This is a genomic window from Micromonospora sp. NPDC049171 (assembly GCF_040648275.1).
Classification (GTDB): Bacteria; Actinomycetota; Actinomycetes; order Mycobacteriales; family Micromonosporaceae; genus Micromonospora.
This window is the reverse complement of the sequence record NZ_JBEZDJ010000016.1, coordinates 1-55548: the sequence shown is the minus strand read 5'-3', so window position 1 is coordinate 55548 and position 55548 is coordinate 1. Positions and strand designations below refer to the sequence as shown.

55 protein-coding genes and 2 pseudogenes (1 of these 57 only partly in view) are annotated in these 55548 nt (G+C 71.3%); 22 read left to right on the top strand and 35 right to left on the bottom strand.

The features are described 5' to 3' along the window. On the top strand, positions 1–101 hold the 3' end of the coding sequence (gene dinB / locus AB0B14_RS20715; RefSeq protein ID WP_357078538.1) for a DNA polymerase IV. The gene continues 1087 nt to the left of window position 1, outside the view; only the last 101 of its 1188 coding nucleotides appear in the window; its start codon lies beyond the left edge, outside the window; its stop codon occupies positions 99–101. Between the two features lie 124 nt (positions 102–225). Then, entirely contained in the window at positions 226–591 is a 366-nt protein-coding gene (locus AB0B14_RS20710) for a hypothetical protein (RefSeq protein ID WP_357523592.1), read from the top strand. A 158-nt stretch (positions 592–749) separates the two neighbouring features. On the opposite strand, the gene AB0B14_RS20705 is transcribed toward AB0B14_RS20710, so the two are convergent. After that, positions 750–2210: a nitrilase-related carbon-nitrogen hydrolase gene (locus tag AB0B14_RS20705; RefSeq protein ID WP_357523590.1), complete on the bottom strand. Its 1461-nt coding sequence runs from the start codon at positions 2208–2210 to the stop codon at positions 750–752. 109 nt (positions 2211–2319) lie between these two features. Here AB0B14_RS20705 and AB0B14_RS20700 point away from each other — a divergent pair, with 109 nt between their 5' ends. Together AB0B14_RS20700 and AB0B14_RS20695 are read left to right on the top strand one after the other, a co-directional pair. Continuing rightward, positions 2320–3471: a sensor histidine kinase gene (locus AB0B14_RS20700; RefSeq protein ID WP_357078550.1), complete on the top strand. Its 1152-nt coding sequence runs from the start codon at positions 2320–2322 to the stop codon at positions 3469–3471. Continuing rightward, complete coding sequence (locus AB0B14_RS20695) at positions 3471–4124, top strand: response regulator transcription factor (protein WP_357078553.1); 654 nt, start codon at positions 3471–3473, stop codon at positions 4122–4124. Before AB0B14_RS20700 ends, AB0B14_RS20695 begins: the two co-directional genes overlap by 1 nt. Positions 4125–4136: 12 nt before the next feature. On the opposite strand, the gene AB0B14_RS20690 is transcribed toward AB0B14_RS20695, so the two are convergent. The 3 genes and pseudogenes from AB0B14_RS20690 to htpG form a co-directional block, all read right to left on the bottom strand. After that, positions 4137–4715 carry a hypothetical protein gene (locus AB0B14_RS20690; RefSeq protein WP_357523587.1) on the bottom strand — a complete coding sequence of 193 codons (579 nt, stop codon included), beginning with the start codon at positions 4713–4715 and terminating at the stop codon, positions 4137–4139. 91 nt (positions 4716–4806) lie between these two features. Next, positions 4807–4974: pseudogene (locus AB0B14_RS20685) on the bottom strand (NmrA family transcriptional regulator); the annotation flags it as partial. A 344-nt stretch (positions 4975–5318) separates the two neighbouring features. Next, entirely contained in the window at positions 5319–7247 is a 1929-nt protein-coding gene (gene htpG, locus AB0B14_RS20680; protein WP_357523586.1) for a molecular chaperone HtpG, read from the bottom strand. A 149-nt stretch (positions 7248–7396) separates the two neighbouring features. On the opposite strand from htpG, the gene AB0B14_RS20675 reads away from it, so the two are divergent. Next, positions 7397–8095 (top strand): SDR family oxidoreductase, encoded by a 699-nt coding sequence (locus AB0B14_RS20675; RefSeq protein ID WP_357523584.1) that lies wholly within the window; start codon positions 7397–7399, stop codon positions 8093–8095. Between the two features lie 110 nt (positions 8096–8205). Here the strand turns inward: AB0B14_RS20675 and AB0B14_RS20670 are convergent, their stop codons facing one another. Together AB0B14_RS20670 and AB0B14_RS20665 are read right to left on the bottom strand one after the other, a co-directional pair. Then, entirely contained in the window at positions 8206–8712 is a 507-nt protein-coding gene (locus AB0B14_RS20670) for a hypothetical protein (RefSeq protein ID WP_357078568.1), read from the bottom strand. A gap of 135 nt (positions 8713–8847) precedes the next feature. Beyond that, positions 8848–10296, bottom strand: coding sequence for a M28 family peptidase (locus tag AB0B14_RS20665; RefSeq protein ID WP_357078571.1), 1449 nt, complete (start codon positions 10294–10296; stop codon positions 8848–8850). 203 nt (positions 10297–10499) lie between these two features. Between AB0B14_RS20665 and AB0B14_RS20660 the strand changes: the two genes are divergently transcribed. Beyond that, the gene (locus AB0B14_RS20660; protein ID WP_357523582.1) at positions 10500–13271 is read left to right on the top strand and encodes an ATP-binding protein; all 2772 of its coding nucleotides are present in this window, start codon (positions 10500–10502) and stop codon (positions 13269–13271) included. Between the two features lie 28 nt (positions 13272–13299). Here AB0B14_RS20660 and AB0B14_RS20655 read toward each other — a convergent pair whose 3' ends face one another. Together AB0B14_RS20655 and AB0B14_RS20650 are read right to left on the bottom strand one after the other, a co-directional pair. Next, positions 13300–14052, bottom strand: a complete 753-nt coding sequence (locus AB0B14_RS20655) for a hypothetical protein (protein WP_357523580.1) — start codon at positions 14050–14052, stop codon at positions 13300–13302. Continuing rightward, the gene (locus tag AB0B14_RS20650) at positions 14049–14549 is read right to left on the bottom strand and encodes a SigE family RNA polymerase sigma factor (protein WP_357078580.1); all 501 of its coding nucleotides are present in this window, start codon (positions 14547–14549) and stop codon (positions 14049–14051) included. The genes AB0B14_RS20655 and AB0B14_RS20650 overlap by 4 nt, the downstream gene beginning before the upstream one ends. 137 nt (positions 14550–14686) lie before the next feature. Here AB0B14_RS20650 and AB0B14_RS20645 point away from each other — a divergent pair, with 137 nt between their 5' ends. Beyond that, positions 14687–15523 carry a DUF3152 domain-containing protein gene (locus AB0B14_RS20645; protein ID WP_357523578.1) on the top strand — a complete coding sequence of 279 codons (837 nt, stop codon included), beginning with the start codon at positions 14687–14689 and terminating at the stop codon, positions 15521–15523. A gap of 22 nt (positions 15524–15545) precedes the next feature. Here AB0B14_RS20645 and AB0B14_RS20640 read toward each other — a convergent pair whose 3' ends face one another. From AB0B14_RS20640 to AB0B14_RS20580, 13 genes and pseudogenes are all read right to left on the bottom strand, one after another. Continuing rightward, positions 15546–16349, bottom strand: coding sequence for a hypothetical protein (locus AB0B14_RS20640; protein WP_357523576.1), 804 nt, complete (start codon positions 16347–16349; stop codon positions 15546–15548). A 178-nt stretch (positions 16350–16527) separates the two neighbouring features. Then, positions 16528–17061, bottom strand: a pseudogene (locus tag AB0B14_RS20635) (snapalysin family zinc-dependent metalloprotease); the annotation flags it as partial. A gap of 172 nt (positions 17062–17233) precedes the next feature. Then, positions 17234–17812 (bottom strand): dihydrofolate reductase family protein, encoded by a 579-nt coding sequence (locus tag AB0B14_RS20630; protein WP_357523574.1) that lies wholly within the window; start codon positions 17810–17812, stop codon positions 17234–17236. Continuing rightward, entirely contained in the window at positions 17809–19008 is a 1200-nt protein-coding gene (locus AB0B14_RS20625) for an RNA polymerase sigma factor (protein WP_357523572.1), read from the bottom strand. Before AB0B14_RS20625 ends, AB0B14_RS20630 begins: the two co-directional genes overlap by 4 nt. Before the next feature lie 20 nt (positions 19009–19028). Next, a complete protein-coding gene (locus AB0B14_RS20620; protein ID WP_357523571.1) occupies positions 19029–19382 on the bottom strand; it encodes a YciI family protein in 354 nt (117 codons plus the stop codon). Between the two features lie 40 nt (positions 19383–19422). Continuing rightward, positions 19423–19836, bottom strand: coding sequence for a DUF6069 family protein (locus tag AB0B14_RS20615; RefSeq protein ID WP_357078598.1), 414 nt, complete (start codon positions 19834–19836; stop codon positions 19423–19425). 118 nt (positions 19837–19954) lie between these two features. Further along, a complete protein-coding gene (locus tag AB0B14_RS20610; RefSeq protein ID WP_357523569.1) occupies positions 19955–20266 on the bottom strand; it encodes a hypothetical protein in 312 nt (103 codons plus the stop codon). 272 nt (positions 20267–20538) lie between these two features. Continuing rightward, positions 20539–20865 carry an L-rhamnose mutarotase gene (locus AB0B14_RS20605; protein WP_357078604.1) on the bottom strand — a complete coding sequence of 109 codons (327 nt, stop codon included), beginning with the start codon at positions 20863–20865 and terminating at the stop codon, positions 20539–20541. Positions 20866–21227: 362 nt separating this feature from the next. After that, positions 21228–22079, bottom strand: coding sequence for an NAD(P)-dependent oxidoreductase (locus AB0B14_RS20600; protein WP_357078607.1), 852 nt, complete (start codon positions 22077–22079; stop codon positions 21228–21230). 223 nt (positions 22080–22302) lie between these two features. Beyond that, a complete protein-coding gene (locus tag AB0B14_RS20595; protein WP_357523567.1) occupies positions 22303–23244 on the bottom strand; it encodes a hypothetical protein in 942 nt (313 codons plus the stop codon). Next, positions 23241–23576, bottom strand: coding sequence for a PadR family transcriptional regulator (locus tag AB0B14_RS20590; protein WP_357078614.1), 336 nt, complete (start codon positions 23574–23576; stop codon positions 23241–23243). The genes AB0B14_RS20595 and AB0B14_RS20590 overlap by 4 nt, the downstream gene beginning before the upstream one ends. A 191-nt stretch (positions 23577–23767) precedes the next feature. Then, entirely contained in the window at positions 23768–23965 is a 198-nt protein-coding gene (locus AB0B14_RS20585) for a DUF397 domain-containing protein (protein ID WP_357523565.1), read from the bottom strand. Beyond that, positions 23958–24836, bottom strand: coding sequence for a helix-turn-helix transcriptional regulator (locus AB0B14_RS20580; RefSeq protein WP_357523563.1), 879 nt, complete (start codon positions 24834–24836; stop codon positions 23958–23960). The genes AB0B14_RS20585 and AB0B14_RS20580 overlap by 8 nt, the downstream gene beginning before the upstream one ends. A gap of 321 nt (positions 24837–25157) precedes the next feature. On the opposite strand from AB0B14_RS20580, the gene AB0B14_RS20575 reads away from it, so the two are divergent. From AB0B14_RS20575 to AB0B14_RS20555, 5 genes are all read left to right on the top strand, one after another. Beyond that, complete coding sequence (locus AB0B14_RS20575; protein ID WP_357078623.1) at positions 25158–25361, top strand: hypothetical protein; 204 nt, start codon at positions 25158–25160, stop codon at positions 25359–25361. Positions 25362–25408: 47 nt separating this feature from the next. Further along, entirely contained in the window at positions 25409–25621 is a 213-nt protein-coding gene (locus AB0B14_RS20570; RefSeq protein ID WP_357523561.1) for a hypothetical protein, read from the top strand. Between the two features lie 139 nt (positions 25622–25760). Then, positions 25761–26390 carry a TetR/AcrR family transcriptional regulator gene (locus AB0B14_RS20565; protein WP_357078629.1) on the top strand — a complete coding sequence of 210 codons (630 nt, stop codon included), beginning with the start codon at positions 25761–25763 and terminating at the stop codon, positions 26388–26390. A gap of 33 nt (positions 26391–26423) precedes the next feature. Then, the gene (locus AB0B14_RS20560) at positions 26424–27917 is read left to right on the top strand and encodes an MFS transporter (RefSeq protein WP_357523559.1); all 1494 of its coding nucleotides are present in this window, start codon (positions 26424–26426) and stop codon (positions 27915–27917) included. 108 nt (positions 27918–28025) lie between these two features. Continuing rightward, positions 28026–28817, top strand: a complete 792-nt coding sequence (locus AB0B14_RS20555) for a maleylpyruvate isomerase family mycothiol-dependent enzyme (protein WP_357523557.1) — start codon at positions 28026–28028, stop codon at positions 28815–28817. A 41-nt stretch (positions 28818–28858) separates the two neighbouring features. Here the strand turns inward: AB0B14_RS20555 and AB0B14_RS20550 are convergent, their stop codons facing one another. Then, positions 28859–30058 carry an RtcB family protein gene (locus AB0B14_RS20550; RefSeq protein WP_357523555.1) on the bottom strand — a complete coding sequence of 400 codons (1200 nt, stop codon included), beginning with the start codon at positions 30056–30058 and terminating at the stop codon, positions 28859–28861. Positions 30059–30637: 579 nt separating this feature from the next. On the opposite strand from AB0B14_RS20550, the gene AB0B14_RS20545 reads away from it, so the two are divergent. Together AB0B14_RS20545 and AB0B14_RS20540 are read left to right on the top strand one after the other, a co-directional pair. Next, entirely contained in the window at positions 30638–32029 is a 1392-nt protein-coding gene (locus AB0B14_RS20545) for a glycosyltransferase family 39 protein (protein WP_357523553.1), read from the top strand. Positions 32030–32065: 36 nt separating this feature from the next. Beyond that, complete coding sequence (locus AB0B14_RS20540; RefSeq protein WP_357078645.1) at positions 32066–33025, top strand: YafY family protein; 960 nt, start codon at positions 32066–32068, stop codon at positions 33023–33025. On the opposite strand, the gene AB0B14_RS20535 is transcribed toward AB0B14_RS20540, so the two are convergent. Continuing rightward, positions 33013–33561, bottom strand: coding sequence for a hypothetical protein (locus AB0B14_RS20535; protein WP_357078649.1), 549 nt, complete (start codon positions 33559–33561; stop codon positions 33013–33015). The genes AB0B14_RS20540 and AB0B14_RS20535 overlap by 13 nt on opposite strands. Before the next feature lie 66 nt (positions 33562–33627). Then, a complete protein-coding gene (locus AB0B14_RS20530) occupies positions 33628–34935 on the bottom strand; it encodes an RICIN domain-containing protein (protein WP_357523551.1) in 1308 nt (435 codons plus the stop codon). Between the two features lie 157 nt (positions 34936–35092). On the opposite strand from AB0B14_RS20530, the gene AB0B14_RS20525 reads away from it, so the two are divergent. After that, complete coding sequence (locus AB0B14_RS20525) at positions 35093–36280, top strand: spore photoproduct lyase family protein (protein WP_357523549.1); 1188 nt, start codon at positions 35093–35095, stop codon at positions 36278–36280. 113 nt (positions 36281–36393) lie between these two features. Here AB0B14_RS20525 and AB0B14_RS20520 read toward each other — a convergent pair whose 3' ends face one another. The 3 genes from AB0B14_RS20520 to AB0B14_RS20510 all read right to left on the bottom strand — a co-directional run bounded on the left by AB0B14_RS20520 (position 36394) and on the right by AB0B14_RS20510 (position 38915). Then, positions 36394–36900, bottom strand: a complete 507-nt coding sequence (locus tag AB0B14_RS20520; protein WP_357523547.1) for a DinB family protein — start codon at positions 36898–36900, stop codon at positions 36394–36396. 62 nt (positions 36901–36962) lie between these two features. After that, a complete protein-coding gene (locus AB0B14_RS20515) occupies positions 36963–37823 on the bottom strand; it encodes a M15 family metallopeptidase (RefSeq protein WP_357523545.1) in 861 nt (286 codons plus the stop codon). Between the two features lie 123 nt (positions 37824–37946). After that, complete coding sequence (locus tag AB0B14_RS20510; protein WP_357078666.1) at positions 37947–38915, bottom strand: acetylxylan esterase; 969 nt, start codon at positions 38913–38915, stop codon at positions 37947–37949. Between the two features lie 184 nt (positions 38916–39099). Between AB0B14_RS20510 and AB0B14_RS20505 the strand changes: the two genes are divergently transcribed. Continuing rightward, positions 39100–40134, top strand: coding sequence for a LacI family DNA-binding transcriptional regulator (locus AB0B14_RS20505; protein ID WP_357078669.1), 1035 nt, complete (start codon positions 39100–39102; stop codon positions 40132–40134). 120 nt (positions 40135–40254) lie between these two features. Here AB0B14_RS20505 and AB0B14_RS20500 read toward each other — a convergent pair whose 3' ends face one another. The 3 genes from AB0B14_RS20500 to AB0B14_RS20490 form a co-directional block, all read right to left on the bottom strand. After that, positions 40255–41094: a peptidylprolyl isomerase gene (locus AB0B14_RS20500; RefSeq protein ID WP_357078672.1), complete on the bottom strand. Its 840-nt coding sequence runs from the start codon at positions 41092–41094 to the stop codon at positions 40255–40257. Between the two features lie 120 nt (positions 41095–41214). Next, positions 41215–42426, bottom strand: a complete 1212-nt coding sequence (locus AB0B14_RS20495; protein WP_357523543.1) for a D-alanyl-D-alanine carboxypeptidase — start codon at positions 42424–42426, stop codon at positions 41215–41217. Between the two features lie 47 nt (positions 42427–42473). Next, complete coding sequence (locus AB0B14_RS20490; RefSeq protein WP_357523541.1) at positions 42474–43202, bottom strand: MerR family transcriptional regulator; 729 nt, start codon at positions 43200–43202, stop codon at positions 42474–42476. A 166-nt stretch (positions 43203–43368) separates the two neighbouring features. Here AB0B14_RS20490 and AB0B14_RS20485 point away from each other — a divergent pair, with 166 nt between their 5' ends. Next, positions 43369–45663, top strand: a complete 2295-nt coding sequence (locus AB0B14_RS20485) for an excinuclease ABC subunit UvrA (RefSeq protein ID WP_357523539.1) — start codon at positions 43369–43371, stop codon at positions 45661–45663. An 83-nt stretch (positions 45664–45746) separates the two neighbouring features. Here the strand turns inward: AB0B14_RS20485 and AB0B14_RS20480 are convergent, their stop codons facing one another. Further along, the gene (locus tag AB0B14_RS20480) at positions 45747–46166 is read right to left on the bottom strand and encodes a protein-tyrosine phosphatase family protein (protein ID WP_357078686.1); all 420 of its coding nucleotides are present in this window, start codon (positions 46164–46166) and stop codon (positions 45747–45749) included. 456 nt (positions 46167–46622) lie between these two features. Then, the gene (locus AB0B14_RS20475; RefSeq protein WP_357523537.1) at positions 46623–47183 is read right to left on the bottom strand and encodes a hypothetical protein; all 561 of its coding nucleotides are present in this window, start codon (positions 47181–47183) and stop codon (positions 46623–46625) included. 685 nt (positions 47184–47868) lie between these two features. Here AB0B14_RS20475 and AB0B14_RS20470 point away from each other — a divergent pair. Further along, positions 47869–48210 (top strand): hypothetical protein, encoded by a 342-nt coding sequence (locus AB0B14_RS20470; RefSeq protein ID WP_357076894.1) that lies wholly within the window; start codon positions 47869–47871, stop codon positions 48208–48210. After that, positions 48207–48866: a nucleotidyl transferase AbiEii/AbiGii toxin family protein gene (locus AB0B14_RS20465; protein WP_357076891.1), complete on the top strand. Its 660-nt coding sequence runs from the start codon at positions 48207–48209 to the stop codon at positions 48864–48866. Before AB0B14_RS20470 ends, AB0B14_RS20465 begins: the two co-directional genes overlap by 4 nt. 160 nt (positions 48867–49026) lie before the next feature. Here AB0B14_RS20465 and AB0B14_RS20460 read toward each other — a convergent pair whose 3' ends face one another. After that, positions 49027–49929: an SDR family oxidoreductase gene (locus tag AB0B14_RS20460; RefSeq protein WP_357523535.1), complete on the bottom strand. Its 903-nt coding sequence runs from the start codon at positions 49927–49929 to the stop codon at positions 49027–49029. Positions 49930–50116: 187 nt separating this feature from the next. Here AB0B14_RS20460 and AB0B14_RS20455 point away from each other — a divergent pair, with 187 nt between their 5' ends. After that, the gene (locus AB0B14_RS20455) at positions 50117–51907 is read left to right on the top strand and encodes a 5'-nucleotidase C-terminal domain-containing protein (protein ID WP_357523533.1); all 1791 of its coding nucleotides are present in this window, start codon (positions 50117–50119) and stop codon (positions 51905–51907) included. Between the two features lie 57 nt (positions 51908–51964). Here AB0B14_RS20455 and AB0B14_RS20450 read toward each other — a convergent pair whose 3' ends face one another. Both AB0B14_RS20450 and AB0B14_RS20445 read right to left on the bottom strand, forming a co-directional pair. Continuing rightward, positions 51965–52138 carry a hypothetical protein gene (locus AB0B14_RS20450; protein WP_357523531.1) on the bottom strand — a complete coding sequence of 58 codons (174 nt, stop codon included), beginning with the start codon at positions 52136–52138 and terminating at the stop codon, positions 51965–51967. Positions 52139–52222: 84 nt separating this feature from the next. Further along, the gene (locus tag AB0B14_RS20445; protein ID WP_357523530.1) at positions 52223–53383 is read right to left on the bottom strand and encodes a geranylgeranyl reductase family protein; all 1161 of its coding nucleotides are present in this window, start codon (positions 53381–53383) and stop codon (positions 52223–52225) included. A gap of 175 nt (positions 53384–53558) precedes the next feature. On the opposite strand from AB0B14_RS20445, the gene AB0B14_RS20440 reads away from it, so the two are divergent. Then, the gene (locus AB0B14_RS20440) at positions 53559–53795 is read left to right on the top strand and encodes a hypothetical protein (protein ID WP_112587077.1); all 237 of its coding nucleotides are present in this window, start codon (positions 53559–53561) and stop codon (positions 53793–53795) included. 84 nt (positions 53796–53879) lie between these two features. Further along, a complete protein-coding gene (locus tag AB0B14_RS20435) occupies positions 53880–55319 on the top strand; it encodes an MFS transporter (protein ID WP_357523528.1) in 1440 nt (479 codons plus the stop codon). The last annotated feature ends 229 nt before the right edge of the window (positions 55320–55548 follow it).

Sequence of the window (55548 nt, the reverse complement as noted above, 5' to 3'; positions counted from 1 at the left end):
CGGTGGACGCGGTCCGTGACCGGTTCGGATCGGCGGCACTCACCCGCGCGGTGCTGCTCGGCCGGGAGCCGGGCGTGGAGATGCCACTCCTGCCGGATTGACCGATCTGCGTGCGACGTCCACCCGGCCAGCTGCGACCGGAGACACATCACAGCAGGTCGGCGGTTTAACCCGCGGCTGACGGGTGACCCTTGTGGGGTACAGCCTGACAAGGGGGGACCCAGAATGTCCGACGACGACACCAGCAACCGACCGAGCCGCCACGTCGAGCGCCCGCACGACGTGACCGACCCTCTGCTGTGGCAGCTGGCGATCGACGTGCTGAGCGCCCACGAGCCGGACGACGAGGGTCACTGCCGCAATCTCCAGTGCGCCGGGCAGTCCTGGCCGTGCGCGGCCCGCACCGGCGCCGAGCAGTCGCTGCGGCTGGCCCGCAGCACTCCCGACTCGGTCGAGATGACCGTCGACGGCGACGAGGGTGGCACGGGCTGGCCCGGGGCGAGCAGCACCGCGCCGGCTTCCCGCTGGGGCTGGAACGCCGGCCCGGCCGCGTCGCAGCGAGGCCCGAAGGCGTCCGCCTCCGCGGCGTGACGGCGCTTTCTGGCGGTACGAACGCTCGGGGCTGATCCGCATCACACGAACGCTCGGTCGGTGAACCGGCCGGGCGTTCGCGCTGAGCATCGGCATCCCCTTCGACACCGTCGTGCAGGTGGCGCTCACACCGGTGGCGTACACCCTGGGCACCGACTTCAAGCCCGGTCCGCGGGCCGACGCGGACGGGTTCGCCCACTGGAACCGCTGGTAGCGGACTGAGCTTCGCTCGCCGCGCGTCGCCGCCGCACCCCACCGACGGCGACGACCAACAGGACCACGGACAACAGCGGAAACCAATCTCCGGTACGCGCGTAGACCGTGCCCCACCCGGTCGTCGGAGCGGCCGGGACCAGCAGCTCCGCGTCACCGGCGGTGGTCGTCTCCCCCACCAGTCTGCCGCCGGGGTCGGTGACCGTCAGCCGCCCGAGCCAGGCGGCGCGGACCACGGTGAGCCCGTTCTCCACACCCCGGACCAGGGCCATCCGGCCGTGCAGCCAGCCGTCGGAGGTGAAGTCCAGGGCCGGGACGAGCAGCATCGTGGCACCCCGGGCCCGATACCCCCGGACCAGGCCCGGAAAGTCGAGGTCCTTGCAGATCGCGACACCGAACCGCCCGTCCAGGAGCACGTCGTCGTCCCCCGGCGTCATCCAGTCCTCCAGGCCCGGGACCAGATGCTGTTTGGCGTACGTCGTGCTCGTCCCGTCCGGGTCCAGCACCAGTGCGACGTTGCTCGCCGTGCCGGCCCGTCGGAGCACCGCGCCGACGACGACCCGGGCCCCGGGCTGGTGCAGCGCGTCCACCAGCAGCGGCAGCGTCGAATCCGTCACGGCGAACACCTTCTCCGGCAGCACCACGACGCGGGCCCCGCGGGCGACCAGGCCCGCCACCCGCGCTCCGTAACGGGTGAGCAGGTCCCGGCCGGCCGGTTCGTCGATCGGGATCCCGTCCTCCGGTTGCCGCAGGGCGACCAGGCCGACGGTCAGCGGCGCGGCCGGATCGGGGGAACGGCTCAGCGACCAGGCCGACCATCCGCCGGCGCCCAGCAGGAGGGCGAGCAGACAGGCCAGTGCGGGGCGGCGACCGATGCGGCTCGGCCGGGCACCGCCGAGCAGGGCGGCGAGGGCGATCGGCACGGCGAGCAGCAGGTAGGTGACGCCCCAGACGCCGGTGAGGGCGGTCACCTGGATGACCGGGCGGACGTCGGCCTGCGTGTAGGCGAGACTCCACCAGGCACCGTTCGGGAGCAGGCGCGACGCGGCGTACTCGCCCAGCACCCACACGGACGGCACACAGAGGACGGCGGCCACGGAACGTCTGCGCAGCAGCAGCTCCCGGGCGAGCAGGACCGTGCCGCCCGCCAGGGCGAGGCCGAGCAGGGTCACGCCGGCCACCACGGGCACCGGTAGTCGCAGGGTGCCGAGGTAGTACCCCACCAGGCCGAGCTGACCGATCGACCAGGCGAGGACCGTCGCGCCGAGCGCGGTCCGCGGGCGTACCCGCAGCGAGGCGAGGATCAGCGGAACCGGGGCGAGCCAGGTCAGCGCGGCGACGGGGTGCAGCCCGGTGCCACCGAGCCAGAGCAGGCCACTGAGCAGCGCGGCGACGATCGTCATCATGCGTCGATCGTGCGGCGGGAGCGGCGCGAGCGGATCGCCGTACGAAGCGGGTGCGATCTGGTCCCGTGGAGGGAGGCGCGGGAGCGCCGGGCGCGACGATACTGCCGACGTGAAGCGGTACGTCAACGTCGCCGTCGCCGTGGCCGCCGTCGCCGCGACAGTGCTGCCCGCCCTGGCCGGCGGAGCACGCGCCTGGTGGGTGCTGCCGCTCGCGGTCGCGTCGTCGGTGCCGGTGCTGTGGCGGGACCGCGCACTGGTCCCGGTCGCCGTCGTCGTGGGCGTCGCCACGACCGTCTCCGCCGTGCTCGGCGCGCCTCCGCTGCTGCCGGTCGGGCCACTCGTCTGCCTCTACACGTTCGCGGCGCGGTCCGCCCTGTCGATCCGCCTGCTGGGCATCGTGCTCACCGCCGCCGGTCTGGTGCTGTCGCTGCTGTATCCACATCCGGACGTGGAGGTGCTGCGGTACCTGTCGGTCGCCTACGTCTTCTCGTACGCCCTGGGCACCAGCGCCCGCGCCCGCCGCACCCAGGCCGCCGCCCTCGCCGAACGCGATCGTCGCGTCGCCGGTGAACGGGCGGCGGCTGTGCTGCGCGAACGCACCCGTATCGCCCACGACCTGCACGACATCCTCACCCACGCGGTCGGTGTCATGATCGTCCAGGCGGAGGCGGGTCCGCTCCTGGTCCGCCCCCACCCGGAGCGCGCCGACGCCACCTTCGCCACGATCGCCGCCACCGGCCGGGACGCGGTCGTCCAACTCCGCCGCGCGGTCGGCGGCCTGCGCGAGCCCGCCGATCACCCCCTCGACCAGCCGGGGCTGGCCCACCTCGGCGCTCTGGTCGAACGCGTCCGCGCCACCGGGCTGGACGCCGTGCTCACCGTCGCGTCCGAACCCGTCTCCGGTTCGCGGTCCGAGCCGCCGGCTGGGCATGTCGCCGGATCGCTCGTGGAACCGCCCGCGGACGTCGGGGTCGCCGCCTACCGGATCGTGCAGGAGTCGCTGACCAATGTGGTCCGGCATGCTGGGGCCGGGTCGGTCCGCATCCTGCTGGACTACACGGCCGAGGCCCTGACCGTGTCGATCACCGATGACGGCCACGGCGATCGGGGCTGCGGCGCCGACCTGCCCGGTTACGGGATCGTCGGCATGCGCGAGCGGGCCCAGGCCTGCGGCGGGACCCTGCGCACCGGCCCCGCCTCGGACGGCCACGGCTTCACCGTCACCGCCACCCTCCCCCTGCGGGCCCCGGCGGTGGCCTGATGCTGCGCGTCGTGCTCGCCGACGATCAGGACCTGTTCCGGGCCGGGTTCGCGACGATCCTCGGTGCCGAGCCGGATATCGAGGTGGTCGCCGAGGCCGCCGACGGCGCGGGCGCCGTGCGGGCCGCGCTCGACCACCGGCCCGACGTCGTCCTGATGGACATGCGCATGCCCGTCCTCGACGGCGTCGCCGCGACCCGCCAGGTGTGCGCCAGTACGCCGAGCCGGGTCCTGGCCCTGACCATGTTCGACACCGACGACTACCTGTACGCGGCCCTGCGTGCCGGTGCCAGCGGCTTCCTGCTCAAGGACGCCCCACGGGCCGACCTGGTGAACGCGGTACGCGTGGTCGCCGCCGGCGACGCGTTGCTCGCTCCCGCCGTCACCGCACGCGTGATCGGCGAACTGCACCGGCGCGGTCACCCGGACCCGGCCCTGGCCGCCGCGGTGACCGCACTGACCGCCCGCGAGACGGACGTGCTGCGCCTGATCGCGGCCGGTCTGTCCAATGCGGAGATCGCCGCGCACCACCACCTGAGCGAGCACACCGTGAAGACCCATGTCGGCAACCTGCTCGCCAAGCTGAGCCTGCGTGACCGAGCCCAGGCGGTGGTGGTCGCCTACGAGTCGGGCCTGGTGATCCCGGGCCGGTGACCGGCGGCGGAGTCAGCCCACGATGCGATGCGATGCGGTAAGGCGGAACACTTCGGTGTTCTCGACCGCCCAGTCGTCGACGCCGCGTAGTGGGCGGCCAATGATCTCGTGCACGGTCGGCCGTTGGGCGAGCGTCCAGGCGGTGAGTTCGGTGAGCCGCGCCCCGTACTCCTCCAGTGCGTACAGCGTCACGTCGATGCCACTGTCGGGCCAGCCGCCACGCCGCCACTTCGCGCGGCTCTCGTCGGGCGTCACCTCGACGGTGGCGATGTCGCGGCCGATGGCTCTGGCGATGCTCGCCACCCGCGAACGGCTGCTGATCGGTAGACCGACGGCCTCCAACACGGCGCCGACGTGGTCGTCGACGCGCAGCGCCGCCGCCGCGACCGCGGCGAGGTCGTCCTCGTGGATGAAGGGGTAGTGGCCGCCGCCCAGAAACGCCTCCCGTACGACACCATCGCCCCGGATCATCTCCGGCCAGTCCGATCCCGTCGCCGGATAGGTGCCCTCGATCATCGCCCCCAGCACCCCCGACGGGCGGATGTGCGTCCACTCCATCCCGGAGCACTCGGCGGCCCGCTCGATGGCCAACCAGAACCACGTCTCCGGCGGATGGTTCTCTTCGTACTCCGGGCCCGTGCGAGGACAGCACGACGACGCGTCGTACACCGGCATCCCGGGCGGCCTCCAGGGCATCCCGTACCGTCGTCGGAACGGCTCCGGCGAGGAAGACGCCGTGGACGCCGTCGAAGACGCCGTCGTACTCGAGCGGGCGGGTGATGGACCCCTCGACGACCTCGACCCCGTCGGGCCAGTCGTCGGCCTGGCCGGGCTCGGCGAGAACCCGCACCCTGTCGCCGGCGCCCAGCAGTTGCCGAGCCAGGCTCCGCCCGACGATCCCGGTGGGGCTGCTGCCCGCATCCTTGCGGGCGTTGACCGCGGTCAACAGGCGCAGACGGGCGTGCGATGGATTCGTCGGTCGATTGTCTGCAGGCACGGCAAGACTCCCAGCACGAAAGCGGAGATCTTGCGCCTCCCGCTGGCCGGGAGGGTGCGGACCTTGACGTCGCCGACGTTACCAGGCGAGGGCACCAGCCTCGTCGATCATGAAGTTGTGGTGCCTGTTGGGCACGGTGACTGGCGCTTTGTCACCCACCACAACTCCATGATCGACGAGGCGACCTGATGGACGGCTTACAGGGTGCGGGCCAGGCGGTCGGCGAGCGTCCGGGTGAAGCGGGCCGGGTCGGTCAGCTCGCCACCCTCGGCGAGCACCGCCAGGCCGTAGAGCAGCTCGGCGGTCTCGGTCAGGGTGGCGGAGTCACTGCCCTGCTCGTGGGCCTTGCGCAGCCCGGAGACGAGCGGGTGACCCGGGTTGATCTCCAGGATCCGCTTGGTGGCGGGGATCTCGTGCCCCATCGCCCGGTACATCTTCTCCAGGGTCGGGGTGAGGTCCTGGGCGTCGCCGACGACGCAGGCCGGTGAGGTGGTCAGCCGGGACGACAGCCGGACCTCCCGGACGCTGTCGGTCAGGGTGGTGCCCAGCCAGTCGAGCAGCCCGGCGAACTCCTGTCGCTGCTGCTCGCGCTCGGCCTCGGCCTGCTGCTTCTCCTCGTCGGTGTCCAGGTCGATCTCGCCCTTGGCGATCGAGCGCAGCGGCCGGCCGTCGTACGTGCCGACCCGCTCGACCCACACCTCGTCGACCTGGTCGGTGAGCAGCAGCACCTCGTGGCCCTTGGCCCGGAACGCCTCCAGGTGCGGGGAGTTCTCGATGGCGGCCCGGGACTCGCCGGTGGCGTACCAGATGTCGCTCTGGCCGTCCTTCATCCGCGACACGTAGCCGGCCAGGTCGGTGGGCTCGGCGGGGTCGTTCGTGGAGGCCACCGACAGGATGTCCAGCAGCGTGTCCCGGTTGTCGGTGTCGTCGATCAGCCCTTCCTTGACCACCGCGCCGAACTCGGTCCAGAAGGTGCGGTAGCGCTCGGCGTGGTTGGCCTTCAGGTCCTTGACGCTGGCGAGGACCTTCTTGACCAGGCGGCGGCGGACGATCTGGATCTGCCGGTCCTGCTGGAGGATCTCCCGGGAGATGTTCAGCGACAGGTCGTGCGCGTCGACCACGCCCTTGACGAAGCGCAGGTAGGTCGGGACGAGCGCCTCGCAGTCGTCCATGATGAACACGCGCTTGACGTAGAGCTGGACGCCGCGGCGGCCCTGCGGGGAGAACAGGTCCAGTGGGGCGTGGCTGGGCAGGAACAGCAGTGCCTCGTACTCGAAGGTGCCCTCGCCCTTCATGTGCACGACCTCGAGCGGGTCGGCCCAGTCGTGGCTGACGTGCTTGTAGAACTCGTTGTACTCGGCGGCGTCGACCTCGTCGCGGGGCCGCGCCCACAGCGCCTTCATCGAGTTGAGGGTCTGCACCTCGCTGGTGGCGGCCTCGCCGTCGGCGCCGGGGCGCTCGACGGTCATCCGGATCGGCCAGGCGATGAAGTCGGAGTAGCGCTTGACGATCTCGCGGATGGTCCACTCGGCGGTGTAGTCGTGCAGGTTGTCCTCGGTGTCGACCGGCTTGAGGTGCAGGGTCACCGTGGTGCCCTGCGGGGCCTCGTCGACGGCCTCGATCGAGTAGGTGCCCTCGCCGGTGGACTCCCAGCGGGTGCCGCCGGTCTCGCCGGCCTTGCGGGTCAGCAGGGTGACCCGGTCGGCGACCATGAACGCGGCGTAGAAGCCGACGCCGAACTGGCCGATCAGATCCTGCTTGGCGTGGGCGTCGGCGGATTCGCGCAGCTGACGCAGCAACTCGGCGGTGCCGGACTTGGCGATGGTGCCGATCAGCGCGACCACCTCGTCGCGGGTCATCCCGATGCCGTTGTCCCGCACGGTCAGGGTGCGGGCGTCCCGGTCGACCTCGACGGCGACGTGCAGGTCGTCGGTGTCGGCGACGAGGTCCTTGTCGACAAGCGTGGCCAGCCGGAGCTTGTCCAGGGCGTCGGACGCGTTCGAGATGAGCTCCCGTAGGAAGACGTCCTTGTTCGAATAGATCGAGTGGACCACCAACTGGAGGAGCTGACGCGCCTCGGCCTGGAATTCCAACGTTTCGGCCTGGTTGCTCACACCGTCTCCCATCTCGGCTCGTGCGGAGGTTCGCGGAAAGGATACGAGTCGTCACCCGCCGCGTGGTGACCGCATCCCGTCGTATTCCCGATCGGGATGGACCGCCCTGGTGAGATAGCTGACTTTGGTAAACAGAAGTCAGGTGGGATAGCGTCGCCGCCATGAAGATCGCAGGCAGCACCGCCCTCGTCACCGGCGCCAACCGCGGCTTCGGCCGGCACCTGGCCGCCGAACTCCTCGCCCGTGGCGCCACCGTCTACGCCGGGGCCCGCAACCCGGACACCGTCGACCTGCCCGGCGTGACGCCGGTACGCCTCGACATCACCGACCCCGCCTCGGTGGCCGCCGCCGCCAAGCTGGCCGGCGACGTCAACATCCTGATCAACAACGCCGGCATCGAGACCGGCACCGACCTGCTCGACGGCGACCTGGACCTCGTCCGGCTGGAGCTGGAGACCCACTACTTCGGCAACCTGTCGATGGTTCGGGCGTTCGCTCCGATCGTCGCGGGCAACGGCGGTGGGACGATTCTCAACGTGCTCTCCGCGCTGTCCTGGGTCAACTTCCCGAACGTCGGGGCGTACGGCGCCGCGAAGTCCGCCGAGTGGGCGATGACCAACGCGCTGCGCCTCCAGCTCGCCGAGCGGGGCGTGCGGGTCGCCGGCCTGCACGTCGGTTACATGGACACCGACATGACCGCCGGGATCGACGCCCCGAAGTCCGACCCGGCGGTGATCGCCCGGCTCGGCGTGGACGGCATCGAGGCCGACGCGTACGAGATCGTCACCGACGAGACCAGCCGCCAGGTGCAGGCCGGACTGGCCGGCGGCGTCGCCGCGCTCTACCCGCAACTCCCCTGACCTGCCACACCACGGCCGCGACCGGGCCGCCGCCGACTCCCGCGGCGGCGGCCCGTCCCCCGGGTACGCGGGCGGCCTTCGCCCCGCGTACCCGGCTCGACGCACGTCGCTCAGCAGCCACCGCAGCCGTAGAAGAGGATGTCCCAGTGGCTGCCCTCCTTGGTGTAGAGGTTGCCGGAGGGAGCGCGGTACTGGTAGCCGAAGCCGGCGATGTAGCCGACGTAGGTGTAGTTCGCCGAGATGTAGTTCTGGATGCAGGTGCTCAACGCGATGTCGAGCTTGTAGCCGTTCCAGTGGCTGTACGTGCCCCCGGCGTGCCCGGTCTCGGTGCCGGCGGTGACGGTGACCGCGCAGCCGCTGGCCCGCCTGAAGGTGATGATGCCGTCGATGGTGGCCTGCCGCACCCCGTCGAACGAGGTGCAGGTGGGCACGTTGCGGTCGCTGCAGTTGCCGCTGGAGGTCCAGGAGATGCCGGCGGCGCGCAGCTGTGAGGTGGCGCTGGAGTGGCTGATGGCGAAGGCCGGGGCGGCCAGGCCCAGCGCGGCGCCGACCGTGGCGAGGGTGGCCACGAGCAGCGTGAGCACGCGGCGGCGCAGGGTGGGTCGGGTGGATGACATGGCACTCCCGTTCGCATGAGGGGTGAAATTTTGCGAATCAGGGGCCGGCCTTGAAGGATTTCTACCAGAGATCGACCGGCGTGACTAGATGTCGGGTGGAGGGGACACTCGCCGCCCGCCTCCACCCGACGCCCGTCAGCTCGCCTGCAACGTCACGTCGTCGATGACGAAGCTGGTCTGCAACGACGAGTCCTCGGTGCCGGTGAACCGCAACGTCACCGTCTGCCCGGCGAACCCGGCCACGTTGAAGCTGCGCTGGACGTAGCCGGCGGCGGCGTTGAGATTCGAGTACGTGGCCAGTGTGGTCGACCCCACCTGCACGGTGAGCCGGTCGTACACCCTGGACCCGGTGGTCTCGGCCGTGTCGATGTGCAGCCAGAACGACAGCGTGTAGCTGGCGCAGCCGGCCGGCAGGGTCACCGACTGGTACAGGCTCTCGGTGCCGGTGCTGCCATTGCCGTTGAGCCACGCCTTGTACGACCCGGTCCGGGCCGGCTGGCCGCTGGCGTTGGTGATCACACCGGAGGACGCGGTCCACGGCGTGCCGCCGCTCTCGAAGCCGCCGTTGCCGACCACCTGACCGCCGGTGCAGCTCGGGGTGCCCCCGCTGACGGCGAGCTGCCACAGCGCGTACGCGACACCGTCGGCCGCCCGGTTCAACACGGTGGCGCTGACGTTCGCGGTGGTGTCGCAGGCCCGGTGGTAGCACGGGTCGTACGCCGAGTTGGCGGTGCCGCCCCACTTGGCCGCCTGGGAGCTGCTCTTGCGGGCGCTGGCGCCGGCCGCGTAGCCCGAGGTGGGGATGCCGGCCTGCTGGAAGTAGTAGTCGTCGGAGCGGCCCTGACCCTCGACGTTCTCCTCCGGCGACAGGCCCAACGAGTCCCAGTACGCCTTCAGTGGCGCCGCCGTGGTCGAGCTGACCCGGTTGATGAAGTAGCCGCCGTTGACCGAGCCGACCATGTCGAAGTTGTAGTAGCCCTTGATATAGCCGCGCTGGGTGCTGCTGAGCGAGTTGACGTAGAACCGGGAGCCGTTGAGCCCCTGCTCCTCGTCGGTCCACCAGGCGAACCGGACCCGCTTCGTCACCGTCGGGTTCTGCGCGGCCAGGACCAGCGCGTTCTCCAGCAGGGTCGCCGAGCCGGTGCCGTTGTCGTTGATGCCCGGACCGGCCGAGACGCCGTCCAGGTGCGCGCCGAACATGACGACCTGGTCGGCCGGACCGCCCGGCCACTCCGCGATCAGGTTGTTCGACGGGTACGTGCAGCTGGAGCAGTACTGCTCGCTGACGGTGTAGCCGGCCGACTGGAGCCTGGTCTTGACGTAGGTGAGCGAGGCGGTGTAGCCGGCCGAGCCGGCCCGGCGGTTGCCGCCGTTGCTGCTGGCGATGGCGTTGAACTGGGTCAGGTGGGCCTGGACGTTGGTGACGGAGATGTCCGGTGCGGCCAGGGCGGCGGCGGACGCGGCGATCGGCCGGGCCACTGTCGCGGTGGTGGGCGACGCGGTCACCGGCTGGGCGGCCAGCGTCACCGTCATTCCGGCGAACACGGCGAGCGCGACACCCGCGCTCAGCGTTCTGCCTCTCATGGGGGCTCCTCGGGGTTGGAGAGATACCCGTGAGACTTACAGATGTCTATGTCGCGAGCATCGGTCGTTCGTTTCGAACCGCCACCGCTTCGACGGTAGGTACCGGCGTCGGCACAGGTGAGTAGAGGTGTCAGGATGGGTAGGTAACGCCAGCAGGGGTCGTGGGGCCCGGAACGGGGGCTTGCGATGGGGCCGGGTCGAGCGTGACGGGACCCCGCACCGACCTGTTCACCGGTGGCGGTGACACCGGCCGGTTGATGGCAGAGCTGGACTGGGCACGCACCCCCCTCGGCCCGGTGACCGGCTGGCCGCAGAGCCTGCGCGCCGCGGTCCGGATGGTGCTCTCGTCCCGGTACCCAATGCTGCTGCTCTGGGGAGAGAGCTTCTCCCAGCTCTACAACGACGCGTACTCCGCGCTGATCGGCGACAAGCACCCGGCCGCGCTCGGCGACGACGTGCGGGTCACCCTGGCCGAGGGGTGGGACGTCCTCGCCCCGCTCATCGAGCAGGCCACGGCGACCGGGGTGGCCAGCTGGGTCCCCGCCCTGCGGCTGCTGCTGGAGCGGGCCGGCTACCGCGAGGAGGCGTACTTCAGCGTCTCGCACGCCCCGGTCCGCGACGACGACGGGGCCACCGTCGGCGTGCTCACCGTGTGCAGCGAGGTCACCGAGCAGGTGGTCGGCGAACGCCGGCTGCGGCTGCTGCGTGACCTGTCCGTTCTCGGCGACGGGCGCACCGTCGACGTGCACGCCACCGGCGCCCGGCTGGCCGACGCGATCGAGAGCCAACCGCTGGACGTGCCGTTCACCGCCATCTACCTGCGCGACGGCACGCTGCTGCGGCGAGTCGCCTGCACGGGCGGCGACCAGGGGTACGCGGGGGCACTGCCGGACACCGTCGAGCTGACCGACCCCGGCCCGGCCGCGGACGGGTGGGGGCTGGCGGACGCGGCGCAGGGCCGAGCGACAGCGGTGCCCGACGTCGCCGACCGGCTGCCCCTGCCCGGCGGCCCGTGGGGCGACCCGGTCCGCACGGCGTTGGCGCTGCCGCTGCCCTCGGGCGGTGAGGATCAGCCGCTCGGTGTCCTGCTGGCGGGGGTCAGCCCCAGCCGGGGGCTCGACGAGGCGTACCGGTCCTTCTACCAGCTCCTGGCCCAGCAGATCTCCGTGGCGTTGCGCAACGCACAGGAGTACGAGCAGGAGCGGCGTCGGGTCGAGGCGCTCGCCGAACTGGACCGGGTGAAGACCGACTTCTTCGCCAACGTCAGCCACGAGTTCCGTACCCCGCTGACCCTCATCCTCGGCCCGCTCACCGACGCCCTCGCGGATGCCACCGCGCCGCTGGCGGCGGTGCAGCGGGAGCGGGTGGAAACCTCCTGGCGTAACGCCACCCGACTGTTGACCCTGGTCAACAGCCTGCTCACCTTCTCCAGCCTGGAGGCCGGACGGGCCCGCAGCGACGCCCGCGTGGTCGACCTGGCGGCGCTCACCGCCGAGCTGGCCGGCGTGTTCCGGGCCGCCGTCGAGCGGGCCGGGCTGACTCTCGAAGTGCTCTGCCCGCCGCTGCCCCGCCCGGTCACGGTCGACCCGGTCAACTGGGAACGCATCGTCACGAACCTGCTGTCCAACGCCCTGAAGTACACGTTCATCGGCCGCATCCGGGTCGCCCTGGACGCCGACGACGAGGAGGTCCGCCTCACCGTCGCGGACACCGGCATCGGCATCGCCGAACCGGACCTGCCGAAACTCTTCGAACGCTTCCACCGGGTCCGGGGTGCCCGTTCCCGCAGCCACGAGGGCACGGGCATCGGCCTGGCCCTGGCGTACGAGTTGGCCCGGCTGGAGGGTGGCGAGGTGCGGGTGGCGAGCCGGGTGGGTGTCGGCAGCACGTTCACCGTGGCGCTGCCCTGGTCCGCGGCTCGCCGCACGGCGGTGAGCGAGCCGTCGCCGGTCGGACGGGGCGACGCGGCCCGCGCCACCGCCCAGGAGGCGATGGGCTGGCTCACCGAGCCGGGCGGCGACCCGACCGGGTCCGGCGACGCCTCCGGTCCGGCCGTGGACGAGCTGGCCGGGGCGCGGATCCTCATCGCCGACGACAACGCCGACATGCGGGCGTACCTCAGTCGGTTGCTCAGCGGGCAGGGTTGGCGGGTCCGGGCCGTCACCGACGGCCGGCAGGCCCTCGACGAGGTCCACCGCGACCGTCCGGACCTGGTCCTCACCGACGTGATGATGCCGGTGCTGGACGGCTTCGACCTGGTCCGCCGGCTCCGCGCCGACCCGGCGACCCGGTCCCTGCCGGTGCTGGTGCTCTCCGCCCGTGCCGGCGGTCAGGCCAGCGTGGAGGGCCTCACCCTGGGCGCCGACGACTACCTGGTGAAGCCGTTCGCCGCGGCGGAGCTGATCGCCCGGGTCCGGGCCGGCATCCGGCGGGCCCGCCGCCACCCGACGGGCAACGCCACCGCACCGACTGTCGACGCGGCGTCGGCGCGGCCCGACCCCCGCAACGCCGTCGCGCCGCCCCGGACGGTCACCGCCGGGCGGGACGCGCCGGTGCTGCCGCAGGCCCCGACCGACCCGAGCGGGCTGGGCGACCTCCTGGACGTCGGGTGGACCTACCCGTCCACCCCCACCTCGGCGGCGGCCATGCGTCGGGACGTCCGGCTGACGCTTGACGACCTCGATGTCGACCCGGACGTGTTGGAGGATCTTCTGCTCGCCGCGTCCGAGGCGATGAACAACGCGGTCGAGCACGCGCAGCGGCCCAGCCGTCCGGAGGTGCGGGTCCGGCTCCAGGTGGGCGGCGGGCTGATCCGGGTCTCGGTACGCGACTTCGGCACCTGGCGGGACCGCCGCCCGGCGATGGATCGCGGGCGCGGCGCGTTGCTGATGAACGCCTACGGCGACGTGCGGCTGGTCTCCACCGCCGAGGGCACGACGGTGACCATCGAGCGCCGGTTGGACGACCCGGCCTGAGCCGACCCTGCGTGGTCGGGCCTGCGCGTCAGAGTCGGCGGCCGTCGGCGTCGCGGGCGATGATGCCGTCGAGCCGCTCCCCCGGGGCCAGCGTGGCCGGCTCGAACCAGAAGATCACCACCTGCTTGTCGAGACTCCACCGGGCCAACCGGGCATCGACCTGCCGACCGTCCACGGTGCCGATGATCCGGACGGCGGGGCCGACGAAGTAGCCGAAGGTGGGCACCGGTTCGGCGGACAGGCTCTCGTCGTAGCCGATCTCGTGGAACCCGGCGCTGCGGTCGGACCCTTCGACGTCGTTGACCAGGAGGTCCGTGGTCAACAGGCCGTCCGGATCCTGGCGACCGGCGGCCAACCCGATGGTCACCCCCGGCTCGCCGGGCACCGACAGCCCGATCATGTAGTAGACCCGCCGGTCGGAGCCGTGCCGCACCCCGCTGTCGATCAGCTGACCCAGGGGCTTCGGGGGCGGCACGTCACGGACCTTCGTCGGCGGTGACGTGGGCTTCATCGCCTCCGGCACCATCGAGACACCGGCCGACGGCGACCCGACGGCGACCGGTGGTGGGCGTTCGGGGGCGGGCGGATCGCCCGGCCCGGCGACGACCCCCACCACGACCACGGCGGCGACGCCGGCCGCGAGCGTCGCCGCTCCCGCTCCGGCAACCCGCCGACGGGTACGCAGCCGACGCCCCTCGCGCATCACCAGGGTCAGGTCGAGCATGGGGTCGGGGCGCTCGGTCGCCCGCATGGCGTCGCGGAGCCGTTCCCACTCGCTCATCGGCGCGCCTCCCTGTCGGCCGTCCGCGGCGCGGCGGTGCGCAGCTTCTCCAAAGCTCGCGAGCTGGTGCTCTTGACCGTGCCCACGGACACGGCGAGTTCCCGGGCCACCTGCGCCTCCGTAAGGTCGAAGTAGTAGCGCAACACGACGATGGCCCGCTCACGGGGGCTGAGCGCGCCCAGGATGGTGATCAACCACCGCCGGGTGGCCACCTCGTCGGCCACGTCGTCGCGCCGCTGTTCCGGCACCTCGTCGGTCGGATACTCCCGCATCGGTCGCCGCCACCCGTCGACCAGGTGGTTGACCAGGGTGCGGCGGGCGTACCCGTAGGCATCGTCGTCGTGGACCCGCGACCAGGACGCGTAGGTGCGGACCAGGGCGGTCTGCGCGGCGTCCTCGGCCTGGTGGTGGTCACCGGTCATCAGGAACGCGGCATGCACGAGTCGCGCGGACGCCGCTCTCGCGAACTCGACGAACTCCGCGTCACCCCGCGCCACCGTGAACCCTCCCCCGTGCCACCACCGCTAGGGACGGGCGAGACCGGAAAAAGGTTGAGCCGAAATCACCTCAACCTTTCGCCGCGGTCACCCGTCTTCTCCTCCGCTGCCGCCGATCGGCACGCGAGGGGAGAGACATGTCGACGAAGGTTACCCGCCGATGGCGTACCGCCTCGGGGGCGTCACTGCTGGTGGTGGCGCTGCTCACCGGGTGTGGTCCGACAACCACCGGGCAGGCCGACGCCGACCCCGTCGCCGCCGCACCGCCGCCCGGCCGGCCGACGCCGACCTCCGCCGCGGGCCGGCCGACCGGAGTCGCCGGTGTCCCACCCACGTCCGCGCCCGCCGTCCCGGTCGCCTACCCCGCCTCCGGCAGCAACCGCTGGTCGACGGCGCCCGCCGAGGCCGCACCCGCACACGGGACCGGCGGTCGGTTGCTGCGCTACCGGGTCAGCGTGGAACGCGACATCCGGGGCCTGCCGGTGGGCGACATCGCCACGGCGATCTCCACGACGTTGAACGACCCCCGCGGGTGGACGGCCGGCGGGGCGTGGCGACTGCGCCGGGTGGGTGCCGGTGACCCGACCGACTTCACCATCTACCTGGCGACCCCCGGCACCCGTGACACGCTCTGCCAGGACGTGCCGGACGCCTACACCTCGTGCCGCAACGGTGCCCGGGTGGTGCTCAACGTGGCGCGCTGGGTCAAGGCGGTGCCGGGCTACGGCGCGAGCCTGACCACCTACCGGGAGTACATGGTCAACCACGAGGTGGGGCACAAACTCGGGTTCGGTCACGAACGGTGCCCCGGGCAGGGCCGGCCGGCGCCGGTGATGCAGCAGCAGACGTTGGGCCTGCACGGCTGCACGGCGAACGCCTGGCCGTACCCGAAGGGCACGGTCCGCTACAGCGGGCCGGTCGGGGCGTACGACGACGACATCCCGCGGCGCGAGGGCGCATACTCGGCGCCCTGATCCCGGCGCCCGGGGGCCGGGATCAGGTGCGGCGACGTTCCTGTTCGAGCCGCTCGTCCAGCCGACCCAGTTCGTAGATGTCGTTGAGGGTGGTGGGCAGCCGCCGGACATTGTCCGGCGCGGCCTCGAAACCCGGCTCAGGATCGAAACCCGGCTCAGGATCGAAACCCGGCTCAGGATCGAGACCCGGCTCAGGATCGAAACCGGGCTCAGGGTCGAGGGCCGGCCCAGGGCCGGGAGACGGCGCGGCGGGGCCGCGCGACAGCTCAGGGCCGCGCGACAGCTCGGGGCCGCGCGACAGCTCGGGGCCGCGAGACGGCGCGGGCGCGGCGGCCGTCCGGCGGCGGCGCAGGAACAGGAGTGCCAGCACCGCGAGGGCGGCGGCGACCAGCAGGGAGTACGCGAGGGGCCACCCGTCGCGAGCGGGGCTGACGAGTACCGGCGAGGCAGCCGAAGCGGGGGTGTCGGCGCCGTCGCGCGGGGGCACGGTGGCCTCGCGGGTGCCCGTGCCCGTGCCGGTGGCGGGGCCGGCGGGGCCGTTCGGGGCGGCGGGGCCCGCCGGTGCGCGGACGGCGACCGACGACCCGACCTGCGCCGGGGTGGCGCTGGGCCCCGGCAGGGTGGGGCGGTCGGTGGCCGTCGGTGACCCGGGCGTGGCCGTCGGGGTGGCGAACGGCGTCGCGCTCGGCGTCGCGCCGTTGCCGAGCAGGTCGTCGACGATCCGGCCGACGCCGCCGAGGAGGTCCCCCACCGGGTCCGAGGTGGCCGACGGGGACGGCGCGGGCGCGAGGGCCAGGGTCAACATGAGGGCGACGACGGCAGGCACGGGTCCACCTCCGGGGTGTCGGTGTGTCCGGCACCGTACCGCAGGGGGAAAAGGTGTGGGTGACCCCGCCCGGCCGTCGGCGGGGACGCGACCCGCGCGTCCCCGCCGAGGTGTCCCGGATGGTCCGACGGGCAGACCGCCGACCTGGGTGGAGGTCCACCGTCGGCCCGATGTCCTAGGCGCCGGCCCAGGTGTACGTCGTGCTGGCCGGTGCGGCCAGGGTGCCGGCGAACAGCGAGTTCACCCGGCTCGCCTCGGCCGAACTGGGGTTGGCGTTGCGGCAGGAGACCGGGGCGCTGCTGCCCGACATCAGGTCGGAGCAGAGCCCGGTGCGCCGGTCCGGCAGGCCCAGGATGTGGCCCAGCTCGTGGGCGGCGATCCGGTTGCGGTCGTAGCCCTGGTTGACGGCCGTGCGGCCCATCCAGATCCGGCCCGAGCCGAGGCCGGTCGGCTGCGCGCGGGGCCAGCCGTCGTCGACGTAGATGGTGATGCTGGCCGGGGTGCCGGGCTGGAGCCGGACGGTGCTGACCCGGCTGTTCCAGATCTGCGCGGCCTGGTCGAAGTTGGTGCGGAACTCGCCGGTCCGGCTCGCGTCGTAGTAGACGGTGCGTACGGCGGCGGCCGGCGCACCGGTGGTGAGCTGCACCCCGGCTGTCGCCAGGATCGCCACCAGCATGGCCAGCGCCGTCCGTAGCACTTGTCGTTGGAACATCACGCACTCCCCTGCGGTCGTCCGGCGACCGTCGGCCAGCCGCCGATCATTGATGTGTGTCAATGCTACGGCGGTGACTGTCGATGTCCGGCATAGCGGAAGCGTCATACCGGCGTCCTCTCGGCGGCGATGCGGTAGGCCGACGAGGGTTCCGGATGGCTGTGCGGATCGGTCAGACGTGCAGGGTGGGCCGGTAGATGAGCTCCTGGGTGCGGCCGTCGAGGGTCCGGCTCTCGATCAGCTCCAGGTCGAAGTCGGCCGCGTCCTGGAAGATCGGCTCGGTACCGGTCTTTCCGGTGATCACCGGAAAGACCGTCACCTGGACGAAGTCGACCAGACCGGCGGCCATCAGCGCACGGTTCATCGACAGGCTGCCGTGCGAGCGCAGGGGCACCTCGGACTCCTCCCTGAGCCGGGCGACGACGTCGACGGCGTCGCCGCGCGCGACAGTCGCGTCCGGCCAGTCGAGGGGGCCTTCCAGCGTGTTCGACACCACTGTCGCCGGGAGGGCCCTCATCCGGGTCACCCAGGCGTCGCGGACCTCGGACTCCTCGGTGCTCGCGGCCAGCATCTGCGCGAACACCCGGTACGTGCGGGCGCCGAAGACCATGCGCTGCTCCGCGCCGTAGGCGGCCAGTCGGTGCGCGAGCAGCTCGGGGCCCTGCTTGCCCCAGTAGCCGCCCCAGTTGCCGCTGGTGGTGCCGAAGCCATCGAGGCTGGCGAAGACGTCGACGGTGTAGGTGGCGGTCATGATTCGCTCCTGCTGTGGGTGAGTGCGGCACGACGTGTCCGCAGGTGGGCGTGCTCGGTCTCGTTGCTGGTCAGCGCCATGGCCTGGTCGTACGCGGCCCGGGCCTCGTCGTCGCGTCCGAGCCGGAGGAGCAGCTCGGCTCGGGTGGCGGGCAGCCGGTGGTAGCCCGGCAGGTCGAGGCCCGCCAACTCGGCGAGGGCCACCGCCGGTCCGTGCACCTCGGCGACGGCGACCGCGCGGTTGAGCGCGACGACCGGGGTCGGCGCGAGCGCGAGGAGCTGGTCGTACAGCGCCAGGACCTGCGCCCAGTCGGTGGCGGCGCCGTCGGTGTGCACCGCGCCGATCGCGGCCTGGATCTGGTACGGGCCGGGCCGGTTGCGCCGCAGACATCGCCGGACCAGGTCGTGCCCCTCGACGATGAGCGCCCGGTTCCACAGTGACCGGTCCTGGTCGGCCAACAACACCAACTCCCCGGTCGGGCCGAGCCGGGCGGAGCGGCGTGCCTCGGTCAGCAGCAGCAGGGCGAGCAGGCCCAGCACCTCGGGCTCGTCGGGCATCAGCGCGGCCAGCTCGCGGGCGAGTCGGATCGCCTCGGTGCACAGGTCCGTTCTGATCAGCGGGCCGGCGGTGGACGCGTAGCCCTCGTTGAACATCAGGTAGAGCACGGTGAGCACGTACGGCAGGCGGTCCGGCAACTCGTGGTCGGCGGGTACCCGGTAGGGGATGCCCGCGTCGCGGATCTTCTTCTTCGCGCGCACGATCCGCTGCGCGATCGTCGACTCCTGGGTCAGGTAGGCCCGGGCGATCTCCGGTACGTCGAGACCACCGAGCAGGCGAAGCGTGAGGGCGGTCCGCGCGTCCGGGCCGAGCGCCGGGTGGCAGCAGGTGAAGATGAGTCGTAGTTGGTCGTCGTTCACCGGTCCCACCTCTCGGGGTTGGTCCTGTTGGTGCAGCAGCAGGGCCTGGGCGTGCCGGGCCTCCCGGGTCGACTCCCGGCGGAGCCGGTCGATCGCCCGGTTGCGGGCGGTGGTCACGATCCAGGCACCCGGGTTCGGCGGCGGGGTCTGCCACTTCTGCACAGCGGTGGTGAAGGCGTCCTGGACCGCCTCCTCGGCGAGGTTGAGGTCACCGAGGAGGCGGGTCAGGGTGGCGACACAGCGGCCGTACTCCGCGCGGTAGATGCTCGCCAGGTCCATGTCGGGTGACCGGCTCCTGGTCAGGCCTGGGACAGGTCGTCGAAGGGGCGCACCTCGATCGGGCCGCAGGCCGCCGCGCACTGCTCGGCCCAGGCCAGCGCCTGGTCCAGGTCCGCGCACTTGATGACCCAGAATCCGGCGATGTGCTCCTTCGTCTCGGCGAACGGCCCATCGCTCATGGTGGTGGCGCCGTTCTCGATCCGAACGACTGTGGCGCTGTCCGGTGACCGGAGACCTCCGGCGAAGACCCAGGCGCCCGCGGCCTGCATCTCGTCGTTGATCCGGCCGGTCTCCCGGAACATGGTCTGCATCTCCTCGTCGGACGGGTCCGGCTCACCCTCGACGACGTGCACGGACAGCAGGTACTGCTTCATGACGATCCTCCGCTGGTTCGATGGTGGAATGGGCGGTCGGTCAGGCGGCCAGGCGACGTGCGACAGCAGGGACAACGATCGCGGCCGCGACCAGGTGAGTGAGCATCAGCAGCGCCTTGGTGGCCGCCCCCGCGTCGACGATGACGTCCGGCACCAGTGACAGCACCGTCAGCACGACCGTAGTGCGAACGAACACGCGTCGCGGGTGCCGGGCGAAGCGCGACAGCACCGCGGCGAGGATCACCCCGACCAGCGAGAACGCGGCGGTCAGCACACCGAAGCCCGACACCGGAATCGGCGCGTCGGCCACGTCGAGGCTGATCCCCGCCGCTCGGCCGGCGGCAGCGATGGCCATGGTGGCGGCGCTCGCGGCGACCGTGGCGGCGATACCGGTCCGGATCAGCGCGCCGACGGTCGACGTGGTGGCGCGGGTGGTGGTCGCTGTGCTGGTCATCGTGCCCTCCGGTGGGTGTGCGGCCCGCCGCGGTGGCGGGCTCTCACCAGGGCTACGAACTGAACCGATCCCAATCGACAGGTACGCCGAATATTTTTTCCCGCTGTGCCGAGCGCGCTCAGGAGGGGCGGTAGACGAACAGCGCCCAGAGGAGTGGAACAGCGGCCAACGGCGCCACGCACAGGGCACCGATGCGCACCCAGGACGGCAGGCTGGCTCTGCGGGCCAGCACGACGGCCGCCACGCCGTACCCGCCCGCCAGTAGCGCGGTCGGCAGTGACGCCCACGGCTCGGGCCCGCACTCCGACGGGTCCTGCACGAAGGGGGGCCGGCACGGCTCGGACGGGGCCATGGCCGTGGCCAGCGTTATGCCCGACAGGCACATGATCGGCAGTAGCGGGACGGCCAACAGCGCGAGTGTGACAGCCACCCCGAGGCTGGTGCGGCGCCGCGGTGTCGTCCCGTGCTGCTGCCCGTCTGCGCCGCCCCTGCTTCCACGATCGGTCACCGTCGCCCCCGCGATGCCCAGGTGATCCGTTGTCACAGGACCACTCGGATCCAATCTCGACACCGGCATCGTAGTGCGGTCCCACACATCACTCGCCGCGTCGATCATGGAGTTGTGCTGGGTGACAAAGCGGTAGTTAATCGCCATTTCCGGCACCACAACTCCATGATCGACACGGTCGACCACCCCGGAGGTCAGGCCTGGGCGGGTGCCTCGTCGGCCAGGTGCCAGATCTCCCGCATCGGGGCCCACCAGTCCCCCGAGCCGGGCTCGGCGATCGATTCCTGACACGGGTCGGTCAGCTTCCACCACTCCTGCGTCTGCGGGTCCGCCGCGATCAGCCGCAGGTCGGCCTCGTAGTCGTCGCCGACGTACTCGTAGTAGCCGAAGAGCAGGTCGCCGTGGAGAAAGATGGTGTAGTTGCGGAAGTTCGCCTCCCGCAGCGTCTGCTCGACGCTCGGCCAGACGTCGGCGTGTAACCGCAGATAGGTTTCCCGCTGTTCCGGGCGGAGTCGGATCACGCAGCCATGACGTTGCACGTCGGGCCCCCTCGTGTGAGCTGGTCGGTTCGAGCTGGCCCGGAGGCCACGGTCAACGACCCCACACCGTCCGCCGGCCGGTGGCCGTGGTGGACGATGCGCGCTGACCGCCGGACCAGGCGGTGTGCCGGTCCGAGCGACCGATGATCTCAGCAGCCCGCGTCGAGATCAACGATTGGTGCAACGCCCGTATTCGTGACCGGTCGTATTCGTCCGCGTCCCGGCCAGCAGTGTCGGCGTACGGCTTCGAGTGCAGAGCCGGGTACGCCACCGAGCACACGGTAGCTATCGACATCTACGAGTGCGGCTGCGGCTCGCGGCCGAGCTCGCTCGGCAAGGATTAACTACAGTCGCCGTTGGGTGGATGCTCGTCCTGAGGAGGGGACAGGGGGCGCTACGACATGTCGCAGAGAATACTCGGCGCTGGTGTAGGTGCCGCCTTGAAAGGCTGCGGCGTCGATCGGCGTATCCGAGCCGGGCACCCGAGCGGCATAACTCTCCGCGTCGTCTACCGGCAGATAGCCGAGCTGCGCTCCGGCGGCGGTGTCCCAGAACGCGCGTGTATTGGCGGAAACGGCGTAGGCGGTAACAAAGTGCACATCCGGCGCGGTGATAGCCGCACGGATGAAGCCGACGCCGTCGCGCGGGCTCAACCAGGTTGCCAGATACCGGGCCTCGGTCGGCTCCTCCTCGAAACTGCCGATTCGCAGGCACACCACCGACAGCCCGAACTTGTCGGCGTACATGCGCCCGAGTGCTTCGATGGCGACCTTGCTCACCCCGTAGAACCCGTCCGGTCGAACCGGTGCGTCTGGTCCGACAACCTGCCCGACCGGGTAGAAGCCGGTGACACGGTTGCTACTGGCCACGACAACTCGTCCTACCTTCTGTCGGCGGGCTGCCTCCAACACGTGATACGTGCCCAGCACGTTGGTGTCCAGCAGGTCGGCCAAGGGTGCCTCATCCGGAAGCCCGGCCAGATGCACCACGGCGTCCGCCGCCTCCAGAGCGGCGACTACGGCGTCGAGGTCTGCCAGATCCAGTCGGATCGCCCGCTCTGTCGGAGACTGTGGCTGCACCGGAACCCGATCGACCAGCACGAGTTGGCGAACCTCATCGCGCAGGTGTTGACAGACTGCCGATCCGATCCGACCTGCTGCACCCGTGACCACGACCGTGCCCAGTTGTGAACTCATGGCCTACATTCTGGCGGTACACACCGACAGGATGATCATTGTCGCGCCGATGACGCAGCCCGCGCGACAGACCTAAACGAGCATGCAACCCGGCCAGAATGTCCGCGCCGCCGCGCTGAGAGCGGAAGGTCGAATGGTTGCATCAGATGCAACTCGGCCTATTTACTCCGCCGGGGCGAGATGTCCGTGCGGAGCGACCACGCCGCACAGGTTAAAGATCAAGTTAGAGGGCGACCTGCTGGCGGGCGGCCATCCTGCTGACCGCGACGTTGATGGCGAAAATCCCGGCCACGGCCCCCAGGAGCACAGTTCGGGGGCTCAGCTCCCAGTACTCGCGCTGCCAGTCCGCTGGCTGGTAGGGCAGCGTCGCCAGGATCGGCACCAGCAGGAGCACGCTGGCCGCGATCGACATCCGCACATCCAACGCCGCCCCCACGAGGGCCGCCACCAGCCCACCGACCGCGATGACTGGCAGCGTGAGCGGGTCTTCCCAGCCATTGAGTGGGTTGGGCGTCAGGACCGTCACGCTGATCGCCGCGCCGACAAGCCAGGCCCACTGTCGCGTGCCCCGTGGTTGGCGCGCTCGAAGCAGCGGCACCATCGTCAGCACGGCCAACAGGCAGGCCCACGTCGGAAGCTGCATGGCCAGGTGGAGAACGGCCTGGAGCCCCAATGGGTGTGCCTCGCCCCCCATCTCCGGATCCGCGTACCACCCGGAATACCACATTTTCGCACCGAGCGCGCCGATGGCCAGGGCGAACGCGAGGCGGTAGCGAGCCCATGCCGCGGCGGCCAACGCGAGGAGCAACAGTCCGGGTGTGGCCAGGCTGCCGGCGAAAACCGGGAGGTCGAAAGGGAGCGCGGGCAGCAACAACTGCACCACGACGGGCTTGGCCGCGAGGGCGATGCCGCCCACGAGCAGGGACAGCGCGGTCAGTCGCAGCGCGGAGTGCAGCAGTGCGGCTCGGGAGCCGAGCCGGTCCACGCCGGTACGGACCCGCAGACCTGCCACCACGAGTGCCACGGACTCCCGAAGGCTCAGGTGCCTCCGGTCCGTCTCAGCCCCGCCCAGCAGCGTTTCCAACATCTCGTCGGCGCGGTACTGCCGGTAGGCCCGAGGGTAGGCGCGCAGCAGCCACCGGTAGCGGCGCTCCAGCCCGGTCATGCCGGCACCGTCCGCACGGTCGCAGCCGTCGACGGCAGGGAACGGTCTCGAACGATCCGAGCCGCAGCGGCCAACCGTGCCGCCTCCTCCTGGAGTGCGGACAACCCGTGCCCGGTCAGCTCGTAGGTGCGGCGGGCGCGGCCGTTGACCACCGTCTCCGCGGCAAGTCGCACCATCTCCTCGCCGGCGAGCCGGTCCAACGCGGCGTACAGCGTGCCAGTCGTCAACCGCACCCGCCCGTCGGACAGGTCCTGCACGCGCTTGACGATGGCGTAGCCGTGCAAGGGCTCGTCCTGCAACGCGGCGAGGATGAAGTAGGTGGGTTCACGCATCGGCACGGAGCGTTTAGGCATGTCACTTACATAAGCAGATCAACAACCTATCGGTCAAGCGCGGATCCATCCCCAGTTGGCCTGGCTGCGGTCGTACCCAGACACGGAAGAGGGAGCCTTCCGCGAAGAAGGCTCCCTTCTATGCCTGGGATCCTTGGCAGGAACGCCTGCGGTGACTCTCCGGGGCGTGCTCAGCTCAACGCATCAGCACGAACGCCAGCGATGAAGGCTCGCCAGGTGCCCGCAGTGAACGCCAGGGCCGGCCCCTGCACATCCTTGCTGTCTCGCACACCGACCAACCCCGGAAGGTTGTCGGCCACCTCGACGCAGTTGCCCTCGTTGCCACTGCGGCTGCTTTTGCGCCAGAGAGCACCAGTCATGTCACTCATCGTAGGTCTCCTTAATCACGGTGCTGATCAGATCCTCTGACGCGCGCTCGCTGAGGGCAAGATCCAAGAGCGTCTGCCAGACCTCAGAGTACGTCTCAACCTCACTCGGCCGATCCAGGTAAAGGCTGCCGGTCAGAGACTCGCAGTAGACCGTGCTTGGCTCCGCCGGCCGTGTACCAACCGCCGGAAAGTCAAGCAGCACGAACGCTCCGGCAACGGACGCGCGGTGTGGCCCGGTGGCCAGCGGCAACACTCTGACGGAGATGTTCGGAGCCTGCGCAGCGTTCACCAGGTGGGCAAGCTGAGCACGCCACGCGTCGATGTCACCGATGGGCCTGCGGACTACTGCCTCGTCAATGACCGCATGGAAGCCGGGTGCCGCCGGGCTGCGCCTGCTCAGGAGCTTCTGTCGCTCCATCCGCAGGGCGACCTTCTGCGCCACCTCCTGAGCGCTGCGGTTGGGCTTGGTCTGGAAGACAGCCGCCATGTACTCGGGCGTCTGCAACAGGCCAGGGATAAGCGTCGGTTCGTAGTGGCGTATCCGAGTGGCTGACGCTTCCAGCCCTACGTACAGCTCAAACCAGCCAGGGATCACGTCGTCGTAGGCATGCCACCAGCCGCGAGACTTGCTCTCCCTGGCGAGGCTGACCAACACCTCTGTCAGCTCAGCCGACGTGCCGTAGTGCTGGCACATCAACATCACGTCATGTGTCCGTAGGGACGTCTGACCACTCTCCAGCCGGTACATCTTGGCTCGCGACCATTCAAGGTCGTTGGCTGCGGCTTCCAGGTTGATCCCTGCTTCCTCTCGGGCCTGCCGCAGCAACCGTCCGAGTTGCCGCCTTGGTACGGAGGAACCCGCTTCACCCATCCACCCTCCCAGTCTCACTCCGTGCACCTGTGTGTCTCATTTGGAACAGCGTGCACGGCCAGATGGCCCAGCGTCAATCTCCGAGCGTCAATTTCGATGTGAGACGTTGCAGAACAGCGCCCGAAACATGGATTGTGGCTGGTAGATGGCCTGTTCGACGATGATCTCGGGAGGCAGACGTGCGCCGATGGAAGTGGTTCCAACGTCCAGAAGTGCCGATAGACGTTGTTGAGCGCTCCGCCTACCAACCCGTGGCGTGCGACTCCCTCACGACATCACCGAAGCCGGATGAGGCCACGAGCAAGCGACGAGCGCGCAAGCGTGGCAACCAGCGAGACGACCGTCATGATGCTTGAGGAGATCAGGCCCGAGCCGCCGTTCCTGGTGATCATGGCCGGTTACGTGATCGACCTTCACCACCGCGACGTGTGCTCCAAGTGCCGGCCCGACGGCTCGTGCCCTCGTCTGCGACAGGCCGCCATCCGCCTCAACGCCTGGCGCGACCGAAAGAGCCGGCAGCCGTGAAGGCGGGCGACGTACTGCGGCTGGATCGCGCCGTCAGCGTTCAGTTCATGATCCCGATTGCGGTACGGGTGATCAGAAAGCTCGACTGGCCCACCTACTACGGCTGGTGCTGGATCGACTGCTACCAGGTCGACAGCAGAGGAGAAGCCATCGCGCGGCGCTCCCTGTTCCTTCGGCCCGACCACGTCCAGTACGCGCCACCCCCACCACCGAGGCCGCCTGCCACCAGGCGGAAGCCGCCGCGGCCGTCCCGACTCTGACCACTTGATTCATCCGACGGACGCCGGTTGGAAACGCAATCGTTTCCTGGATGCGGTGCGACGCAACTCACGAAAACCTGCACGATCACACAACCGCGAACTAGGGTCAGTACGACATCGTTTCGCGGGGGGTGCGGGCATGCTGGGTGGTCAGCAGGTGGGAGCGGGTGCCGGGGTCCCGGCGGCCCGGGTGCCTCGCTGCACCGAGAGCGACCTGTTCGCCGTGGTCATCGACCTGCTGCGCGAGGTCGGCTTCGACCGGATGACCATCGACGCCGTCGCCGCCCGTGCCCACGTCAGCAAGGCCACCATCTACCGGCGCTGGGACGGCAAGGCCGAGTTGGTGGTGGCCGCCCTGCGCGACCGGCACGTGGGTGTGCACAACCCGCCCGACACCGGCACCCTGCGCGGCGACCTGATCGAGTTGCTGCGCGCCACGGCCGCGATCTGCGTGGCCGACTGCGACCTGATGCAGGCGTTGACCTTCGCCATGCGGACCAACCCCGAGTTGGAACGCCTGGTGCGCCACCAGGTGCTGCCGGCCGGCCGGGTGGCCAGCACCGCCATCCTGGTCCGTGCCGCCGCGCGCGGGGAGATCCCGCCCGAGGCCGGCGAACGGGAGCTGTTCCACGATCTCGCGCCGGCGCTCACCCTGTCCCGCATCGTCGCGCACGGCCTGCCCGCCGACGACACGTTCCTCACCCAGGTCGTCGACCAGGTGCTCATCCCGGTCCTCCGCTACCAGCCCGACCGCCCGCTTCAAGCCTGACTCATCGACGTCCGCAACACGGAAGGCTTCACCATGCCCGGAACCACCTCGACCGCACCTGGCGCACCCGGCGCCGGAGCGTCGACAAGCACGCCGCACCCGCGGCGCTGGATCGCGCTGGCGGTCATCGCGGTCTCGCAGCTGATGGTCGTCCTGGACGCCACCATCGTGAACATCGCACTGCCGAAGGCCCAGGCCGACCTGGGCATCACCGACGCGAACCGGCAGTGGGTGATCACCGCCTACACGCTGGCCTTCGGCGGTCTGCTGCTGCTCGGCGGCCGGATCGCCGACTACTGGGGTCGCAAGCGCACCTTCCTGGTCGGCATGACCGGTTTCGCGCTGGCCTCCGCCCTGGGTGGCCTGGCCACCACCGGCGGCATGCTCTTCGCCGCCCGCGCGTTGCAGGGCGCGTTCGGCGCGCTGCTCGCCCCGGCCGCGTTGGCGCTGCTCACCGTGCTGTTCACCGAGGCCACCGAGCGGGCCAAGGCGTTCGCGGTGTACGGCGCGATCGCCGGCGGCGGGTCGGCGGTCGGTCTGCTGCTGGGCGGGGTGCTCACCGAGTACGCCGACTGGCGCTGGTGCCTGCTCGTCAACATCCCGGTCGCCGCCATCGCCATCGCGTTCGCGATCCCGCTGGTGCCGGAGAGCCGGGCGCACGGCAACACCCGCTACGACGTACCCGGCGCGGTCGTGGTGACCGCCGGCCTGGTCTCCCTGGTGTACGGCTTCACCAAGGCCGCCGAGGACGGCTGGGACGCCGCCGCGACGCTCGGTTTCATCGCCGCGGGCGTGCTGCTGCTCGCCGTCTTCGTGGTGATCGAGCTGCGCTCCAGCCACCCGCTGCTGCCGCTGCGAATCGTCCTGGACCGCAACCGGGGCGGGGCGTTCCTCACCTCCACGCTGATCGGCGCCGGCCTGTTCGGGGCGTTCCTCTTCCTGACCTTCTACTTCCAGGTGGTGTTGCAGTACAAGCCGCTGGAGGCGGGTCTGGCGTCGCTGCCGGTCACCGCCGGTGTGCTGATCGCCGCGGGTGGCGCCAGCCAGCTGATGCCGCGACTGGGTGCCAAGCCGCTGATGGTCGCCGGTGCCGTGCTCGCCGCCCTGGGCATGCTGGTGCTGACCCAGATCGACGTGGACACCTCGTTCCTCACCCACCTGCTGCCCGCCCAGGTGATCCTGGGCCTGGGGCTGGGCTTCACCTTCGTGCCGCTGTCCAGTCTCGCCCTGGTCGGGGTGCCGGAGCACGACGCCGGCGCGGCCAGCGCGACGCTCAACGCCACCCAGCAGGTCGGTGGTTCGTTGGGCACCGCGCTGCTGAACACCTTCTACACCAGCGCGGTCGCCGCCTACCTGGTCGACCGGGCGCCGAACCCGGTCAACCAGGTCGCCGGCCTGGTGCACGGCTACCGCGTGGCGTTCGCGTGGGGTGCGGTGCTGATCATCCTCGCCGGCCTGGCGACCCTGTTCCTGGTGAAGGTGCGCAAGGAGGACATCCCGACCGGCAACACCGTGCACATGGGCTGAGCTGACCGACGTGGCCGCCGGTCGGACGCCCCGAGCGTGGGGTGGGCCGGCCGGCGGTCGTGTCCGGTACCGTCCCGACCATCGTCGAAAATCCGTTTGAGGAGATCCATGTCAACCCCTGCTGACCAGATCATCACCGCTCTGCGCGCGGGCCACGAGGAGCTCGCCGCGTTCGTCCGCGACCTCAAGGACGACGACCTGCTCCGCCCGTCGGGGGCCAGCGAGTGGCAGGTGTCCCAGGTGCTGAGCCACCTGGGCAGCGGCGCCGAGATCAACCTGGCGACGCTGGACGCCGCCCGCACCGGCGCGCCCGGCCCGGACGGCGACTTCAACCGTGGCGTCTGGGCGCGCTGGGACGCGATGTCCCCGGCCGAGCACGCCGCCGGGTTCCTGGCCGCCAACGAACGGTTGGTCGAGGCGTACGAGGCACTGGACGCCGAGACCCGGGCGTCGATGCGGATCGACCTTGGCTTCCTGCCGGAACCTGTCGACGTGGCCACCGCGGCCCGGTTCCGGCTCAGCGAGTTCGCGCTGCACCAGTGGGACGCCGAGGTGGCGTTCAACCCGTTCGCGGCGGTGACGCCGGATGCGGTGTCGCTGCTGCTCGACCAGGTCGCCGGCATGCTGGGCTGGACCAGCCGGCCGCAGGAGCTGGCCGGGCGGGAGGCCACCCTGCTGGTTCGCCTGCACGCACCGGAGCGGGCGTTCGGGCTGCGGCTGGGCGAGAAGGTCGAGGTTGTCGACGCGCCTTCGCAGGCCGACGGTGAGTTGACCGCACCCGCCGAGGCGTGGCTGCGGTTGGCGGTCGGCCGGCTCGGCTCCGCGTACACCCCGGAGGGCGTGCGGGTGACCGGCCCGCTCACCCTGGACGACCTGCGCCGGGTCTTCGTCGGCTTCTGAGCGTCGCCGCGCGGGCCGGTCGGCCCGGCCCGCGCGGCACGTCAGCCCTTCACGCAGACCACCTGCTTGAGGTGCGCCACCACCTCGACCAGGTCGTCCTGCTGGGCCATCACCTCGGTGATGTCCTTGTACGCGCCGGGGATCTCGTCGACCACCCCGGCGTCCTTGCGGCACTCCACCCCGGCGGTCTGCGTGGCCAGGTCCGCCGTGCTGAACGTCCGCTTGGCCTGCGCCCGCGACATCCGCCGCCCGGCCCCGTGCGAGGCCGAGCAGTACGCGTCCGGGTTACCCCGGCCCCGCACGATGTACGAACCGGTGCCCATCGAGCCGGGGATGATGCCCAGGTCGCCCCGGCCGGCCCGGATCGCGCCCTTGCGGGTGACAAGCACGTCCACCCCGTCGTAGCTCTCCTCCGACACGTAGTTGTGGTGGCACGAGATCGGCTCGTCGTAGCCGACCTGCGGGAAGTGCTCGCGCACCACCCCGCAGAGCAGGGCCAGCATGACGGCCCGGTTGCGCCGCGCGTACTCCTGCGCCCACCACAGGTCCCGCCGGTACGCGTCCATCTCCGGCGTCCCGGCGAGGAACACCGCCAGGTCCCGGTCGGGCAGGTCGGCGTTGTGCGGCAGCCCTCGGGCCACCCCGATGTGCCGCTCGGCCAACTCCTTGCCGATGTTGCGGGACCCGGAGTGCAGCATCAGCCACACCCGGCCCTCGTCGGCACCGCCCTGCTCCAGACAGACCTCGATGAAGTGGTTGCCCCCGCCGAGGGTGCCGAGCTGTCGCCGCGCCCGGGTCTCCAGTTGCGCCACCCGCCGGTCCAGGCCCGCGAAGCGGCCCCAGAAGTCGTCCCAGCCGGCCTGCTCCAGGCCACGGATCCGACGCGTGTCGACCGAGTCCTGCCGCTGGGCGAAGCCGACCGGGATGGTGGCCTCGATCGCGGACCGCAGCCCGGCCAGGTCGTCCGGCAGGTCGGCGGCGGTCAGCGAGGTGCGCACCGCCGACATTCCGCAACCGATGTCGACGCCGACCGCGGCCGGCGAGACGGCCTGCCGCATGGCGATGACCGAGCCGACCGTGGCGCCCTTGCCGAAGTGCACGTCGGGCATGACGGCGACGCCCTGCACCCAGGGCAGCGCGCCGATGTTGCGCAGTTGCCGGGCGGCCTGCGGCTCGATGGCGTACGGGTCGGTCCAGACCCGGACCGGTGCCCGGGTACCGGCGAGGGGGGTGAATCCCATCGTGGTCTCCTTCTGTCGTGCGGTGACCGATAATGATCAAGTTTTGTCCGGCCGGGTCCGGCGGCGGGCGCGGATACGAAACAGCCGCCCGATCCCGGTGGGAGGGGCGGCCGGCGGACGCGTCAGCGTCGGCGTCAGTCGCGCCACCCCGGCTCGTTGCCCCGCAACGCGCCATCGGCACAGGATGTGGCAGTGCCGAGCACAGACGCGCCGGCAGGAAGCAGGCGCCGGGCGGCATCGGTGCGGATGCGTCGCGGCACGGCGTACTCCCTCCGGGTGTGCTCTTCTCGACCTTGCACCGACGAGACTAGGAGGGCGGCGGGGCGTCCGCAATGGATATCGCCGCTCCCGGCCGCCGGCACACAGTTCACCGGCTGTCCGACTGCGCGCCGTGGCGTGCTCACCTGGCGCGGCTAGCTTCGCGCGGGCACTGTCCGCCCCTGTTCCGGGAGAACCACCATCACCACCACCTGGCCACCGCACCGCGTCGGCACGATCGACACCGCAGCGGACCTGACGGGCACGGACACGGATCGGAAGGCGTACGGCACGGGGTCTGGCTGGACGGTGGTGAGCTGGGTGGCCCCCGCGCTGGTGGCGCTGGTGCTGGGCCGGTGGCGGCTGACCGGTCCGGCGCTCTGGGCCGACGAGTTGGCCACCTGGGGCGCGGTCCGGTTGAGCTGGTCACAGCTGTGGCAACTCGCCGGTTCGGTGGACGCGGTCCTGACGCCCTACTACGCCCTGATGAAGGCGTACACCGCAGTGGCCGGCACGTCCACTGCCGCGTTGCGGCTGCCCTCGGTCGCCGCCGTCACCGTCGCCACGGTGGTGGTGACCGCGCTCGGGCGTCGGCTCGGCGGCACCGGGACGGGCCTGCTGGCGGGGCTGCTCTTCGCGATCCTGCCGGTGACCTCCCGGTACGCGCAGGAGGCCCGCTCCTACGCCCTGGTGATCCTCGGTGCCGCTGTCGCCGTGTGGTTCCTGATCAGCCTGCTGGAGGAGCCCACGCGCCGGCGCCTAATCGGGTACGCCGCCGCCGTCGGTCTCGTCGGGCTGCTGCATCCGCTCAATGGTTTGCTGATGCTCGCGGGTCACGCCGTCGCGGTCGGCTGGTGGCAGCTCCCCCGACGCGCCCAGGGCTGGCGGACCGTGCGGCGGTGGGTGACGGCGGCCGGTGTGGGAGTGCTGCCGGCGCTCGCGTTGTCCGTCTGGGGCTGGGGGCAGGCGGCCCAGGTGTCCTGGATCGCGCTTGTCAACCTGAGTGCCCTCCAGGCGTTCCCGGAACGGCTCTTCCACTCCGCGGCCGTCGGCGGGCTCGTCCTCGTCCTCGCGGTTCTCGGCGTGCGCCGCGCCCCGGCGTCCGTCTGCCTGGCCGGCGCGGCGTTCGTCCCGATGGCGCTGCTGTTGCTCGCCGGCACCCACCTGCACGTCTGGGTGGCCCGCTACGTGCTGGTCGTGCTGCCGGCGCTTGCCGTCCTCGCGGCGTCCGCCCTGGCCCAGGTCGGGCGGTCGTCGGCAGTCGTCGCGGTCGGCCTGGCCGTCGTCCTGGCCTTCCCCGCACACGTCGCCGTGCGCGCCCACGCCGGCCACAGCCAGGACTCGTACCGCATCGCGGCGGTCATCGGTCCCCGCTACCAACCCGGCGACGTCGTGGTGTTTCCGGACAGCCACCCGAGCATCCCCTGGTCACCACGCGACATCTACGAGCGCTACCTGCCCGCCCCACGCCCCCCGGACGTGCTGCGCGTCGCCCCGCAACGCAGCGACGGCAGGTTCCTGGCAACCGAGTGCCCGGACGCCAGCTGCCTCGGCACACCACCGCGCATCTGGGTCGTCGGGGCCGATCCCTCGGCCGACCCGCTGCGCGACATGGTGGTCGGCAAGCGGGAACGGATCAGCGCCGGCTACCGGGAGGCACAGCGCTGGCAGTACCCGCTGCTGAGCATCACCCTCCTGGAGCGCACGACCTGAGGGCCGGCTCCGCGACGGTAGGGCAGACTCGCGGGCATGGTGGAGACCTCGGTGCGCCTGCTGCGGCTGCTGACCCTCCTACAGGTGCGCCGGGAGTGGTCCGGCGCGGAGCTGGCCGACCGGCTGGCGGTCACCACCCGCACCGTGCGCACCGACGTGGAGCGGCTGCGGGTGCTGGGCTACCAGATCGAGTCCCACCCCGGGGTCGCCGGGGGTTACCGGCTCGGCGCCGGATCGGCCCTGCCGCCGCTGCTGCTCGACGACGACGAGGCCGTGGCGGTGGCCGTCGGGCTGCGGGCGGCAGCCGGCGGTTCGGTGACCGGCATCGAGGAGACGTCGCTGCGCGCGCTGGCGAAGCTGGAACAGTCGTTGCCGTCGCGGCTGCGGCACCGGGTGGACGCCCTGCGGGCGGCGACGGTCTCGGCCGCGGGCGGCGGCCCGACCGTGGACGCCGGCACGCTCACCGCCATCTCGACGGCGGTGCACCGGGCGGAACGCCTGCGCTTCGACTACGCCGGGCACGACGGCACGGCCACCGTGCGCGACGTCGAGCCGTACCGGCTGGTCTACACCGGGCGGCGCTGGTACCTGCTGGGCTGGGACACCGACCGGGCCGACTGGCGGACCTTCCGCGCCGACCGGATCCAGCCCCGGGTGCCGACCGGTCCGCGCTTCGCACCCCGGGAGCCGCCAGGTGGCGACGCGGTCGCGCACGTGCTGCGCGGCGTCGGCTCCGCCGCCTGGCCGCACCCGGCACGGGTACGCCTGCACGCGTCGGCGGACCAGATGGCGCAGCGGATCCCCACCACGGCGGGCCTGCTGGAGGCGATCGACGAGCGGACCTGCCTGCTGCACACCGGTGGGGAGTCGCTGACCAACCTGGCCGCGTTCATCAGCACCCTGGAGGTCGACTTCGACGTGCTCGACCCGCCGGAGTTGCACGCCGTCGTGCGTGCCGTCGCCGCCCGGTTCGGTCGGGCCGCTCAGGTGTCGTAGCTGCCCTGCCGTCGCCGGTGATAGGCGTAGGCGACCGCCGCGAGCAGTGGTCCCCACAGCAGCAGCGGGAGATAGCAGGCATAGAAGATCGCGGCCTCCCACGCGCCGCCCTGGGTGGGGAAGTCCGCCGGGAGCGGCGTGCCTCTCATGGTGACCCCGGCGGGTATCCGGGCGAAGGCTGTGGTCCACAGGACGGTCAGGAATGTCGCGCCGAGCGTCGCGGGTATGAGGGCGGCCGGCGTCGGCACCCGGCGGCCAGCCAGCCACGGAATCCAGCGCGGGAACCGCTCTCCCCAGGCGGCGACGAGCCCGACGGCGGTGAACGCGATCAGCTCCGCCACGATCGAGAGGCAGACGACGTACACCCGTCCGTCGAACCCGATGCCGTCGCGGAACGCGACCGGAAGCCGCCAGAGGCCCGACGGCAGCACGGTGAACGGGATGAGGTACGCGGCGTTTCGCGCCCAGCGGGGCACTCCCGCGACCGGGGCGTGGGCCGCGCGCCACGCCCCGGTAAGCCGATCACTTGTCGTCATGCCGCTCACGCTAGGAACCGAGCGTGCGCGGCACCTCCCTCCGGCGAGGGAGTGCGCTCCCCCCGGTCAGGACTGCGGCACCAGCCGGAACGACTGCGCCGCGGTGCCGTTGCAGGCGTACTGGATGAGCTGGACGCTGTCCGCCGTGGACGCCCCGGGCACGTCGAGGCACTTGCCGCTGAGCCGGTTGACCAGGCGGTAGTAGCCGCCGCCCTCGGACTCGGCTCGCCACTGCTGGTTGTTGCCACCGCTGTAGGACCAGAGCTGGATCGGCGCCGAGTCGGCCGTCGACCGGTCGGTCACGTCGAGCACCTGGGCGGCGTTGGTGCGGTTGTTGACCCGCAGGTAGCCGCCGCTGGTCGGCACGAACTGGTACTGCTGCGCGGCGCTGCTGTTGCACGCGTACTGCTGGATGGCGGTGCCGTTCGCGCTGGCGGCGGCCCGCGCGTCCACGCACTTGCCGTTGCCCCGGTTGACCACGGTGTGCCAGGCCGTCGGCGAGATGCCGTCGGTCGGCGGGGGCGTGGTCGGGGGGACGGTGCCGGCACCGGCGAGCCAGTGCAGCCCGTCGATCAGCAGCTGGTTCTGCTGCGCGCTGTCGAACGTCGACGACAGCCCGGTGTTGGTGCTGTAGTTCATGGCGTTGTGCCCGAAGTTGGCGTAGAGCATCTTGTACTGCCGGTTGCTCCACACCAGCGGGTAGTACCCGCCGTACCAGGACTGGTTGGGGTCGGTGCCGACCGGGAAGCTGGACGCGTCGACCGAGGCGAGGATGTCGATGTTGGGGTTCTGCCGCAGGTCGTTGCTCCAGGAGTACCACTCGCTGATCGACGAGGGGAACGTCGCGGGCAGGTTCCGGGTGGCCGGGTGGGTGCGGTTGTCGGCGCGCATGGTGACCCGGGTCGGCCCCCAGGTGTTCGTCTGGAACGAACCGGTGCCGAGGAAGGTGTTGTAGTACCAGCTCCAGCTCGACGGGTTGTCGGTCCAGGCGCTGACGTGGAAGCCCAGCCACGCCCCGCCGTTCTGCATGTACTGCTGGAACGCGGCCCGCTGGGCGGTCGGCGGGGCGTCGTCGAGGAACATGACGACCTTGTACTGGGCCAGGTTGGCGGAGTTCAGCAGGCTCCAGTTGTTGGTGGCCTCCCAGGAGAAGCCGTACTGGGCGGCGGCCTGCGGGAACCAGGCCCGGGCGTCCTTGACGAAGTCGATGTGCGCGGCGTCCCAGGTGCCGTTGTAGAAGGCCAGGACCTTGAACGTCGGCGCGGCCTGCGCACTCCGCGAGGCGTTGACCGCGAGGCCGGCGCTCACCGCGACGACGAGGGCGACGAGCAACGACAGGATTCGTCTGGTACGGGAGGAGAGTTCTGCGATCACCTGATCGTCCCTTCGGTGGGGACGCGCGCCGCCGCGTCGACCTGGATCTGTTCACAAGGTTTACAGATAGACGAAAGGTTATGCGGTGTCACCGGTGGCGTCAATCGCGGGTCGGCCGATCGGGTGGGATTCCCGCGACAGCGGGTACCCCGGCCGGATGACCAGCCCGGATGCCGTCGACGTCGACCAGCCACTCGCCGTCGACGTGCCCGCCGCGCCGCACGACGCCAGCGGCGAGTGGGTGCCGACCCGTGACCTCGCCGGGCTCGCACCCGCGGCTCGGCCGGCCCGCCGCTGGACCCCGCGTCGGGTGGTGGCCACCCCGGCCGCCCTGGACCACCCGCACGGTCAGCGGATCGTCGAGCGGGTGCGGGCACAGGGCATCGAGGTGGAACACCTGCGCGCCAACCGGCTCACCGGGGTACGCGGACAGACCGACCGGGAGACGTACGCGCGGGCCAAGGCCACCATGGCGATCGTGGTCAGCCCACCCTCGCGGCGCACCCTGCAACCCATCGCGCCCAGCGCCGACTGGCGGGTCGACCTCGCCGAGGGCTGCCCGGCGCACTGCCAATACTGCTATCTCGCCGGATCGCTGTCCGGCCCACCGGTGACCCGGGTGTACGCGGACCTCGACGACATCCTGGCCGGGCTGGCCGCCTACGCCGGGCGCGGGACGGTGACCAGCCGAAACGCGCGGCGCGCCGACGAGGGCACCACCTTCGAGGCGTCCTGCTACACCGACCCCCTGGCGCTGGAGCACCTGACCGGCAGTTGGCGGCGTGCGGTGCAGCACTTCGCCGACTGGGACGCGCCCGTGCAACTGCGCTGGACCACCAAGTACGCCGACGTGGACACCTTCGTCGGGCTGCCGCACGCCGGCCGCACCCGGGTCCGCTTCAGCGTCAACTGCGCCCCGGTCAGCGAACGCTTCGAGGGCGGCACCGCCCGGGTGCCGGAGCGGCTGGCCGCACTGCGCCGGCTCGCCCTCGACGGCTACCCGGTCGGGCTGACCATCGCCCCCATCATCGCGCTGCCCGACTGGCGGGACCGCTACGGCGAGTTGCTCGACCAGGTCCGCGCGGCGGTCGACGGGGTGCCGGAGCTGGACCTGACCGCCGAGCTGATCACCCACCGGTTCACGCCGGGCAGCAAGGAGGTGCTGCTCGGCTGGTACCCGCGCACCCGGCTGGAGATGGACGAGGAGTCGCGCAGCCGTAAGCACGGCAAGTTCGGCGCGGTGAAGTACGTCTACCCGCGCGACACGATGGCCGAGCTTCGCGCCTGGTTCACCGCCGAACTCGGCTCGCGGGTGCCGGCCTGCCGGATCCTCTACTGGACCTGACACGAACAGGCTGCGCCGGCAGCAACGGCGCCAGCACAGCCCACTCGTGATTCGTCAGATCGCCACGTGCCACAACAGGTCTAACGAGCGAGATTCATGATCCGCGAGACAACCTAGACGCCAACGGTGCCGTCGATGCCCTCGCGGAGGAAGTCGGCGTGCCCGTTGTGCCGGGCGTACTCGTGGATCAGGTGCAGCATCACCAGCCGCAGCGACACGGTCTCGCCGGAGCGGACGTTGTGGCCGGTCACGTCGAGCGACGGGGCAGCGAGCTCGATTCGGCGGGCGTGCTCGACCTCACGCTCCCAGGCGGCGAACGCTTCCGAGCGGGTGGCCGAGCTGGCGTCGTACGCCTGCTGGAAGTCGCCGGTCTCCGACCAGACCAACGGAATATCCTCGCCGTCGATGACCCGCCGGAACCAGGCGCGTTCCACCTCCGCCATGTGTCGTACCAGGCCGAGCAGGCTCAGCGTGGAAGGCGGCATGGACTGCCGACGTAGCTGCTCGTCGGACAGACCCTCGCATTTGAGGGCCAGGGTCGCCCGATGGAAGTCGAGGAAGGCGCGCAGCGTCTCCCGCTCCTCGCCGGTGACCGGGGGGCCGATCCGTTCGGTGCTCATGACAGCGATCATGCCGTAGGCAGCGGCAGCGGCAGCGGCGCCGGTGCCGCCGGGCCGGGCGGTCAGCCGACCGACGAGCGGGCGACCGGCGCGGCGAAGAACGTGTCCGGGTACGGCTCGTCGCGCAGGCTGTAGTGCCACCACTCCCGGTCGTAGTTGACGAAGCCGGCGTCGGTCATCAGCCGCTGCAACAACCGCCGGTTGTTCCGCGCCGCCCCGCTGACGCGGGGGTCGGCGGTGTGCGCCCGGGAGTCGAAGCAGTCGAAGCCGGTGCCCATGTCGATGCTGTTGTCGGCGAAGCGCCGCCCCCGGGGTGCGGTGCAGGCGACAAGCGGCTGCCCGGCCCGGTACGCGGGCTGGCCGGCGGCGGGCTCGTCGACGAGCGTCAGGTCCATGGTGCTGCCCCGGCTGTGTGCGGTGGGTGCCCCGATGTAACCGTCGGCGAAGAGCCGGTTCTTGGCCAGGTCCGGGTAGAACTCGGCCTTGGTCTGCTGCTCACCGGGGCGCTTCGACCAGGCGACGAAGTCGTCCACCGCCGGCTGCGGGCGGTAGCAGTCGTACACCTTGAGGCTGTGCCCACCGGCCAGCGCGGCGTCCTGCACCCGGCGCAGCGACTCGGCGGCCTGCCGGGTGAGCAGGCACAGCGGCTCGGCGTAGCCGGTGATCGGGCGGCCGACGAAGTTGTGCGCCGCGGCGTAGCGGATGTCGGCGTGGATGCGCGGGTCCAGGTCGGTCAGCACCACGAAGCCCGGCAGCCGGAGCGCGGCGGCGGCAGACGCGGTGGGGGTGGGCCTGGGGGCGGGGCTCGGCGTGGGGCTGGCCGGCGTCGACGACGGCGTGGCCGGCGCGGGGCGGGGTTCCGGTCGCGAACAACCACCGAGCAGCCCAGCGAACGCGAGCACGACGGCGATGCGATGGCGCACGAGTCCTGTCTATCAGCCCCACCCGGCACGGGGTGCCGGATCGGCCGGCCCGGCCCGCCGTGCTGGCTCAGCCCTGCCCGGCACCCGGTGCCGGCTCAGCCCCGCCCGGCACGCCGTGCCGGCTCAGCCCTCGGTCAGGTGGTCGCGGAGGAAGACCAGCGCCGACTCGTCGTCGTCGATCCCGCCGGCCTCGTGGCCGTTGTACCGCCACACGGCCAACTCGGTCGGCCCGGCGTGCGCGTTGACCGCCGCGTACACCGTCGACGGCGGCACGATGTCGTCCATCAACGCCACCGAGTACTTCGCCGGACGGCGGCAGCGCCGGGCGAAGTTGACCCCGTCGACGTACGCGAGGGTGGTCAGCACCCGCTCCTCGGCGCCGCGGTGGATCGCCAGGTAGTCGCGGATCTCCCGGTAGGGGCGGACGGCGGTGGTCACCACCGCGCGCGGAATGTCGCAGAGGAACGGCACGTGCGCGACCACCGCCCGCACCCCGGGTGCCAGCGCACCGGCGGCGAGTGCCAACCCGCCGCCCTGGCTGTGCCCGAGCACCGCCACCCGGGTCGGGTCGACGAGCGGCAGGGTCCGGACGGCGTCCACCGCCCGGACCGCGTCGGTGATCAGCCGCCGGTAGTAGTAGGTCTTCGGGTCGGTGATGCCCCGGGTGGTGACGCCGGGTGCCTCCGGGCCGGCCACGCCGAGATCCGGGGTGTCGCCTCGGCTCCATCCCGAGCCCTGCCCCCGGGTGTCCATCTGGAGGTGCGCGAACCCGGCCGCCGCCCAGAGCAGGTTCTCCAGCGGGTGCCCGCGCCCGCCGCCGTAGCCGGCGAACTGGACCACCGTGGGCAGTGCCGCGTCGGCGCCGTGCGGCACCCGCAGCCAGGCTCGCACGGTCTGGCCGGCGAACCCCGCGAAGGTCACGTCGAGGACGTCGATGCTGGTCAACTCGGTCGCGACCGGCTCGACCCGGACCGGCCAGCCGGCGTCCCGGGCGTCCGCCAGGGTGTCGGCCCAAAAGTCGTCGAAGTCCGCCGGCTCCCGGACGACGCCCCGGTAGTCGCGCAGCTGTTCCTCAGGTAGATCGGTGTACATGCTGCCCTCGGTCCGCCGAACTTCCGGAAAGCTTCCGCAACTTTGCCGAACGCTAGAACCGACCTGGCATGTCGTCAACCCCCGTCGGTGAGGCAAGATGACGCGTGGAACGGGCACACCGTTCCGGGATCCTCGGTTGACGACGGCTTGTGGTCGTTCTTCCGGCTCGGTGAAGGAGACGCGGGTGAGCGCGGACGACGGACGCAGGGTGACCATCACCGCGATCGCACGGGAGGCCGGGGTGTCGGTGCCAACCGTGTCGCGGGTGCTCAACGGTCGCTCCGATGTCGCCCCGGGCACCCGGGAGCGAGTCGAGGAGTTGCTGCGCCACCACGGCTACCGGCGTCGCACCAGCCGCAGCGTCCGCCGCGCCGGCCTCGTCGACCTGGTCTTCAACGACCTGGACAGCCCCTGGGCCGTGGAAATCATCCGGGGCGTGGAGGATGTCGGGCACGGCGCGGGCGTCGGCACGGTGGTCTCCGCGATCCACCGACAGCCCACCGCCGCCCGGCAGTGGCTGCAGAACCTGCGCACCCGGGCCACCGACGGCGTCATCTTCGTGACCTCGCACCTGAGCCCACCGCTGCACGCGCAACTGCGCCGCCTCAACGTGCCGGTGGTGGTCGTCGACCCGGCCGGTGTCCCGGCCATGGACGTGCCGACGATCGGTGCCACCAACTGGGCCGGCGGGATGGCCGCGACCGAGCACCTGCTCGCGATCGGGCACCGGCGCATCGGCCTGGTGGCGGGTCCGACGCACCTGCTGTGCAGCCGGGCGCGGCTCGACGGTTACCGGGCCGGGCTGGAGAGCGCCGGGGTGCCGGTGGACGACGCGCTGATCTACCCCGGCGACTTCTACCACTCCTCCGGGTTCGCCGGCGGGACCGCGCTGCTCGACCTCGCCGATCCGCCGACCGGCATCTTCGCCGCGAGTGACCAGATGGCCTTCGGGGTCTACGAGGCCATCCGCCGCCGAGGGTTGCGGGTGCCCGACGACGTGAGCGTCATCGGCTTCGACGACCTGCCGGAAGCCCGCTGGGCCTCGCCACCACTGACCACTGTGCGCCAACCGTTGGTCGAGATGGGACGGTTGGCGGCACGGACCGTGCTGCGGCTGGCCCAGGGTGAGGGCATCGACTCGCCGCGGGTGGAACTCGCCACCGAGCTGGTCGTCCGCGACAGCACCGCCCCACCGTCCGGGTCGTCCGGCCCGTCGTGACGGTCGGAACCGGGTCGGAGACCGGGTGGACCAGTTCCGGTCCGATCCCGAAAATTTCGGGTGCCGGGGTGAGCACGCCGGAGCGGTGAGCGACCGGGAGTCGCCCACCGCGCCGTACGGTCAGTGGTGGTGGTGTGCGCGGACGGCCTTGTGGATGGTCACCGGCAGCGCGGGCGCGCCGTCGACCGGCGCCGGGTCCTCGGCGGTCGGTGCCACTCCCCCGGCGGCGATCCGGTCCAGGGTGGCCAGCCCGGCCGCGTCGACCTCGCCGAAGATCGTGTAGTTGGGCCGCAGCGCCGAGTTGGCGTAGACCAGGAAGAACTGGCTGCCGTTGGTGTCCGGCCCCGCGTTGGCCATGGCCAGCACACCCCGGGCGTACACCCGGCGTTCCCCGGTCGGGTCGGTGGGTGCCGGCGGGAGGCCGGTCGGCAGCTCGTCGCGGTAGCGGTATCCCGGGCCGCCCTCGCCGGTGCCGGACGGGTCACCGCACTGCAGCACACTCAGCGTGGGATACGCGGTGAGCCGGTGGCACGGGGTGCGGTCGTAGAAGCGCTTGCCGACCAGGTGCAGGAAGCTCTGCACGGTGCACGGCGCGGCGGCCCGGTCCAGGGTCAGCCCGATCGACCCGTGGTTGGTCTTCAGGGTCACCCGGACGCTGCCCCGGGCCGGGGTCCGTCGCGGGTCGGGCGGCAGCGGCACCGGCCGGGCCGCGGGCTCGTCGGGTGTCTCGGTGTACGCGCACGGGCCGTGGGTGGTGCGCGGCGGTCGGGTGGCGGCGTCAGCGGCGGTGGACGACGCGGTGGAAGCGCCCACGGGGGCGGCGGGCGCGGCGACCGCGCTCGCGGACGCCCCGACGACAAGCGCCCCGGCGAACACTGTCGCTCCCGCGAGGCGGGACAGGGCGCGCAGCGGTCGACGGGGTGCCGCCACGCCGGGGCGCGGTTCGAGTTCACTCGACACGGTGATCCTCCTGGACTCGTGGTGCCAGAAAGACCGGAGTCTATGGATGCCCGCGCCCGATGTCGATCCGTCCGGGCAGCCGCCGGCTCAGGCAACCGCCGGCGCGGCGCGGTCCGCGGCTCAGGGCAGCCGGCGGCGACGCCGCCACAGCAGCCCACCCAGCAGCGCCAGCACCGCGGCGCCGCTGGTCGCGGTCACCGCCCACAACCACCCCGAGCCGGTACGCGCGGGCCCGCTGGCCGCCGCCGGCCGGGGCGCACCGGGTGCCGCCAGCGCGGACGATCCCGCCGTCGGCGTGGCGGTCAACTCCCCCGCCTCGACCAGCCGACCGACGGAGGCGTCCCGGGGCAGCGTGAAGCCCCAGTCCAGCAGGGCCGCACCCTGCTCCCACCCGCGTTTCGGCGCCGACTCGGCACCCAACAGGGTCACCACCAGACGCCGCCCGTCACGCTCCGCCGCACCCACGTAGGTGTGCCGGGCCAGGTCGGTGAAGCCGGTCTTGCCCCCGAGCGCACCCGGGTACCGGTAGATGAGCTGGTTCTCGTTCTGGATCTGGAAACCCTTGGTGCGCTGCGCCGCCTGGGTGGGTATCTCCGCCTGCTCGGTCAGCGCGTACCGGCGGAAGGTCGGCTCGGCGAAACAGGCCCGGGCGATCAGCGCCAGGTCGTACGCGCTGGTGAACTGCCCCCTGCCGTCCAGCCCCGACGGGGTGACCGCGTGCGTCTGCAGCGCGCCGAGCCGGTGGGCCTGCTCGTTCATGGCGCGTACGCCGCCGGCCGCGCCGTCCGCCCCACCACCCAGCCGGGCCAGCACGTTCGCGGCCTCGTTACCGGAGTTGAGCAGCAGACCCAGCCAGACCGTCTCGATGGTGTAGCGACCGCCCGCGACCAGGCCCACCGCCGAGGAGCCGGGCTCGATGTTCATATCGTCCTCGGTGACGGTGACCGGCTGCTTCGGGTCCAGCCGGGGCAGCATCGTGGCCGCCAGCAGGAGCTTCTGCACGCTGGCCGGCGTGCCGTACTCGTGTGGGCCGCAACCGCCGAGCACCTGGCCGCTGTCCAGGTCGGCGACCAGCCACGACGTGGCCGTGATCGCCGGTGGCGCGGCGGCGTCGGCCGGCACGACCAGGCCGGCCGTGTCCAGCGCCGCGCCGCCGACCACCCGCTGCTCGGGCATGGCGGGCGGGGGCGAGGGCCGGGGTGGACGCGACATCGCCGGGGCCGGCACCCGCGGGCAGCGCACGGGTGGCCCGGCGGGCGTTCCCGCGGCGGCGACCGGCGCGGGAGCGAGCAGGACGGCGGACGCCGTGGCCGCCAGCAGCGCAGCTCTCATGTGCCCGACCCTAGTCAACAAGATCGCCCGGCGGGACGGGATGACCGTCAACCCGCGTCGCCGCGAGCGCGCAGGTAGTCGTACAGGGCGGCACTGCCCCGCAGCCGGCGCAGGCTGCGCGCGTGCAGGTCCTGCTCGCGGCGGGCAAGCTCGGCGCGAACCCGCTGCGGGCTGCCGGTGGTCCGCAACTCCCCCAGCACCGCCGCGATGATCTCGAACGGGTACGCGCCTCGGCGCAGCAACGCGATGACCTGCGCGGCGCGTAGTTCCGCCTCGTCGTACACCCGGTAGTTGGTGCCCGGGGTGCGGTGCGGCCGCAGCAGCGCGCGCTGCTCCCACAGACGCAGCTGCGAGGTCCGCACCCCGACCAGGGCGGCGACCTCGCCGATGCGGGCGCCGTGGCGTGCCGCGGGCCGGGCCGCCGGTGGGCTGGCCAGCACCGTCTCGAAGGCGCCGAGCACCCGGCGGATCTCGGCGCGTTCCCGGTCCAACTCGGCATGGCCGCCGTCGAGCGCCGCCAGGGCCGCCGGCAGGTCACCCCGGTGCACCGCGGCCATGACCTCCCGGGTACGGCTCCAGCCGTGCCCCTCGGCCAGCCGCCGCGCCACGGTCAGCGCCCGGGCGTGCTCGCTGGTGAAGATCCGGTAACCGCTCGGGGTGCGGCGCACCGGCGGCAGCACACCCAACTCGACGTAGTTGCGCACCTGCTGCACCGAGATCCCGACGGTGGCCGCCAGGTCCACGGCACGTAACCGATCCTCCGGGGCGACGTCCACGCCAGCCACCGTACCGCTTACGTCGTGATTTGAGACTTCCCGGGGCGTCTCGCCACTCTCACCGCTGCGCTGTCGCCGAAAGTCTCTACATGGACATGAATGAGACAATGGAACCCGTCAGCTTCGGCGGGGGACGAGTCCCGCCACGACTCTGTGAAGGGTTCGCATGTCGCAGCCAGCATGGTCCGCCGCCGACAGCCACGACATGATCGAGGTACGCGGAGCGCGGGAGAACAACCTCGCCAGCGTCTCGGTCGACATCCCCAAGCGCCGGTTGACCGTCTTCACCGGCGTCTCCGGCTCGGGCAAGTCGTCGCTGGTCTTCGGCACCATCGCCGCCGAGTCCCAGCGCATGATCAACGAGACCTACAGCACCTTCCTCCAGTCGTTCATGCCGAACCTCAACCGGCCGGACGTCGACTCGCTGCGCAACCTCAGCGCGGCCATCGTCGTCGACCAGGAGCGGATGGGGGTCAACTCCCGCTCCACGGTTGGCACCGCCACCGACGCGTACGCGATGCTGCGGATCCTCTTCAGCCGGCTCGGCGACCCGCAGGTGGGCGGCGCCGGAGCGTTCAGCTTCAACCTGCCCGAGGGCATGTGCACCACCTGCGAAGGGCTGGGCCGGGTCTCCGACCTCGACGTGCACCAGCTGGTCGACGTCGAGCGTTCCCTCAACGACGGCGCGATCACCGTGCCCAACTTCGCGGTCGGCTCCTGGTACTGGCAGACCATCGTCGGCTCCGGCCTGTTCGACCCGGACGCCAAACTCCAGGACTTCACCCCGCAACAGTGGGACGACCTCCTGCACAAGCCGTCCACGAAGATCAAGGTGGGCGGCAACAACCTGACGTACGAGGGTCTGGCGGTCAAGGTCAAGCGGCTCCTCCTGGCCAAGGACCGCGAGTCGATGCAAGCGCACATCCGTGCCTTCGTCGACCGGGCCGTCACCTTCACCACCTGCGGCGACTGCGGCGGCACCCGGCTCAACGCGGCGGCCCTGTCGTCGCGGATCGCCGGGCGCACCATCGCCGACTGCTCGGCCATGCAGATCAGCGACCTGGCCGCGTTCGTCCGGGGCATCGACGATCCATCGGTGGCGCCACTGATCGCCAACCTGCGGGACCTGCTGGAGTCCCTGGTCGAGATCGGGCTGGGCTACCTCAGCCTGGACCGGGAGTCCGCCACCCTGTCCGGCGGCGAGGCGCAACGGGTGAAAATGGTCCGGCACCTCGGCTCCAGCCTGTCCGACGTCACGTACGTCTTCGACGAACCCACAGTCGGCCTGCACCCGCACGACATCGCCCGGATGAACGACCTGCTGCTGCGGCTGCGCGACAAGGGCAACACGGTGCTGGTGGTCGAACACAAGCCGGAGACCATCGCGATCGCCGACCACGTGGTCGACCTCGGGCCGGGGGCCGGCACCGCGGGTGGCCGGATCTGCTTCACCGGCGACGTGCCCGCCCTGCGCCGCTCCGACACCCTCACCGGCCGGCACCTGGACCACCGGGTGACCCTGCGCTCCGACGTGCGCCGACCGACCGGGCAGCTCCCCATCCGCCAGGCCGACCTGCACAACCTGCGCGACGTGGACGTGGACATCCCGCTCGGGGTGCTCACCGTGGTCACCGGTGTGGCCGGCTCCGGCAAGAGCTCGCTGATCCACGGCTCGCTGCGCGGCCGATCCGGGGTGGTCATCGTGGACCAGTCCGCCATCCGCGGGTCGCGACGCAGCAACCCGGCCACCTACAGTGGCCTGCTCGACCCGATCCGCACCGCCTTCGCCAAGGCCAACGGGGTCAAGGCAGCCCTGTTCAGCGCCAACTCCGAGGGTGCCTGCCCAGCCTGCAAGGGGATCGGGCTGATCTACACCGACCTGGCGATGATGGCCGGCGTCGCCAGCGTCTGCGAACGGTGCGAGGGACGACGCTTCACCGACGAGGTGCTCACGTACACGCTGCGCGGCAAGAACATCAGCGAGGTGCTGGCCATGTCGGTCACCGAGGCGTACGCGTTCTTCCCTGGTGGTCCGGCGCACCTCATCCTCGGTCGACTGGTCGACGTCGGGCTGGGCTACCTCAGCCTCGGCCAGCCGCTGACCACCCTGTCCGGCGGGGAACGGCAACGACTCAAGCTCGCCATCCACTTGGCGGAGAAGACCACCACGTACGTACTGGACGAACCCACCACCGGCCTGCACCTCGCCGACGTGGACCAACTGCTGGCCCTGCTCGACCGGATGGTCGACGCCGGCAACACGGTGATCGTCATCGAACACCACCAGGCGGTCATGGCCCACGCCGACTGGCTCATCGACCTCGGCCCGGGCGCGGGCCACGACGGCGGACAGATCGTCTTCACCGGCACGCCCGCTGACCTGGTCGCCCAAGGTGACACGCTCACCGCCACCCACCTGCGTGAGTACGTCAACGCGCCGGCGGTGGTCGGCCAGGGGTGACACCACCGACCGCCGCCACTGCCGTGCCGTAGAGCGCGGAGGCGGTGCGCTGCGCCGGGTCAGCGGCGGGCGGGCGGTGCAGGTCAGGCGACGCGGCGCAGCCAGCGCCGCTGCCAGGGCGTCTCCACCGCCTTCGGGTGGTAACCCGCACGGACCCAGGCCACCGCCCGCTCGGCCGGCAGGCCGTCGAGGATCGCCAGCGCGGCCAGTGCGGTTCCGGTGCGCCCCACCCCACCCCGGCAGGCCACCTCGACGCGCGCACCGTCGTGCGCACGCCGCAGCGCCTCCCGCAGCGCGTCGAGGGCATCCGCCCGATCGGTCGGCACCCAGAAATCAGGCCACCGGATCCGCCGATGCATCCAGGCCGGCTCCGGACCATCCGCCAACAGCAGGGCGAAGTCGGCGGGCGAGGTCGACGCGGCGATGCGGCGTCCGCGCACTGTCGTCCCGCTGGGCAGTACGAGCAGACCCGGCTGCTCGGGCCAGGGCTGAAAATCGGTCACCCGAACAATTGTGCCGGCTCCGGCCCCACCAACAGCGCCGCCCCCGGCTGTGTGGGCCGGGGGCGGCGCTGGTGTCGGTGTGCAGGTCGCCTCTCGGCGAGTGGCACGACGCGGCTCCAGCCGAACGGTGTTCCGCGAAGGCGATATTAGGTGAGGCCCGGGGACACTGAGTCACACCGACACCCTCCACAACCGGCCCGGCACCCACGTTGTTCCCCATCACGGGGCCGCGCACCAGATCTTGGACAGTTTCCGTTTCGCCTGAACGGAAACTGTCCAAGATCTCCGAACAACCGTCCACCAGGCCGGACCAGCCACCTCCCCGGAACACCGGACAACGCCTCGCGCACCCCGACGGACTAGCGACACCGGCCAACGGAAACACCGTTGGCCGGCACCCGAGTTACGGGGGTGCCGGCCAACGGTCGATGTCCTGCGGTAGTGCCGTGCGGTGGGTCAGCTGTTCCAGTGCTGGCCGACCAGGTCGGTGGCCTGCTGCTCCCACTGGGCGTAGGCGTCGGGGTAGGCGGAGACCTGCACGGTCTGTGCGGCCTCGGTCAGGGGCATGTCCTGCCAGCCGTCGACCTGCTTGAGGCCCTTGAGGAACGCCGTCGTGGAGTAGGCCGGATCGGTGATCTGCTCCGGGGTACCCCAACCCGAGCTCGGGCGCTGCTGGAACAGGCCCAGCGAGTCGTGGTCGTTCATATCGCCCAGGTGGCCCAGGTTCTCCAACTTCGACTCCTGCAGACTCGTCGCGATCGAGATGACCGCGGCCCGCTCGGGCAGACCCGCCTTCTTCGTCGCGGCGATGATCGCCTTGACGTTCGCGCTCTGCTCATCGTTCAGGGTGATCCGGGACTGCTCACCCTGCGGCTTCAGGGCGGTGCCCTGCACAGCTGCCGCGACGGGCTTGGCGTCGACCGGGTTGGCGTGCGCGGCGATCGGACCGGCGAACACACCACCGGCGAACGCGAGACCAGCAACAGACAGCACACTCTTACGCATGATCGTGTTCATGGGGGTAGCTCCTTCGGGGGTAGGACCACCCGCTGCCACCGAGGGGGAACGGTGACGGCGGGTGTGAGCACCTCGTCCGGCGCTGCACATACAAGGGGGGAAAGTCTTCGACGGTCGGCGACCTGCGAGCGGGGGGCTCGTGGCGCCGGGGTCCAGGTGTAACGACCGGGGGGCCGGGGTCATTCCGGGTTGGCCCGTCGCGCGGCACCCTCGTCGGGGCGGTGCCTACGGTCGTTCGTGGGGACTGTAACGACGGGGCCCGGGTCGGCATTCCGACCTGCGGGAGCCGCATCCTGACCCCTGCGGGCCGGGCGGGCGGCAGGTCGTGCTGCGATCGTCAGGGTATGTAACGACCCCGGCCCGGCCACGATTCCGGCCCACGGATGCGACCGGTCACAACCCACAACCACCCCCCACCGGACAAACCACCCACACCACCCCGCACCCACGACCCCGAACCGCCCCCGCCAGGCATGATCCACTCGCCTTCATGAAAGTCGCGGTATCCCGCACGCCCGGACACCCCGAACTCCGCAAACCCGAGTCGATCACGAACGGCACGAGCCCGCCATGACGCGCAAACCGGACAAAAATCGCGTCGGGTACAGCTGGGTGAGTGCGCCTGGCGGCGCGCGCCGGGTTCATCCTGAACGACACCGGCATTGGCGGGCGTTACCCTGACAGCATGCAGGCCCTCTCCCCCACCCCGACCGGCGTGGCCTTCCTGGCTCGCCCGGGTCGTCCGGCCGTGGTGGCGCGCACGCTCGCCGAGCTGGCCGGCCCGACCCGGGGTGTCGTGGAACTGCCCGTGCGGTTGATGTGGAACGCCGAGCGCACCTTCGACCTCGGCGACCCCGACCAACTGCTCTGGATGTACGAGAACGTGCTGCGCGAGACCACCCGGGCAGAGGATCTGCGGGCGCTGATCAACGGGCGGACTTTGCGCCGGGTGTGGCGGTTGCTCAACCTGCCCCGGGGCGTACGGCAGGCGTGGGAGAGCCGACACCGCAGCCTGCGCGCGGCGTGATCGGCTCGCACCTGCACGAGTTCTACCGGGAGGTCGCCCGGGTGGCGCTGACCGCCGCCGGGCCGTACCGGTTCGTCCTCGGCGGTGGGGTCGCCTGGGCCGCGCACGGGTTGGTCGCCCGCCCGACGGAGGACGTCGACCTCTTCGCCGACGTGGAGGGCGCTGCCGCGGCAGCGTCCGCCGGGGTGCGGATGGCGTTGGAACGCGCCGGCTTCACCGTCACCGACGCCGACCCGGACAGCGACCTCGGCGAGCTGTTCGACGGATACGACCAGGACATGAAGGACTTCGTGGTGAGCCGGGACGGGCGGCAGATCCGGCTCAGCCTGGCCCGGTTGGACCGCCACCAGAGCCCGGTGGTGATGGACCTCGGCCCGGTGATGGACGTCCGCGACCTGGTGGCCAACAAGATCGCGGCGTTGGTCAACCGGCGGGAGGTCCGCGACTTCATCGACGTGGCGGCGGCGCTGGAGCACTACGACGTGACCGAACTGTTGGTGCTGGCACGGCAGGTCGACCCCGCGCTGGATCCGGCGGACGTGCGGGCCGCCGGCCGTTACCTGGACCGGCTGTCCGAGCAGCGCTTCGGCCGTTACGGCCTCGGCGCCGCCGACATCGCCCAGGTCCGGCAGCGCTTCGCCACCTGGCCGCGCTGACGCGACCGCCGCTCGTCAGATCACACCACGACGCCCCGAACCAATCCAGTTCGCCGCGTGGCCGCGTTGACGGCGACGAAGCAGGCAAGAAGACCCCAGCCCGGCGTCGGAGGAGCCGCGTCGGGGCGGGCAGCCGAGCGGCGCCCGCCCCGACGGCGGATCACTTGGTCGGTCGACCGCCCGTGACCCCCAGGATCTCGCCGGTGACGTAGCTGGACTCCTGCGAGGCGAAGAAGACGTACGCCGGAGCCAGCTCCGCCGGTTGGCCGGGGCGACCCTCGGGGGTGTCGGTGCCGAACTGCTTCACCTTTTCCTCCGGCATGGTGGCCGGGATCAGCGGCGTCCAGACCGGGCCGGGGGCGACCGCGTTGACCCGGATGCCCTGCTCGGCCAGGTCGGCGGCGAGGGCCTTGGTGAAGTTGGCGATCCCCGCCTTGGTGGTGGCGTAGTCGAGCAGTTGCGGCGACGGGTCGAACGCCTGGATCGACGCCGTGTTGATGATCGCCGACCCCTCGGGCAGGTGCGGGATGGCGGCCTTGCAGAGCCAGAACATGGCGTACAGGTTGGTCTTGAACACCCGGTCGAACTGCTCGGTGCTGATCCCCAGGATCCCCTTGTCCTGTGACATCTGGTACGCCGCGTTGTTCACCAGGATGTCGATGCCGCCCAGGTCCCGCACGGTCCGGTCGACCAACTCCTGGCAGTGCGCCTCGTCGGTGATGTCGCCGCGGACCGCGACGCCCCGCCGGCCGGCGGCCTCGACCAGCCGGATCGTCTCCCGGGCGTCGGCGTCCTCCTCCTCGCTCAGATACGAGATGAGCACGTCGGCGCCCTCCCGGGCGTACGCGATCGCGATGGCCCGGCCGATCCCGGAGTCACCTCCGGTGATCAGCGCCCGCTTGCCGTCGAGTTTGCCGCTGCCCCGGTACGACTCCTCCCCGTGGTCCGGCTTCGGGGTCATCTCCCCGGTCGAGCCGGGCGCTGACTGCTGCTGTGGGGGCTGACCGGACTGCTGGCCGTACTGGCTGGTCGGGTCCTGCTGGGTGTGCTGGTCCTCGCTCACTGAAAACTCTCCTCGCTGCGCGCGGGAAGCGGGGCCTTCCCGCGAATGTCCTCCCGGATCGCCCTACCCCGCCGTGGCCTGCGGAAACCGCTGCAACGATCGGGGCTGCCGTGGCGGGAGTGACCGGCGCTGGCTATGGTGCGCGAGGCGCCCACGAAGCGCGTCCACCCCCACGGAAAGGCACGTCATGACCTCTCCCTCCGGCCCGTCGCGCCGTCAGGTGCTCGTCGCCGCCGCTGCCGCGGCGACTGCTCCGCTGATCGCCGCAGCGCCCGCGCAGGCGGCCGGCAGGCCCCGGCCGCGCACCTGGGACCTCACCCTCCTGGGCACGTCGGACACGCACGGCAACGTCCACAACTGGGATTACTACCGGGACGCCGAGTACGACGACAGCAAGCACAACGACATCGGCGTCGCGAAGTTGGCCACTCTGATCAACCAGATCCGCCGCGAGCGGCGCGGCAAGGCGACGCTGGTGCTCGACGCCGGTGACACGATCCAGGGCACGCCGCTGGCCACGTACTACGCCAAGCAGGAGCCGATCACCGCCACCGGCGAGAAGCACCCGATGGCCCGCGCGATGAACGTCATCGACTACGACGCGGTGACACTGGGCAACCACGAGTTCAACTACGGCCTGCCGTTGCTGGACCTGTGGATCCGCCAGCTCGGCTTCCCGGCGCTCGCCGCGAATGCCGTCAACGCGAAGACCGGCAAGCCGGCCTTCCAGCCGTACGTCATCAAGAAGGTCTCCCTCGGTCTCGCCGCGCCGACCCTGCGGGTCGGCATCCTGGGGCTGACCAACCCCGGTGTGGCCATCTGGGACCGGGGCAACGTCGAGGGCAAGCTGCGCTTCGACGACATGGTCGCGACCGCCGCGAAGTGGGTGCCGATCATGCGGGCCCGCGGCGCGGACCTCGTGCTGATCTCCGCGCACGGCGGTGACAGCGGCACCTCCAGCTACGGTCCGGAGTTGCCGAACGAGAACCCGGTGGCGCTGATCGCCCAGCAGGTGCCGGGGATCGACGCGATCCTCTTCGGTCACGCGCACAACGAGGTGGTCGAGCGGTTCGTCACCAACGAGCGGACCGGCGCGCAGGTGCTGCTCTCCGAGCCGTCGAAGTGGGGCCAGCGGCTCACCCGGATGGACTTCACCCTCACCCGGGAGCGTGGCCGCTGGGCGATCACCACGAAGGCCGCCACCATGCTCAACACCAACACGGTGGTCGAGGACCCGAAGGTCCTCGCGGCCGTGCGGACCCAACACCAGAAGACCGTCGCGTACGTCAACCAGGTCGTCGCGCAGTCCACTGTCGAGTTGTCGGCGGCGGAGTCGCGCTACAAGGACACGCCGATCCTGGACTTCATCAACCACGTGCAGACCGAGGTGGTCGGCGCGGCGCTGGCCGGCACCGCGTACGCCGACCTGCCGGTGCTGTCGATCGCGGCGCCGTTCAGCCGTACCGCGGTCTTCCCCGCCGGCGACGTGAAGATCCGCGACGTGGCCGGGCTGTACGTGTACGACAACACCCTCGAGGCGGTCGTGCTCAGCGGTGCCGAGGTGCGCGCGTACCTGGAGTACTCGGCGAAGTTCTTCCGCACCCTCGCCCCGGGCGCCCCGGTGGACCCGGAGCAGATCAGTGACCCGGCCGTGCCGGACTACAACTACGACGTCTTCTCCGGCGTGGACTACGACATCGACATCTCCAAGCCGGTCGGGCAGCGGATCACCCGCCTGGTGCTGGCCGGCACCGACACGCCGGTGGCCGACAACGCGCAGTTCGTGGTGGCGGTGAACAACTACCGGCGCAGCGGCGGCGGCAACTTCCCCGGCATCGTGAAGACCCAGGTCTACAACGCGCAGCAGGAGATCCGCCAGCTGCTCATCGACTGGGCGCAGGCCAAGGGGACGATCAACCCGGACGACTTCTTCCAGCCGAACTGGCGGCTGGTACGCGAGGGCGTGCCGGTCTTCTGATCCCCGCGCAGCACACACGGGCCGTGGGTGGCGACACCCGCGGCCCGTTGCGCGTTCTCAGCCCTGCACGTTCCAGCGGATCGGGTCCTCGGACTCCTCCGGCCGGTCGCGCCCGGGATCGGTCTCGGTCAGCGCCACCCGCTCGTCGGGACGGACGGCGGGCGGCAACTCGCCGAACCTCGCGTGGCGCAGAAACGCGTACTCGTCATCGGTGAACGGCTGCCCGGTCATCAGCGCCTCCTGCTGCTCCGCTGTGATTGTCCGGCGGTCACGCCGGTCGGCGCCAGTAGCCGTGCGCACACCCCGTAAGGCATCCTAGGATACTGGGTGAGCGGTGGTGGCCTGGCGCGATGGATGGGACAACCGGTCCAGCACGGCGAGGGCCGCCCGGATCGGCCGACGTCCCAGCATCTCGTCGAAGCTCGCCCGCCCCTGGCAGAACTGGACGAACATCCGCCAGCCCGGCGGGGTCGCCAACAGGGCGTGGAACACGTCCGGGCGGCGGGTGAACACGTCGAGCAGCCGAAACCCCGCCCGCATCTCCGGCAGTAGACGCTCGGCGGCCGCCCGCTCGTACCCGGCCAGATCACCGGCGGCGACCGCCGCGCCGGCCAGCTCACCCGACCGCAACGCGAAGCTGATGCCCTCCCGGCTCCACGGCTCCAGCAACCCCGCCGCATCCCCCACGACCAGCACCCGACCGTTACGCAACGGCGAATCCTCCTCGCGGCACCGGGTCAGGTGGCCCGAGTCGTGCTCCGCCGGCAACCCGGTCAGCCCCAACCGGTCGACGAACCGCCGCAGGTACTCCCGGGTCCCCTCCCCCGCGCCCCGCCCGGCGATCACACCGACGGTCAACCGGTCACCCTTGGGAAAGACCCAGGCGTACGAGCCGGGCATGGCACCCCAGTCCAGCAGCAGCCGACCCCGCCACCGTTCCTGCTCGGCGGGCGGCACCGGAATCTCCAACTCCAGACCCAGATCCACCTGCCGGTACCGCACCCCGACGTGCCGGGCGGTCACCCCCGACGAGCCGTCCGCCCCGACCACGGCACGAGCGGCGATCGTCGTACCGTCGGCCAGCCGCAGGCGTACCCCCTCGGGGTCCTGCTCGATCGCGCGGACGGCGACCCGCTCCCGCACCTGCGCGCCGGCGGCGACCGCCGCCGCGCGCAGCCGGTCGTCGAACTCCTCGCGGCGCACCATCGTCACCACCGGGCTGTCGTTGCGCCGGGTGAACTCCCGACGGCCATCCCGGGTGAACGTGACCCGGTCTACCCGGTCGTGCGCGGGCACCTCGATCCGATCACCGACGGCCGCCAGTGAGGTGCCGATCAGACCACCACCGCAGGTCTTGTACCGCGGGTGCGCGGCACGCTCGACAACAAGTGTGGAGACACCGGCGCGGGCAGCGGCGTAGGCCGCGGAGAGCCCGGCGGGGCCGGCGCCGACGACGACGAGATCCCAGACGATCACGGAAGCAGCCTAGTCTCCACCACCGTCGGACCCGCCGGCCGCCGCGACCGCCCGATCGGGTGCACATCTTCGGTCACCGAGGGGGTAACCGACCCCGCGCAACCGCCACCGCGATGGCGGACGACACCGCCTCGATGGCGGACGAACGAGTTCGATGGCGAACAAAGGAGGAACCATGCAGCAGGTGCAACTGTCGGAAGCCGAGCAACGGGTATACCAGGCGGTCACCACCCTGGAGGCACGCGGACAGGTGCCGTACCCGGACCTGATCGCCGAGGAGTCCGGGCTGACCCAGGAACAGGTGGGCAGCCCCCTGCACCTGCTCACCGAGAAGGGCCTGCTGCACCGCGAGGACTCGCCGATGGCGGGCCTCGACTTCGGTCCCCGGTTCTGCGCCCGCCAGATGGCGTGACCCGCGGAACCAGCCGAGACGATTCGCCCCCCGGTGACCCGGGTAGCGATCAACAATGCTGATCGACTGTCAACGGGGGGCACGATGAGTGCGGCGCACCCGCCGCAGCCGGTGGACGCGGCCGCGAACCGACGACGCTGGCAGGCCGTCGGCGTCGGACTTGTCGCCGCGTTCATGACATTGCTCGACGTGAGCATCGTCAACGTCGCGGTGCCGTCCATCGACCGGGCGCTGCGCGCCTCGTCGAGCGACCTGCAGTGGATCCTCTCCGGGTACGCGCTCACCTTCGGCCTGGCACTGGTGCCCGCCGGCCGCTTCGGCGACGCCCGCGGCCGAAGAAACGCGTTCGTCTTCGGCATCGCCCTGTTCACCGTGACCAGTGCGCTCGCCGGCCTCGCCACCTCCCCGACCTGGCTGGTCATCACCCGACTGCTCCAGGGCGCCGCCGCCGGCATCGTCAACCCGCAGGTCATCGGGCTGATCCAGCAACTCTTCCGAGGGCCGGAACGGGCCCGCCCGTTCGGGCTGCTCGGCGCCACCATCGGAATCTCCACCGCCGTCGGGCCGCTGCTCGGCGGGCTGCTCATCGCCGTCGGCGGCGAGGAACACGGGTGGCGCTGGGTCTTCTTCGTCAACGTGCCGGTCGGCATCCTCGCGGTGCTCCTCGGCTGGCGGCTGCTGCCCGGCCGTCCCGCGGGTCAACCCGGCTGGCGTCGACTCGACCCGGTCGGCGTACTCCTGCTCGGTGTGGGTGTGGTCCTGGTCCTGCTGCCCCTCGTCCAGGAGCAGCAGTGGCACAGCCCCTGGAAATGGGCGCTCATCCCGACCGGCCTGGCAGTGCTCGTCGCCTTCGGGCTCTGGGAGCGGCGGTACGCCCGCAACCACCAACCGCTGTTCGACCTCGGGCTGTTCAGCCTCCAGTCGTACACCCTGGGCTCGATCCTGGCGCTCGTCTACTTCGGCGGCTTCACCGCGATCTTCTTCATCTTCACCCTGTTCCTCCAGATGGGCCTCGGCTACAGCGCGCTCGTCGCGGGCCTGGCCATCACCCCGTTCGCCCTCGGCTCGGCTGCCGCCGCCGTGCTCGGTGGCCGCATCGTCAACCGCATCGGCCGACCACTCGTCGCCATCGGTCTGCTCACCGTCGTGGTCGGGCTCGCCGCGACGGTGGTCGCGCTACGCCTCGCACCGGACGCCCCGGCGCCCTGGGTCACCACCGGCCCGCTGCTCATCGCCGGCATCGGCAGTGGACTGGTGATCGCCCCCAACCAGACGATCACCCTCGCCGAGGTGCCGGTGGCGCAGTCGGGCAGTGGCGCGGGCATGCTCCAGACCGGTCAGCGGATCGGCGCCGCCGCCGGCATCGCCGCCGTCGGCTCGCTGTTCTTCTCCTCGCTGGCCGACAGCCGCGGCAACTGGACCACCGCCTTCGAACGGTCGCTCATGCTGGCCACCGGCATCATCGCGCTCGCGCTGATCTGCGCGCTGATCGACATCCTCCGCACGCGCCACCACAAGAACTGACACCAACACCAGGGGTACGCCGCTGGCCGGCACCCCGGTTACGGAGTGCCGGCCAGCGGCGGTGGTGCGGTGGTGCTTTCGTGCGGTGGTGCTGGTCATGCGGTCGTGCTTTCGTGCGGTGGCGCTGGTAGTGCGGGGGTCAGCTGTTCCAGTGCTGGCCGACCAGGTCGGTGGCCTGCTGCTCCCACTGGGCGTAGGCGTCGGGGTAGGCGGAGACCTGCACGGTCTG

What these genes read in the sequence shown, in the direction of transcription:
- AB0B14_RS20620 (WP_357523571.1), bottom strand. Translation starts at nt 19,382, where the DNA reads ATGAAGCAGTACCTGCTGTCCGTGCACGTCGTCGAGGGTGAGCCGGAC.
- AB0B14_RS20475 (WP_357523537.1), bottom strand. Translation starts at nt 47,183, where the DNA reads ATGAACACGATCATGCGTAAGAGTGTGCTGTCTGTTGCTGGTCTCGCG.
- AB0B14_RS20625 (WP_357523572.1), bottom strand. Translation starts at nt 19,008, where the DNA reads ATGGACCTGGCGAGCATCTACCGCGCGGAGTACGGCCGCTGTGTCGCC.
- AB0B14_RS20595 (WP_357523567.1), bottom strand. Translation starts at nt 23,244, where the DNA reads ATGACCGGGCTGGAGCGCCGCTACCGGTGGCTGCTGCGCGCCTACCCT.
- AB0B14_RS20615 (WP_357078598.1), bottom strand. Translation starts at nt 19,836, where the DNA reads ATGACCAGCACAGCGACCACCACCCGCGCCACCACGTCGACCGTCGGC.
- AB0B14_RS20535 (WP_357078649.1), bottom strand. Translation starts at nt 33,561, where the DNA reads ATGACGACAAGTGATCGGCTTACCGGGGCGTGGCGCGCGGCCCACGCC.
- AB0B14_RS20645 (WP_357523578.1), top strand. Translation starts at nt 14,687, where the DNA reads ATGTCGACGAAGGTTACCCGCCGATGGCGTACCGCCTCGGGGGCGTCA.
- AB0B14_RS20590 (WP_357078614.1), bottom strand. Translation starts at nt 23,576, where the DNA reads ATGCGTGAACCCACCTACTTCATCCTCGCCGCGTTGCAGGACGAGCCC.
- AB0B14_RS20695 (WP_357078553.1), top strand. Translation starts at nt 3,471, where the DNA reads ATGCTGCGCGTCGTGCTCGCCGACGATCAGGACCTGTTCCGGGCCGGG.
- AB0B14_RS20670 (WP_357078568.1), bottom strand. Translation starts at nt 8,712, where the DNA reads ATGTCATCCACCCGACCCACCCTGCGCCGCCGCGTGCTCACGCTGCTC.
- AB0B14_RS20665 (WP_357078571.1), bottom strand. Translation starts at nt 10,296, where the DNA reads ATGAGAGGCAGAACGCTGAGCGCGGGTGTCGCGCTCGCCGTGTTCGCC.
- AB0B14_RS20555 (WP_357523557.1), top strand. Translation starts at nt 28,026, where the DNA reads ATGTCAACCCCTGCTGACCAGATCATCACCGCTCTGCGCGCGGGCCAC.
- AB0B14_RS20440 (WP_112587077.1), top strand. Translation starts at nt 53,559, where the DNA reads ATGCAGCAGGTGCAACTGTCGGAAGCCGAGCAACGGGTATACCAGGCG.
- AB0B14_RS20560 (WP_357523559.1), top strand. Translation starts at nt 26,424, where the DNA reads ATGCCCGGAACCACCTCGACCGCACCTGGCGCACCCGGCGCCGGAGCG.
- AB0B14_RS20585 (WP_357523565.1), bottom strand. Translation starts at nt 23,965, where the DNA reads ATGAGTGACATGACTGGTGCTCTCTGGCGCAAAAGCAGCCGCAGTGGC.
- AB0B14_RS20540 (WP_357078645.1), top strand. Translation starts at nt 32,066, where the DNA reads ATGGTGGAGACCTCGGTGCGCCTGCTGCGGCTGCTGACCCTCCTACAG.
- AB0B14_RS20675 (WP_357523584.1), top strand. Translation starts at nt 7,397, where the DNA reads ATGAAGATCGCAGGCAGCACCGCCCTCGTCACCGGCGCCAACCGCGGC.
- AB0B14_RS20520 (WP_357523547.1), bottom strand. Translation starts at nt 36,900, where the DNA reads ATGAGCACCGAACGGATCGGCCCCCCGGTCACCGGCGAGGAGCGGGAG.
- AB0B14_RS20495 (WP_357523543.1), bottom strand. Translation starts at nt 42,426, where the DNA reads ATGAGAGCTGCGCTGCTGGCGGCCACGGCGTCCGCCGTCCTGCTCGCT.
- AB0B14_RS20705 (WP_357523590.1), bottom strand. Translation starts at nt 2,210, where the DNA reads ATGATGACGATCGTCGCCGCGCTGCTCAGTGGCCTGCTCTGGCTCGGT.
- AB0B14_RS20600 (WP_357078607.1), bottom strand. Translation starts at nt 22,079, where the DNA reads ATGAGTTCACAACTGGGCACGGTCGTGGTCACGGGTGCAGCAGGTCGG.
- AB0B14_RS20525 (WP_357523549.1), top strand. Translation starts at nt 35,093, where the DNA reads ATGACCAGCCCGGATGCCGTCGACGTCGACCAGCCACTCGCCGTCGAC.
- AB0B14_RS20710 (WP_357523592.1), top strand. Translation starts at nt 226, where the DNA reads ATGTCCGACGACGACACCAGCAACCGACCGAGCCGCCACGTCGAGCGC.
- AB0B14_RS20630 (WP_357523574.1), bottom strand. Translation starts at nt 17,812, where the DNA reads ATGACCGCCACCTACACCGTCGACGTCTTCGCCAGCCTCGATGGCTTC.
- AB0B14_RS20470 (WP_357076894.1), top strand. Translation starts at nt 47,869, where the DNA reads ATGCAGGCCCTCTCCCCCACCCCGACCGGCGTGGCCTTCCTGGCTCGC.
- AB0B14_RS20450 (WP_357523531.1), bottom strand. Translation starts at nt 52,138, where the DNA reads ATGACCGGGCAGCCGTTCACCGATGACGAGTACGCGTTTCTGCGCCAC.
- AB0B14_RS20550 (WP_357523555.1), bottom strand. Translation starts at nt 30,058, where the DNA reads ATGGGATTCACCCCCCTCGCCGGTACCCGGGCACCGGTCCGGGTCTGG.
- AB0B14_RS20510 (WP_357078666.1), bottom strand. Translation starts at nt 38,915, where the DNA reads ATGTACACCGATCTACCTGAGGAACAGCTGCGCGACTACCGGGGCGTC.
- AB0B14_RS20455 (WP_357523533.1), top strand. Translation starts at nt 50,117, where the DNA reads ATGACCTCTCCCTCCGGCCCGTCGCGCCGTCAGGTGCTCGTCGCCGCC.
- AB0B14_RS20485 (WP_357523539.1), top strand. Translation starts at nt 43,369, where the DNA reads ATGTCGCAGCCAGCATGGTCCGCCGCCGACAGCCACGACATGATCGAG.
- htpG (WP_357523586.1), bottom strand. Translation starts at nt 7,247, where the DNA reads ATGGGAGACGGTGTGAGCAACCAGGCCGAAACGTTGGAATTCCAGGCC.
- AB0B14_RS20565 (WP_357078629.1), top strand. Translation starts at nt 25,761, where the DNA reads ATGCTGGGTGGTCAGCAGGTGGGAGCGGGTGCCGGGGTCCCGGCGGCC.
- AB0B14_RS20655 (WP_357523580.1), bottom strand. Translation starts at nt 14,052, where the DNA reads ATGAGCGAGTGGGAACGGCTCCGCGACGCCATGCGGGCGACCGAGCGC.
- AB0B14_RS20570 (WP_357523561.1), top strand. Translation starts at nt 25,409, where the DNA reads ATGATCCCGATTGCGGTACGGGTGATCAGAAAGCTCGACTGGCCCACC.
- AB0B14_RS20435 (WP_357523528.1), top strand. Translation starts at nt 53,880, where the DNA reads ATGAGTGCGGCGCACCCGCCGCAGCCGGTGGACGCGGCCGCGAACCGA.
- AB0B14_RS20580 (WP_357523563.1), bottom strand. Translation starts at nt 24,836, where the DNA reads ATGGGTGAAGCGGGTTCCTCCGTACCAAGGCGGCAACTCGGACGGTTG.